Below are 56019 nucleotides of genomic sequence, written 5' to 3'. Positions count from 1 at the left end.
CCGCCGCCGTGGCCGTCAAGGCGGGCTGACCCCGCTTTTCCCCCGCTTTCCGCATATTCGTACCGGCCACCCGCCGCCAGGCGGGTGGCCGGTTGCATTGGCGCCTCCGGTTCGGCGGATGTCGCCGACGCGATTGATTGCGGCCTTGCCCCTCCCGCCGGTGTGGTTTGCGCTTTCTCATAGTTTGTTCGATAATTTCAGAAATTTCTGAAAGCGGTGTAACGATGTTTGTCCGATCACGCCGCTGCCTGGACCTTGCTGGCGCTGATCGATCATGGCACTGACCCCTCAAAACGAACGCTTCATCCTGCATTTCGGAGAGATGGGCAGCCGTTGGGGCGTGAACCGCACCGTCGGCCAGATCTACGCCCTCCTGTTCCTCTCCCCCAAGCCCCTGAACGCCGACGACATCGCCGAGACGCTGGGCTTCTCGCGCTCCAACGTCAGCCTCGGGCTGAAGGAACTGCAGTCCTGGCGCCTGGTGAAGCTGATCCACCAGGTAGGCGACCGCCGCGACTACTTCGAGACGCCCAAGGACGTCTGGGAGATCTTCCGCATCCTGATGGAAGAGAAGCGCAAGCGCGAAATCGATCCCACGCTCACCCTGTTGCGCGACACCCTGCTGGAGCCTCCGTCGGGGCCCGATGAGGCCTACGCGCAACAGCGCATGAACGAAATGCTGGAGCTCATCGAACTGTCCACCGGATGGTTCGATGAGGTTCAACGACTGCCGCCCGAAACCCTGCAGAACCTGATGAAACTCGGCTCGAAAGTGCAGAAGGTGCTGGGCTTCGCCGGCAAATTGCGGGGCAAGGCCTGATCTTGATCCGCCACGTTTTTTCAGGAAACCTCTATGAAGTTGTATCCAACGCCCGTAACATGGCGCGAGAGACGGCCTGGGAACCATGCCGGTTGCCGCGGCATCTCGACTGCTTGGGAGCGCCCCAATGATTGATCTCGACGTCGTCAACCTGTCGCGATTTCAGTTTGCCGCGACCGCGCTTTATCACTTCCTGTTCGTCCCCCTCACGCTCGGCCTGTCGTTCATCCTGGCCATCATGGAGAGCGTGTATGTGATGACCGGTCGTCCCATCTGGAAGCGGATGACCATGTTCTGGGGCACGCTCTTCGGCATCAACTTCGCCCTGGGCGTGGCCACCGGCGTCGTGATGGAATTCCAGTTCGGCATGAACTGGTCCTACTACAGCCATTACGTGGGCGACATCTTCGGCGCGCCTCTTGCGCTCGAAGGGCTGATGGCCTTCTTCCTGGAAGCCACCTTCGTCGGGCTGTTCTTCTTCGGCTGGAACCGCATGTCCAAGGTCAGCCACCTGGTGGTGACCTGGCTGGTGGCGTTCGGCACCAACTTCTCGGCGCTGTGGATCCTGATCGCCAACGGCTGGATGCAGAATCCGGTGGGTTCGATCTTCAATCCCGACACCATGCGCATGGAGATGACCGACTTCGCGGCGGTGATCTTCAATCCGGTGGCGCAGGCCAAGTTCGTGCACACGGTCAGCGCGGGGTACGTGGCCGGCGCCATGTTCGTCATGTCGATCAGCGCGTGGTACCTGCTGAAGGGCCGCCACGTCGACCTGGCCAAGCGCTCGATGGCGGTCGCCGCCAGCTTCGGCCTGGCCTCGGCGTTGTCCGTCGTGGTGCTGGGCGACGAAAGCGGCTACCTCACCACCGAACACCAGAAGATGAAGATCGCGGCCATCGAGTCCATGTGGCACACCGAGCCGGCGCCCGCGTCCTTCAACCTCATCGCCATCCCCAACCAGGCAGAGCGCAAGAACGACTTCGCGATCGAGATCCCCTACGTCATGGGCATCATCGGCACGCGGTCGCTGACGACGCCGCTGCTGGGCATCGATGATCTGATCCTGCGCGCCGAGAACCGCATCCGCGACGGCATGGTGGCGTACGACGCCCTGCAGAAGATCCGCGCCAATCCCAAGGACGTGGATGCGCGCATGGTGTTCGACCGGACCTGGCCGGACCTGGGCTACGCCCTGCTGGTCAAGCGCTACCAGCCCGACATGAGCAAGGTCACCGAAGCCGACATCAAGAAGGCGGCGGTGGACACCGTGCCCAACGTGGCGCCGCTGTTCTGGGCCTTCCGCATCATGGTGGCCGTGGGCATGTACCTGATCCTGTTCTTCGGCGTGGCCTTCTGGCTGGCCTCGCGCGGCCGTCTCGACAGCCGCCGCGGCCTGCTCAAGGTGGCGCTGTGGAGCCTGCCGCTGCCCTGGGTGGCCATCGAGAGCGGCTGGTTCGTGGCCGAGTACGGCCGCCAGCCCTGGGTGATCGAAGGCGTGCTGCCGACCTACTACGCGGCGTCGGGACTGACGATCGCCGACCTGGCCATCAGCCTGACGATTTTCCTGGTGCTGTACACGGTGCTGTTGATCATCGGCGTGAAGGTGATGCTGCATGCCGTGAAGGCGGGCCCGAAATCCGATGGGCCGGCGCCCGGCACCGCCGCGGCCGATCCTGTCCGCGCCGCCGTGCGCGCCTGAGGAGGAGACAGCGATGGAAACTCTCATTCCTTTCGACTACGGCACGCTGCGCGTGGTGTGGTGGGTGCTGCTGGGCGCGCTGCTCATCGGCTTCGCCGTCATGGACGGCTTCGACCTGGGCGTGGCCGCGCTGCTGCCCGTGGTCGCCAAGACCGACGTGGAACGCCGCGTCGTGATCAACGTGGTGGGGCCGGTCTGGGAAGGCAACCAGGTCTGGCTCATCACGGCGGGCGGCGCGATCTTCGCCGCCTGGCCGCTGCTGTATGCCGCCTCGTTCTCGGGGTTCTACCTGGCGATGATGCTGGTCCTGATCGCGCTGATCCTGCGCCCGGTGGGCTTCAAGTACCGCAGCAAGATGGAAGGCACGCGCTGGCGCAGCCGCTGGGACGCCGTGCTCTGTTTCTCGGGCGTGGTGGCCTCGCTGGTGTTCGGCGTGGCCATGGGCAACATCATCCTGGGCGTGCCCTTTACCTTCGATCCGGTGACGCTGCGTCCCATCTATGAAGGGCATTTCTACCAGCTCTTCATGCCATTCGCGCTGCTGGCCGGCGTGCTGAGCGTGGTGATGCTGGCCATGCACGGCGCGGTGCTGCTGGCCTGGCGCACCGAGGATCCGGTGTCGTCGCGCGCCCGCAACTGGGGCCGGCTGTGCGCCTTGCTCACGGCCCTGCTGTTCGTCGCGGGAGGCTTCTGGGTGGCCCGAGGCGTCGGCGGCCATGTCATCACCACTGCGGTGGACATGGCCGGCCCGTCGGATCCGATGCTCAAGGCGGTGTCGGTGCGGGACGGCGCCTGGATGGCCAACTACGCGAAGTGGCCGCTGATGTGGATCGCGCCCGCGCTGGGCGTGGGCGGCGCGGTGCTGGTGGCGCTGCTGCTGTCTCTGCGCGCCAACGTGCTGGCCTTCCTGGCCTCGTCGCTGTCGATCGCCGGCGTGATCCTGACGGTGGGCTTCTCGCTCTTCCCGTTCATCATGCCTTCGTCGACGAAGCCGCAGGCCGGGCTGACCATCTGGGACGGCTCGTCCAGCCACATGACGCTGTGGATCATGGTGATCGCGGTCGCCATCTTCCTGCCCATCGTGACGCTCTACACCGCCTGGGTGTACCGCGTCATGCGCGGCAAGGTCACTGAAGAATCGGTGGGCGGCACGCCCAACTCATACTGACAAGGAGCCTCCACCATGTGGTATTTCTCGTGGATACTCGGCCTGGGCCTGGCGTGCGCGTTCGCCATCCTCAACGCAATGTGGTTCGAGCTGCGCGAAGGGCATACGCATGATCCGCGCGCCAGCCGCGACGACGAGTGAGGGGCGGTTCCTCACAGCCCGCTAGCACCCTAGAGCACGATCCCTCGGCAGCGCTGGGCAAGCCACCGCGCGAACAATCGCGGTGGTTGGTGGCGCTTGCCCGGGCAGCAAGGCTGCCGCTGCTGCTGGCGGGCGCCGCGCCCCTGGTAAGCGGCGTCCTGCTGGTGGTGCAGGCCTGGCTGCTGGCCCGCGTGCTCGACGCGGCCATCGTCGGGCAGCAACCCCGGCAGGCGCTGATCGGCGGCATCCTGGGCATCGCCGGGCTCATGCTGGTGCGCGCCTGTATCAGCTGGGCGGGCGAGCGCGCCGGCGCCGACGCCTCCGAACGCATCAAGCGCCACGTGCGCCAGTCGCTCTTCAGGCGGCTGGTGCTGAAGGGGCCGCACTGGAGCCGGGGCCGCGCCGCGGGCGAACTGGCCAGCGCGGTGGTGGACCAGGTCGAGGCGCTGGACGGCTTCTTCGCCAAGTACCTGCCCGCCATGGCCGCGGCGGCCTTGCTGCCCGTGGCGTTCGCGGTCGTGCTGCTGCCGGTCGACGTGATCGCCGGGCTGGTCCTGCTGATCACCGCGCCGCTGATCCCGCTCTTCATGGCACTGGTGGGGTGGGGCGCCCAGGGCGCCAGCCGCCGTCACCTGCGCGCCTTCGCCCGCCTGTCGGGTTTCTTCGCCGACCGCCTGCGCGGGCTGTCCACCCTCAAGCTGCATGGCCGCGCCGAGGCGGAGGCCGCTTCCGTCGTGGCCGCCAGCGACGCCCTGCGCCAACGCACGATGTCGGTGCTGCGCATCGCCTTCCTGTCGTCGGCGGTGCTGGAGTTCTTCGCCGCGCTGGGCGTGGCGGGCGTGGCGGTCTACATCGGCCTGACCTACCTGGGCTTCCTCGACCTGCGCTGGACGCCCCTGACCTTGCAGGCAGGTTTGTTCTGTCTGCTGATGGCGCCGGAAGTCTATGCGCCGTTGCGGCAGTTCGCGGCGCATTATCACGACCGCGCGGCGGCGCTGGCGGCGGTCACCCAGATCGCCACGCTGTTCGATGGCCTGCCGCGGGACGACGACGTCCGGAGCGAGGAGGGCGGCGCTGCCGCGGCGCCCGCGCAGCGGGGCAAGGGCGCGGCGCTCTCCGCGGAAGGCCTGCGCGTGCTCGCGCCCGGCCGCGGCCAGCCGGTGCTGTCCGGCGCCGCGCTGGCCCTGGCGCCTGGCGAGCACGTGGCGTTGATGGGCCCCAGCGGCATCGGCAAATCGACGCTGGTCGAGGCGATCGCGCGCCTGCGGCCGTTCGACGGCGAGATCCGTATCGACGGCCTGCCCCTGGCCGAATGGAGCGAGCCGGCGTTGCGCGGCCGCGTGGCGCTGATCGGGCAGAAGCCGCAGTTGCTGGCGGGCTCGATCGCCGACAATATCCGGCTGGGGCGCCCCGAGGCCTCGGACGCCGACCTGCGAGACGCTGCAAGGCGCGCCTGCGTGCTGGAGTTCGCCGAGGCCTTGCCGCAAGGCCTGGACACGCCGCTGGGCGCGCGCGGGCATGGCCTGTCGGGCGGGCAGGCGCAGCGCGTCGCGCTGGCGCGGCTGTTCCTGCGCGATCCCGGCCTGATCCTGCTGGACGAGCCCACCGCGCACCTGGATGACGCCACCCAGGCGCGGGTGCTGGACGAGATCCTGGCCTTTGCCTCGGGCCGGACCCTGCTGCTGGCGACGCACGCGCCCGCCGTGGCGGCGCGCCTGGGCCGCAGCCTGCGCGTGGCCGCCGGAAAAGTGGAAGACGCATGAAGAACCTGTTGTTGCTCCTGCCGCTCTATGCCCGCCGGAAAAGCGGGCTTTTGCTCGCATTGTTCTGCGCCCTGGCCACGGTGGCCGCGGGCGTGGGCCTGTTGGGCGTGTCGGGCTGGTTCCTGACCGGCGCAGCCCTGGCCGGCGCGGGCGGCGCGTTCAACCTGTTCGCGCCTTCGGCTCTGGTGCGCGGGCTGTCGTTCCTGCGCATCGTGTCGCGCTACGCCGACCGCGTGGTCGGGCACTCGGCCACGCTGCGGCTGCTGGCGGACCTGCGCGCCACGGTGTTCGCCGCGCTCGTCCGGCTGACGCCGCGCCAATTGGCGCGCTATCGCGACGGCGATCTGGTGGCCCGCATGACGGGGGACGTGGACGCGCTGGACACCGTATTCCTCTTCGTGCTGGCGCCGCTGGCGACGGCGCTGCTGGCCGGGGCCGTGCTGACCGCCGTGCTGGGGCAATGGATGCCCGCGGCCGCGCTGGCGTTCGCGCTGGCGCTGTTGACGGCCTGCGTGCTGGTGCCGCTGTGGCTCGTGCGGGCCGCGCGCAAGCCAGGCGCGGCCGCGCAGGAAAGCGCGGCGGGGTTGCGCGCCGCGACGCTGGACGCGGTGGACGGCCATGCCGACATGGTGGCCATGCATGCGCAGGCCCAGACGGCCGAGCACTTCGAACGCCTGTGCGAGGCCAGCGCGGTGGCGCGGCGCAGCCAGGCGCGGGTGGCGGCCCGAGGCCAGTTTTTCCTGCAGGTCGCGGCCGGCGCGTCGGTGCTGGCCCTGCTGTGGTTCGGCCTGGACACGCTCGAAGCGGGGCGGATCGGCGGGCCGGCGCTGGCGGGCCTGCTGTTGGCGGTCATCGGCATTTTCGAGGTGGCGGGGCCGATCATGCGCGGGGCCTCGCGCATGGGTTCCGCGATGTCGGCCGCGGCGCGCATCCGGGAAGTGACGCAATGCGAGCCCGACATGCAGGATCCCGCCGCGCCGCAAGCGCTGCCGGCCAGCGGCGCGCTGGAACTGGACCGCGTGCGCTTCGCGTATCCGGCCCGGGCGCGGGGCGTGGATGCGCCGGTGCTGGAAGACGTGAACCTGCGGGTTTTGCCGGGAGAGAGGGTGGCGATCCTGGGTCCCAGCGGCGCCGGCAAATCGACCCTGCTGCACCTGCTGCTGCGCCTGGAGGATCCGCGGGCTGGCCAGGTGCGCTTCGGCGGCTCTGATGCGCGCGATTGCGCGCAGGCCGACTGGCATCGGCGCATCGCGCTGCTGTCGCAGGATGCGCCCGTGTTCCTGGGGACCTTGCGCACCAACCTGCTCATCGGCGATCCGGACGCCGACGACGCCGCGCTGTGGCGCGCGCTGGATGCCGCGCGGCTGGGCGAGTTCGTGCGCGGCCTGCCGGACGGCCTGGACACCTGGGCGGGCGAAACCGGTTCGCAGCTCTCGGCCGGGCAGGCGCGCCGTTTGTGCCTGGCGCGCGCGCTGTTGTCGCCGGCGGCGGTCATCGTGCTGGACGAGCCCACGGCCGGGCTGGACGCCGCCGCCGAGACGGCGTTCTTCCAGGACCTGGGCGCGGCGGTGCGCGGACGCGCCGTGGTGCTGGCCACGCACGCGGCCCTGCCGCCGGGCGCCGTCGACCGTTGCTATGAATTGCGGGCCGGACGGCTTCATGAATTGTCATCCGCGGCGGCAATCCTGGCTTAAGCGCGGTTGCGAGGTTATAGTTCGCCTTGCTTCAATTCTTCAGGGCCGTCTTCCATGCAGACCGACTACGCCGAGTACATCCGGCGCACCATCCGCAGCGTTCCAGACTGGCCCCAACCCGGTGTCGTTTTCCGCGACATCACGCCGGTGCTGCAGGATCCTCGCGCGTTCCGGGTGCTGATCGATCTCTTCGTCTACCGCTACATGCGCCAGCGATTGGACCTCGTCGCCGGTGTGGACGCGCGCGGCTTCATCGTGGGCAGCGTGCTGGCCTACGAACTGAACCTGGGTTTCGTGCCCGTGCGCAAGAAGGGCAAGCTTCCGTTCCGCACGGTGGCCGAGGAGTATTCGCTCGAATACGGCAATGCCTCGGTCGAGATGCACACCGACGCGGTGCGCACCGGGCAGCGCGTCCTGCTGGTGGATGATCTGATCGCCACGGGCGGCACCATGCTGGCCGCCATCAATCTGCTGCAGCGCCTGGGCGCCAACGTGGTCGAGGCCGCGGCCATCATCGACCTGCCCGATCTCGGCGGATCGGCCAAGGTCGCCGCCACCGGCACGCCGCTCTTCACCGTCTGTCAGTACGGCGCCGACACGCCCTAGCGCGCGGCGCCCTCCGGCCATCGGGCGCCGCTAGGCGTCCGACAGCCGAGGCTGGATGAAATCCAGGAAGGCCTTGGTCTTGGCGGGCAGCATGCGCGAGGGCAACAGCGCGAATAGCGGCAGGGGCGTCAGGCTCCATTCGGGCAGCACGCGCACCAGGCCCGACTGCTTGATGGCGCGCTCCATGGCGTCGAACACCAGCAGCGGCGTGATGCCCAGGCCCTGTCCGGCCAGCCGGCCCAGCATGCCCACGTTGTTCGCGGACAGCCGGCCCGACACCTGCACGCGTTCCACCTTGTCGCCCGAATGCAGCATCCAGAAGGAGGATTCCTCGCGCATGGTGGGGCGCAGGCATTCGTGGTGGCTGAGATCCGCCGGCACCCGCGGCTCGCCATGGCGGGCCAGATAGTCGGGCGAGGCATAGAGCTGGTGGGCCATCAGCACGATCTTGCGCGAGATCAGGCTGGAGTCGGGCTGCTGGCCGAAACGCAGGATGAGATCGAAGGGATTGCTGATCGGGTCGATCGGCCGCATGCTCAGGTCGAAATCGCACTCGATGTCGGGATGCTGCTCGCGGAAGTCGCGGATGACGGCGGGCAGGAACAGCTGGGCCAGGCTGGTGGGCAGGGAAATGCGCAGCCGCCCCTTGGGCTGGACCGCCATGTCCAGCAATTGGTCGTGGGCGATGCGCGCCTCTTCCACGATGTGCCGGCAACGCTCGAAGTAGATCGCGCCGGCCTCGGTGAGGTCGATCTTGCGGGTGCTGCGGTTGAGCAGCCGCATGCCGATGCTGCGTTCCAGTTCGCTGACCCGGCGCGAGAGCGTGGATGTCGGAATATTCAAGGCTTCGGCGGCGTGGCTGAAGTTCTTGCGCTTGGCGACTTCGACGAACAGCGCGATGTCGTTAAGCTGGATATCCATGGGGCCCTCGTCGTTCAAATTTCCATTTCTGGCAGATTCGTATGATAAATGGAATTATTGTCCCGCCAGCAGAAATGTCTATTTCCCAACGCCGTACTATCCTTCCAGCGGGTGGCGGCTCCGGATTTCGTTACGTAGCTTGCGTTTTACTGAATGGCGGCAAGGCTTGTCGCAGCACGGTTTCCGTGGACGCTGTGCAGGAATTGACCAGGTTTGGGGGGGTCCGATCGAAAATTGTCCCATCTGTGCAAATATGTTCCCCAAAATAAGGGTTTTTACTAGGACCATATCGCCAGATACTTCATCCCAGCAATCAAATTGTCATATCGCACCTGCCAGCCTGGCAGAAGACGATGTGCAAGGTTTAGGATGGAGTCCTCTCAATGAAAGCCCTAGCTACCGCACTCATGGTTACCGCCACCCTGGTGGGTATGTCCGCCGCACACGCCGATGGCAAGACGCGTGAACAAGTCCAGCAGGAACTGCAGGCCGCTCGCGCCGCCGGCCAAGTCACGTTCGGCGAACTGGACTATCCGCCCGCCACGGCTCAGCAGACCAGCCTGTCGCGCGACCAGGTGCAGCAGGAGCTGCAAGCTGCCAAGGCCGCCGGCCAGGTGACTTCTGCCGAACTTGATTACCCGCCCAAGGCCGCCGTGTCGCAATCGGCCGGCAAGACCCGCGAACAGGTCCGCCAGGAACTGGCCGAGGCCAAGGCGCGCGGCGACTACTCCTTCGGCGAACTCGACTACCCGCCCCAAGGCCGTTGAGCATCCGCGCCCGAAGGCCGAAGAGACCCCTCCTGACGCCGAGGGGTTTTTTTTACCCGTCCCGGGCCGGAAGTGTCGCGTTTACGCATCAGAAATTGGTCGCCGCCGGCGACAACGCTTGTTGACCGCGGGGGCTAGGCAGCAGAATGTCTGCGAGGGGCTTTGCGGTATTGCGAGTAATAATTCATATTTGATATCAATACTTTAGCGCAGGTTTCCGTAAGGAGTGGTCATCCATGGACGGGGCATTATCCCAACCATGGAAAGTAGTTCTTCGAAATCCGGGTTACTTCGAATGGGCGCAGGCCGGACACTAGCTTCAGTGCATGCGCCGCTTGCTTGTTCGCTGCGGCACGCAGATCCGGGCCGTTCGCGTGGTGGGTTTGCGGTTTGCCTTTCATCTCGCCATTTTGGGGACTTATATGAAGAAGACGCTATTGGCCGTCGCGCTGCTGGCCGGCTTTGCCGGTGCCGCGCAGGCCGCCGACTCCGTGACGCTGTACGGTTTGATCGACGCCGGTATCGGCTATGAAAAGGTGAAGTTCAACGGCGACTCGCAAAGCCGCTTCGGCGGCGTGCAGGGCGTGAGCAGCGGCTCGCGCTTCGGCTTGCGCGGCACTGAAGACCTGGGCGACGGCCTGCGCGCCGTCTTCACGCTGGAAGGCGGTTTCGGCCCGATGAACGGCAAGTCCTTGCAGAACGGCCGTTTGTGGGGCCGCCAGGCCACCGTGGGCCTGGATAGCGATTCCTGGGGCCGCCTCGAATTCGGCCGCCAGACGAACCTGGCTTCCAAGTACTTCGGTTCGATCGACCCGTTCTCGATCAGCTACAACACCGCCAACATGGGTACCACGTTCGGCAGCGCCAACACGATGCGCCTGGACAACATGGTCCTGTACCAGACCCCCAGCATGGGCGGCTTCAAGGCCGGCGTGGGTTACTCGTTCAGCGCCGATGATTCGGTCAGCGACTCGTCGCAGACCGGTTTCGAGACCGGCAACAACAACCGCGTGCTGACCGCGGGCGTGCAGTACGTCAACGGCCCGCTGAACCTGGCCGCGGCGTATGACCGCTTCAACCCGTCCAATGGCCAAACCGGCGGCAAGTCCGACGCCCGCATCCAGGAATACATCCTGGGCGGTTCGTACGACTTCGAAGTGGTGAAGGTTGCGGCCGCGTTCGGCCAGACCCGCGACGGCTGGTTCGTCGGCCAGAACATGGGCACGACGCCCGCCGGCATGCAGAACCTCGGCACGTTCAAGCTGGCCGACGGCTTCCGCGCCAATTCGTACATGCTGGGCGCCACCGTGCCGCTGGGCCGCCACGCGATCTTCGGCTCCTGGCAGCGCGCCACCGCCAGCAATGACAAACTGACCGGCGACGACGCGACGTTCAACGTCTACAGCCTGGGCTACACCTACGACTTCACCAAGCGCACCAACGTGTACGCGTACGCCTCGTACGGCGACAACTACGCGTTCCAGCGCGATGCGACCGACACCGCTGTCGCCGTGGGCGTGCGTCACCGTTTCTAAGCGATAGGGCGTCCGGCAAGACCTTGCTGAATGCGCGGCCCATCTCCGTGGGCCGCCGAGTGACAGCGAACCCCCCCTATTGGTTGCCGCCGGACATTTCTAGAGCAGGAAAGGGAAGGGCCTCCGCAAGGAGGCCCTCTCGTTTTTTATGCGTGTTTCCGCCGGGCCGCCGCCAGGCAGGAAGCGCCCGCCGGGAGCGCAAGCCCGCGGCGGCGCGGGGCGCGCTACAGGAACAGCTTGTAGGCCGGGTTGTCGGTTTCGTTCCAGTGGGGATACCCGAGTTCCGCCACGAAGTTGCGGAACTGCTTCTTGTCCGCCGGCGGCACCTGGATGCCGATCAGGATGCGGCCGTAGTCGGCGCCCTGGTTGCGGTAGTGGAACAGGCTGATGTTCCAATCCGGGTTCATCGCGTTCAGGAAGCGCATCAGCGCGCCCGGGCGCTCCGGGAATTCGAACCGGTACAGCAGTTCATTGCGCGCCAGCGCCGAGCGCCCGCCCACCATGTGGCGCAAGTGGGTCTTGGCCATTTCATCGTGGGTGAGGTCCAGGGTGTCGAAGCCGTGGCGGCGGAAGTTCGCGGCAATCTTGTCGGGCTCGGAGGCGGACGATACCTGGATGCCCACAAAGACGTGGGCGCGGTCGGAATCGGAGATGCGATAGTTGAATTCGGTGACGCTGCGTTCGCCCACCAACTCGCAGAAGCGGCGGAAGCTGCCGCGCTGTTCGGGCATGGTGACGGCGAAGATGGCTTCGCGCATTTCGCCGACTTCCGCCCGCTCGGACACGAAGCGCAGGCGGTCGAAGTTCATGTTGGCGCCGCAGGCGATGGCCACCAGCGTCTTGCCCTTCAGGTTGTGCTCGGCCGCGTATTGCTTGGCCCCGGCGACCGCCATCGCGCCCGCCGGCTCCAGCACGCTGCGAGTGTCCTGGAACACGTCCTTGATGGCCGCGCAGATCGCGTCGGTATTGACCACCACGAAATCGTCCACGTACTGGCGCGTGAGTTTGAAGGTTTCCGCGCCCACCATCTTGACCGCCGTGCCGTCCGAGAACAGCCCGACGTCGTTGAGCTGCACGCGCCGGCCCGCGCGCACGCTGCGCAGCATGGCGTCGGAGTCTTCGGTCTGCACGCCGATGATCTTGATCTCGGGGCGCAGCTGCTTGATGTAGGCGGCCACCCCCGCGATCAACCCGCCGCCGCCGATGGCGACGAAGATGGCGTCGATCGGGCCCGGGTGCTGGCGCAGGATTTCCATCCCCACCGTGCCCTGGCCGGCGATGACGTCGGGATCGTCGAACGGATGGACGAAGGTCAGCTTTTCTTTCTTCTCCAGCACCTGCGCGTGCGCATAGGCGTCGGAGAAGCTCTCGCCCGCCAGCACCACTTCGCCGCCCAGGCGGCGCACCGCGTCGATCTTCACTTGCGGGCTGGTGGTCGGCATGACGATCACGGCGCGGCAACCCAGCCGGCTGGCCGCCAGCGCCACGCCCTGGGCATGGTTGCCCGCGGAGGCCGCGATCACCCCGCGGTTGCGCGCCGCGGGGCTGAGGTTGGCCATCTTGTTGTATGCCCCGCGCAGCTTGAAGCTGAACACGGCCTGGGTATCTTCGCGCTTGAGCAGGATCGTGTTCGACATCCGCTGGGACAGCAGCGGCGCCGCTTCCAGCGGGGATTCGACCGCGACGTCATAAACCTTGGAAGTCAGGATGCGTTTCAGATAATCAGTGGACATGGACTGCACGTGGCGCCGAGAGTGGGGAAGTGGGGGAGATTATTGCAGGGAAATCCGCGCCGCCCGCCAGGTTTCTTCGGCCTTTTTTCGCCTATTGGACGGGTAGAAAGCCGCGGATGGCGTCGGTCCGCGCCGCGCTCGCGGCGGCGGACGGCCCCCGGAACCCGCCCGCTCGCGGCTACACTCGGCCACTATGGAAGAAAGTCTGTTGTCCGCCGTTCATTGGATGCTGGGGGTGCTGGCGCTGCCCTCGGTCGGCCTGTCCGCGATTTTCACCGTCTCGTTGGTGTCCGCGACCTTGCTGCCGCTGGGGTCCGAGCCGGCGGTGTTCGGTTATCTCAAGCTGGCGCCCGAGATGTTCTGGCCCGCCATCCTGGTCGCCACCCTGGGCAATACGCTCGGCGGCGCCATCAGCTACGCCATGGGCCTGGGAGCCGAACGCGCGGTCCAGCGCTGGAAGGAAAAACACCCGCATCCGCATCCCGACGCGACCGAAGGCGGGCGCATGCGCGGCCGCTGGCACGAACGCGCCCACGACTGGATCCACCGCATGGGGCCGCCGGCCCTGCTGCTGTCGTGGCTGCCCGCCGTGGGCGACCCGCTGTGCGCGGTGGCGGGATGGCTGCGGCTGTCCTTCTGGCCTTGCGTGGTCTACATGGCCATCGGCAAATTCCTGCGCTACCTGGTCATGACGGCCGGCCTCCTGTGGTTCTTCCCGGGGAAAATCTAGCGCGGCACCCAGGCAATTAATTGGGGACGGATTTAGCCGGTCCCCCTCGGTTTCGGGTGCGTCCCTAGGGGTATTCGGGGGCAGGCTCGATCAATGGCATAAAATGTTTTTTTACGGGCCCCTCTTGCAGCCATGAACGCCCCACTCGCTAGCCACATCTTGAACGGGGCGATGCCGCCCGCAGCACCCGCGCGCTTGCGCGAAATCCCCTACAACTACACCTCGTTCTCCGATCGCGAGATCGTCGGCCGGTTGCTGGGCGACGATGCCTGGAGCCTGCTGACCGACCTGCGCGGCGAACGCCGCACCGGGCGTTCCGCCCGCATGCTGTACGAAGTGCTGGGCGACATCTGGGTGGTGCGCCGCAACCCCTACCTGCAGGACGACCTGCTCGACAATCCCAAGCGCCGCAAGCAGCTCATCGAGGCCCTGCACCATCGCCTGGGCGAGATCGACCGCCGCCGCGAACCGGACGTGCCGGCCGAAGCCGGCCACGATCCGCATCGCGACGAGAAGGTGGTCGGCCTCCTGGCGCGGGCGCGTTCGGCCATCGCCGCGTTCGAGGGGGAATTCGACCAGACCGCCATGATGCGCAAGCAGGCGCAGAAGGTGCTGGGCCGCATCACGGCGCGCGACAACATCAAGTTCGACGGCCTGTCGCGCGTTTCGCACGTGACCGACGCCACCGACTGGCGGGTGGAATATCCCTTCGTGGTGCTGACGCCGGACACGGAAGACGAGATCGCCGCGTTGGTCACCGCCTGTATCGAGCTGGGCCTGACCATCATTCCGCGCGGCGGCGGCACCGGCTACACCGGCGGCGCCATTCCGCTGACCTGGAAGTCGGCGGTCATCAATACCGAGAAATTCGACAGGCTGGGCAAGGTCGAGTCCTGTATCCTGCCCGGCCTGAGCGAGCCCGTGGCCGTGATCCACGCCGGCGCCGGCGTGGTGACCAAGCGCGTGTCCGAAGCCGCCGAGGCGGCGGGCTTCGTGTTCGCCGTGGACCCGACCTCGGCCGAAGCCTCGTGCGTGGGCGGCAACATCGCCATGAACGCGGGCGGCAAGAAGGCCGTGCTGTGGGGCACCGCGCTGGACAACCTGGCCTGGTGGCGCATGGTGGACCCGGACGGCAACTGGCTGGAGGTCTCCCGCCTGGACCACAACATGGGCAAGATCCATGACGTGGACGTGGCCCGCTTCGAGCTCAAGTGGTTCGACGGCCGCGGCAAGCCGGGCGAGCGCCTGCTCAAGACCGAGACCCTGGAGATCCAGGGCCGGGTGTTCCGCAAGGAAGGGCTGGGCAAGGACGTCACGGACAAGTTCCTGGCCGGCCTGCCGGGCATCCAGAAAGAAGGCTGCGACGGCCTGATCACGTCGGCGCGCTGGGTGCTGCACCGCATGCCGCGCCACACGCGCACGGTCTGCATGGAGTTCTTCGGGCAGGCGCGCGACGCCATCCCGTCGATCGTCGAGGTCAAGGGCTACCTGGACGGCGAGGGCCGCGAGCGCGGCGCCATCCTGGCCGGCCTGGAGCACCTGGACGAACGCTATCTGCGCGCCGTGGGCTACGCCACCAAGAGCAAGCGCGGCGTGCTGCCCAAGATGGTCCTGATCGGCGACATCGTCGGCGACGACGAGGACGCGGTCGCCGCGGCCTCCAGCGAAGTCGTGCGCCTGGCCAACACGCGCCACGGCGAAGGCTTCGTGGCCGTCAGCCCCGAGGCCCGCAAGAAGTTCTGGCTGGACCGTTCGCGCACCGCCGCCATCGCCCGCCATACCAACGCCTTCAAGATCAACGAAGACGTGGTGATCCCGCTGCCCCGCATGGGCGAATACACGGATCACATCGAACGCATCAACATCGAGCTCTCGACCCGCAACAAGCTCAAGCTGCTGGGGGCGCTGGACGCCTACCTGTGCACGCCGCTGCCAGTGGGCAAGGCGGACGACACCGACATCGAGACGACCCGCGCCGAAGTGCTGGCCGACCGCACGCGCCAGGCGCTGGAATTGCTGGCCGGCGCGAGGAAGCGCTGGCAGTGGTTGCTGGACAACCTGGACATGCCGCTGCTGCAGGCGTTGCCCGAGCTGCACGGCCTGGGCCTGGGCGAACTGCAGGCGACCCTGTCGGACCGCGTGGCGGCGCAACCCGGCGCGCGCGTCTTCGACGTAGTGCAGGACCGCACGATCCGCGTGTCCTGGAAGACCGAAGTGCTGGCCGGCCTGCAGCGCACGTTCTCGGGGGCGGCCTACAAGAAGATCGTCGACGAGCTGGTGGCCATCCACGGCCGCGTGCTCAAGAGCCGCGTGTTCGTCGCGCTGCACATGCACGCCGGCGACGGCAACGTGCATACCAACATCCCGGTCAACTCGGACGACTACGAGATGCTGCAGGAGGCCCACCAGGCCGTCGAGCGCATCATGCAGATCGCCCGCGACCTGGACGGCGTGATCTCCGGCGAGCACGGCATCGGCCTGACGAAGTACGAATTCCTGACCGATGCCGAACTGGCGCCGTTCCAGGACTACAAGCGCCGCGTGGACCCCAAGGGCCACTTCAACGCCGGCAAGCTCATGCCGGGCGCCGACCTGCGCCACGCCTGGACGCCCAGCTTCAACCTGATGGGCCACGAGTCGCTCATCATGCAGCAAAGCGACATCGGCGCCATCTCGGAATCCATCAAGGACTGCCTGCGCTGCGGCAAGTGCAAGCCCGTTTGCGCCACCCACGTGCCGCGCGCGAACCTGCTGTATTCGCCGCGCAACAAGATCCTGGCCACGTCGCTGCTGGTGGAGGCTTTCCTCTACGAAGAGCAGACCCGCCGCGGCGTCAGCCTGAAGCACTGGGAAGAATTCGAGGACGTGGCCGACCATTGCACGGTCTGCCACAAGTGCTACAACCCCTGTCCGGTCGACATCGACTTCGGCGACGTGTCCATGAACATGCGCGCCGTGCTGCGGCGCATGGGCCGCAAGTCGTTCAATCCCGGCACGGCCAGCGCCATGTTCTTCCTGAACGCGAAGGATCCGGCCACCATCAACGCCACCCGCAAGGCCATGGTGGGCGTGGGCTACAAGGTGCAGCGCGCCGCGCATGACCTGTTGTCCGGCCTGGTGAAGAAGCAGACGGCCGCGCCGCCCGCCACGGTGGGCAAGCCGCCGCTGCGCGAGCAGGTCGTGCACTTCGTGAACAAGAAAATGCCCGGCGGGCTGCCCAAGCAGGCGGCGCGCAAGCTGCTGGACATCGAAGACGCCAACTACGTGCCGATCATCCGCGATCCCAAGGCCACCACGGCCGATACGGAAGCGGTGTTCTACTTCCCGGGCTGCGGTTCGGAGCGGTTGTTCTCGCAGGTCGGCCTGGCCACGCAAGCCATGCTGTGGCATGCGGGCGTGCAGACCGTGCTGCCCCCGGGCTACCTGTGCTGCGGCTATCCCCAGCGCGGCAACGGCATGACCGACAAGGCCGAGCAGATCATCACCGACAACCGGGTGCTGTTCCACCGGGTCGCCAACACGCTGAACTACCTGGACATCAAGACGGTGGTGGTCAGCTGCGGCACCTGCTACGACCAGCTCGCGGGCTACGAGTTCGAGAAGATCTTCCCCGGATGCCGCCTGATCGACATCCACGAGTACCTGCTGGAAAAGGGCATCAAGCTCGAAGGCGCCAAGGGCGTGCGCTACATGTACCACGATCCCTGCCACACGCCCATGAAACTGCAGGAGCCCATGAAGACGGTGCGCGCGCTGGTCGGCGACGACGCCGTCAAGAGCGACCGCTGCTGCGGCGAGTCGGGCACGCTGGCGGTCAGCCGGCCGGACATCTCCACGCAGGTGCGCTTCCGCAAGCAGGAAGAACTGCTCAAGGGCGATGCCGCGCTGCGCAGCGACGGCTTCACCGGCGACGTGAAGGTGCTGACGTCCTGCCCGTCCTGCCTGCAGGGCCTGTCGCGCTACGAGGGCGATACCGGCATGGACGCCGACTACATCGTGGTCGAGATGGCGCGCCACATCCTGGGCGAAAGCTGGATGGAGGACTATGTCCGCCGCGCCAACGCGGGCGGCATCGAGCGCGTGCTGGTGTAGCCGGCAGCCGCGTTGGAACGAAAATCGCAGCCGTCTCCGGCTGCGATTTTTTTTTGCGTTACCGCGGCCGCGCCCGGCAGCCCGGTACCCATTTTTCCCGGATTCCGGGCCTCTTGAAGCTGGCGAAACCGCTCCCATACTGGGAATTGAAGAGACCAGACCTGCGATCGCGGCTCTGGCGATTGCGTTGTGTCTCGACTTGTCCCTTTTCCATTCGGGAGTCCAACATGACCAGCTTTCCATTCAGCGACAACGGCTTTGCCACGGCGTTCGACGCCATCCAGGAGCATATGGACCGCGTGCTGCGAGGCGTCGGCGTTCCGGCCGCCTTGCGCGCCACGCCCCAGGCGCATTTTCCGCCGGTCAACGTGGGCGTGTCGGGCGACTCGATCGAGGTCGTCGCGTTCGTGCCGGGCGTGGAACCCGACACGCTGAACGTCTCGATCGAAAAGCGCCTGCTCACGATCAGCGGCGAGCGCCTGGCCCCGCAACTGCCGGACAATGCGCGCTACTACGCGCGGGAACGGTTCGAAGGCCGCTATACGCGTGTGGTCGAACTGCCCGCCGATGCCGATCCCGACAATGTGCAGGCGCGCTACGCCGACGGCTGCCTGGCCATTTCCATCAAGCGCAAGGAAGCGTCCAAGCCGCGTCTCGTGACCGTGCAGTGACGCGACCTTTCCCCCTACGCACCAGGAGTATCGATCATGAATGAACAGAAAGATCTGACCGTGCCCGCGCAGGAATCCGCTTCCGACAAGCGCGACACTCGCGGGGTCACCACCCCGGCCGTGGACATCTTCGAGGACCCGCAAGGCATCAGCCTGATCGCCGACTTGCCCGGCGTGTCCAAGGAGCGGCTGCGCATCAATGTGGAATCCGACGTCCTGCTGATCGAGGGCGAGGCCGCCGTGTCCGCGCCGGCCGGCCTGCGGCTGGTGCACGGCGAATTGCGCGCGCCGCTGTTCCGGCGCTCATTCAGGCTGGGCCAGGAGTTCGACCGAGGCGAAATCAGCGCCAGCCTCAAGCAGGGCGTGCTGACCTTGCGCATTCCGCGCGTGCGCGAGGCGCAGCCGCGCCAGATTCCCGTCCAGGCGGGCTGAGGCGGCCGCGCCAAAGAAAACGCCGCGGCCATTGCTGGCCGCGGCGTTTTCGCGTTCAGGTGGGCCGCCTCATTCCAGCTTGATGCCGGCCTTCTTGATGACTTCCGCCCAGGCGCTGCGCTCCTGGTCGGCGTAGGCCTTGAACTCCTCGGCCGACATCGGCATGGGGACCACGCCCATGTCCAGGATCTTCTGCGACACCGCGGGGTTCTTGAGGGTGGCGTCCAGGTCGGCGGACAGCTTCTTCACCACGCTCTCCGGCACGCCGGCCGGGCCCACCAGGCCTTGCCAGGCATAGGCGGTGAAATTGGCGACGCCTTGCTGGGCCATGGTCGGCGTGTCCGGCAGCACCGGCAGACGCTCCGGCGTCGCGGACGCCAGGACGCGCAGCTTGCCGGCCTTGACGTTGGGCAGGCCCGAGGCGAGGTCGATGAACATCAGGTCGACCTGGCCGCCCAGCAGGTCCTGGATGGCCGGCGCGGCGCCCTTGTAGGGCACGTGCAGCACGTCGGCGCCGGTGCGTTGCTTGAACAGCTCCAGCGCCAGGTGGTGGGGCGAGCCGGCGCCGGCGGAAGCGGCGGTCAGCTTGCCCGGCTCTTTCTTGGCGGCCGCGAGCACGTCGTCGACGGTCTTGAACGGCGAATTGATGTTCACGGCCAGCAACAGCGGGAACTTGGCGATGCCGCCGATGTAGGTGAACTTGGCCGGGTCGTACGACAGCTTGGCGTAGAGCGAGGAATTGAACGCCAGGGTGCCGGAGTCGGCGGTGCCGACCACGTAGCCGGAGGGTTCGGCCTGCGCGATGGCGGTGGCGCCGATGATGGTGCCGGCGCCGGGGCGGTTCTCGACCACGATGGTCTGGCCCAGCGCCTTTTCGAGGCCGCTCGCCACGGTGCGCGCCACCACGTCGGTGCCGCCGCCGGCCGGGTAGGGAACGATCCAGCGGACCGGCTGGGTGGGCCAGGATTGGGCCGAGGCCGCGCTGGCGGCCAGGGACAGGGCGGCGAGCGCCAGCAGGCGCTTCATGGGCTTGTGCATAGGGGTGTCTCCTCGTGCGGGAATGTCGAAAGCGCGACGGCGGCGTCCTTGATCGTCGTCAGGTTCGCGTCGCTTTTTTCTTGCGCCGCCATTATGCCTTGCGCTTATGCAAAAGGGCCCGAAAAAAAGGGCCCTTTTCCGGTCCACCCTCTGGACGGCCTACTGCGGATCGGGGTAGGCGCGCGCGCCGAAAACGGCCGTGCCGATGCGCACTTCGGTGGAGCCTTCCTCGATCGCCAGCTCGAAATCGCCGCTCATGCCCATGGACAGGCGGTCCAGCGAGACGCCGGGCAGGTTGTCCTGGCGCAGCCGGTCGCGCAGCTCGCGCAGGGCGCGGAAGCAGGCCCGCACTTCGTCCGGGTCCGGCGAATTCACCGCCAGGGTCATCAGTCCCCGAACGTGCAGGGTGGGGAAATCGGCCGCGATCCGGCGCAGGAAAGCGGGGACGTCGCCGGGGGCCATGCCGTACTTGCTGGGTTCGGACGAGGTCTTGACCTGCACCAGCACGTCCAGGCTGCGGCCTTCGTTGACCAGGCGACGGTGCAGGGCTTCCGCCAGCTCGACGCGATCCAGCGACTGGACCTCGGTGGCGTCGCGGGCGGCGTCGCGGGCCTTGTTCGTCTGCAGGTGGCCGATCAGCACCCATTGCAGGCCCTCGCCGGCCAAGGCGGCCGCCTTCTGGCGGATTTCCTGGGTTTTGTTTTCGCCGAACCGGGTCAGCCCCAGCGCCATGGCCTCGCGGATGGCATCGATGCCGAACGTTTTGCTCACGGGCAGCAGCGTCACGCTTTCCGGCGGGCGCCCGGCGCGCGCGCAGGCGTCGGCGATGCGTTGCTGGATCTGGGCAAGGCGCCCGGCCATGGTGTCTACGACGGTCATGCAGCTCTCTTGCAGGAACAGGATGTCCCATAGTGTAGGACTGCCCGGGATCGTTTCGCCACACCGCCGGGTTTCGCCGTTGACCCTGCGTAATCGGCAGGCTTAGAATTTGAAGAGATTTGTTTATATTTCAATGTTCTAAGCCGTCCGGCGCCGCCCCAGCGGGCGACACGGTTCTCCACTTTTCCTGTCCCCCCGCCATGTCCACCGCAGCGCCCGAATACGCTTTCGCCACGCCTTTCCGCACGCCTCCCGCCTCCCCCATCCGATCGCTGATGCCGTATGCCTTGCGGCCGGGCACGATTTCGCTGGCGGGCGGCTATCCCGCCCAGGAGCTGTTCGACGTCGAGGGCCTGACCATCGCGTCCACGCAGGTCATGGCGCGGCTGGGCGCGTGCCTGCAATATTCGAACATCGACGGCCAGGCCAGCCTGCGCCACGAACTGGCGCGCCTGTCCGCCGAGCGCGGGCTGGCCTGCGACGCCGACACCGAACTTGCCGTGACCGGCGGCTCGCAGCAGGCGCTGGCGCTCCTGAGCCGCGTCATGCTGCAACCGGGCGACCACGCCATCATCGAATCGCCCGCATTCCCCAATTCCGTGCAGGCCCTGCGTTACACCGGCGCAACGGTGCACACGGTGCAGTCGGGCCCCGAGGGTATCGACATCGAAGCGCTGGACGCGCTGGCCGCCCGGGTCAAGCCGAAGATCGTCTGCGTCGTCGCCTCGTTCTCCAACCCCTGCGGCGCCACCCTCACGCGCCAGCGCCGCCTGAAGCTGCTGGAGCTGGCGGTCAAGCATCGCTTCCTGATCGTCGAGGACGACCCGTACAGCGAGCTGCGTTTCGCCGGCGAGGCCGTGCCGCCCATCGCGGCCCTGGCCGAAGGCGAAGCCCGCCACTGGGCCGTGTACCTGGCCAGCATGTCCAAGACGATGGCGCCGGCGTTGCGCATCGGCTGGCTGGTCGCGCCGCCCGAGATCCGCCGCCGCTGCGTCGGCGCCAAGGCGGCCGACGACATGGCCTCGTCCGCGTGGATCCAGGAAGTCGTGGCCCAGTACCTGGCCAACGGCCGGTATGCCGAGCATGTGCCGCGCATCCGCGCCGCCTACGGCCTGCGCTGCGACGCCATGGCCGAGTCGCTCGCCCGCGAACTCGACGGCCGGGTCACCTTCAGCAAGCCCGAGGGCGGCATGTTCTTCTGGGCGCGCCTGACGGGCGAGGTGGATGCCACCCGCCTGCTGCCCTACGCCATCGAGCACGAAGTGGTCTATGTGCCGGGCAAGGCGTTCTACGCGGATCCGGCGCAGGCCGACCTGCATGCCATGCGCATGTCGTTCGCCACCATGAACGAAAGCCAGATCGCGCTGGGCATGCAGCGGCTGGCCCGCGCCCTGGACGCCTGCGAGGCCAACGAACCCGTGTCGATCTCGCTGGCGGCTTGACGGCGCGCATCCACCGCCCGCCGGCGGATTGCTATCCTTGCGCATGCGTCCCGGCCCGGCCGGGCGCGCATACCTAAATAAGCGCTTGTTATTTGGCGAGGGCGCTTCATGTCTATAAGCTTCTTGCCTCGGCGCGTCCCCGCGCCCGGCAGAAGAACAGGAAACAGGTCATGAACATTGCAAAAGGGTTGGTGGGCGCGGCGCTCTTGATGGCGGCGGCGCAAGGCGCGCAAGCGGCGACGCTGGACGTGGTGCGCCAGCGCGGCGCGGTGGCTTGCGGCACGACGACCGGGTTCGCCGGCTTTTCCGCGCCCGACGCGCAGGGCAAATGGCAGGGGCTGGACGTGGACCTGTGCCGCGCCATCGCGGCGGCCGTCTTCGGCGACGCCGACAAGATCAAGGTCGTGCCGCTCAACTCGCAGCAACGCTTCACCGCCCTGCAATCCGGCGAAGTCGACGTGCTGACCCGCAACACCACCGTGACGCAGCAGCGCGACACCGCGCTGGGCATCATCCATGCCGGCGTCAATTTCTACGATGGCCAGGGTTTCCTGGTGCCGAAGTCGCTGGGCGTGAAGAGCGCCAAAGAGATCAACGGCGCCACGATCTGCCTGCAGACCGGCACGTCCAACGAGAACACGCTGGCCGACTGGGCGCGCGCCAACAACGTCAGCTACAAGCCCGTCGTGATCGAGACGTTCAACGAAGTGGTCAACGCGTTCGCGGCCGGCCGTTGCGACGTTTTCAGCACGGACGCCTCGGGCCTCGCGTCGATCCGCATCTCCAAGCTGCAGAATCCCGACGACTACGTCGTGCTGCCGGAAATCATCTCGAAAGAGCCGCTGGGCCCCTTCGTGCGCCAGGGCGACGATGCCTGGCTGAACGTGGTGCGCTGGTCGCTGTCGGCCATGATCGAGGCCGAGGAATACGGCGTGTCGTCCAAGAACGTGGATGAACAGGCCAAGAGCGCCAACCCCAACATCAAGCGCATCCTGGGCGTCATCCCCGGCAGCGGCGCCAACCTGGGGCTGGACGAAAAGTGGGCCTACAACATCATCAAGCAGGTCGGCAATTACGGCGAAAGCTTCGAGCGTAACGTCGGCCAGGGCAGCCCCCTGAAGATCCAGCGCGGCCTGAACGCGCAATGGACCCAGGGCGGGCTGATGTACGCGCTGCCGATCCGCTGATCGGCAAGGCCGCCGCGGTCCGCGGCGGCCGGCTTCAGGCGCCCGGGCGCGCGTACAGCTCCGCGATCTTCACGAACGCGGCGCGCAGTTCGCGCGTGCCGCCCTGGAAGATCATGGGCCGCCCGCGGTGCGTGAACACCACCAGCCGCTTGGAAAACAGCATGGGCACGAAGCGCGCGTAGCGCACGTCTTCCCATGCGACTTCGCGGCGCGTGAACCAGGTCTGGCGCAGGCCGCGCTCGTCGATCGTGGTGATCGAGGTCTGCATGTGCCAGGACACGAACAGCAGCCCCAGGAAGCACAGCACGACGGCCGCGATGAGCAGGGTATCGTAGGGTTGCGACGGCGCGCGGATGGCGGTCGTCACCACCTGCACGCCGAGCACGGCCAGGATGATCCAGGTCAGGATCCGCACCCAGTCCGGCCACGCCTGGCCCGACAAGGGCAGGGGGCCGATGGCACGCAGCAGCGCTGCGTGATCCTCGGGGGCGGGTGTTCCGGCGGGAGCGCTCACGGGACTGTCTTCATGCTGCGCATTGCGGTATTCGCGCTGGGGGCGGCCCGGCGAACTCATGCGGCCCGTTTGGCGGCAATGGCGTTGCCGGCCCGGCTGGAACCCTTGCGGTTCAGATGGGACGACATCCATTGCCCGATGTCGACCACGGCGTCGAAATCCACGCCGGTGTCGATGTCCAGGCCGCGCAGCATGTACAGCACGTCTTCGGTGGCGACGTTGCCGGTGGCGCCCTTGGCGTACGGGCAGCCGCCCAGGCCGGCCACGGATGTGTGGAAGATGGAAATGCCGGTCTCCAGCGCCGCCAGGATGTTGGCCAGGGCCTGGCCGTAAGTGTCGTGGAAGTGGCCGGACACGCGCGCGGGGTCCACCACGCGCGTTACCGCCGTCATCACTTCGCGCACGCGCTTGGGCGTGCCCACGCCGATGGTGTCGGCCACGTCGATCTCGTCGACCTGCATGGCCAGGTAACGCTGCGCCACGTCCACCACCGATTCGATCGGGACTTCGCCCTGGTACGGGCAGCCCAGCGCGCAGCTGATGCTGCCGCGCACGCGGATGCCTGCCTCGCGGGCCGCCTGCACCACGGGCTCGAAGCGGGCGATGGATTCGGCGATGGAACAGTTGATGTTCTTCTGCGAGAACGCCTCGCTGGCGGCGCCGAAGATCACGATTTCGTCGGCGCCGGCGGCCAGCGCGCCCTCGAAGCCCTTCATGTTGGGCGTCAGCACGGAATAAATCGTGCCGGGGCGGCGCTGGATGCGAGCCATCACGTCGGCGCCGTCGGCCATTTGGGGCACCCATTTGGGGGACACGAACGACGCTGCCTCCACGTTCGGGAAGCCGGCGGCGCTCAGCCTGTCGACCAGTTCCACCTTGATGTCGGTGGGGACGAATTCCTTTTCGTTCTGCAGGCCATCGCGAGGCGATACCTCGACGATCTTTACACGGGAGGGCAAAGCCATGTCTCTTCCTGTTTGGGGATGGGATGAGCGGCGCTGCAAGGCTGCGGCGCTATCGCTCAATATTAGCGCCTACTTCAGACGCTGGTATCGGCCATCGTCCAGGCGGGCGATCCGCTCTTGCAGTTCCAGTTCCACCAGCGCCGCCTGCAGGTCGCCGGTGGCCAGCCCGCAGCGCGCCTGGATGGCGTCCAGGTGCAGGGGATCGAAGCCCAGCGCGTCGAGCACGGGGTGGTCCGGCAGCGCTGGAGGGGCGGCCCGGGCCGAGCGGGCCGCCTGGGGGACGGGCATCGGGCCGCCGCCGAGCTCGTCGGTGATGTCGCTGGCGGTTTCCACGAGCTTCGCGCCCTGGCGGATCAGCGCATGACAGCCCCGCGACAGCGGCGAATGGATCGAGCCGGGGATGGCGAAGACCTCGCGCCCGCTCTCGCCGGCCAGCCGGGCGGTGATGAGCGATCCGCTCTGCCGGGCGGCCTCCACCACCAGCACGCCGCGGGCCAGGCCCGCCACGATGCGGTTGCGCTTGGGAAAGTGCTGCGGTTGCGCGCCGGTTCCCATCGGCAGTTCGGACACCAGCGCGCCATGCGCCGCGATGCGGTGCGCGAGTTCGCGGTGCCGCGCGGGGTAGATGCGGTCGATGCCCGTGCCCATCACGGCCACCGTGCCGGCGCCTTCTGGGCCGGCGTCCAGCGCGCCTTCGTGGGCCGCGCCGTCGATGCCCAGGGCCAGCCCGCTGACCACGCGCCAGCCGTGGGCGGCCAGGTGGCGGGCGAAGGCGCGGGCGTTCTCGCGGCCGCCCGGCGTGGCATTGCGAGCGCCCACCACCGCCAGCGAGGGGCCTTGCAGGAAAGCCGGATCACCGGCGACGTAGAGCAGGATGGGCGGATCGGCGATCGTGAGCAGGCTTTGGGGGTAGGTCGGGTCGGCGAGCGTGAGGATGTGCCGGTCCGGCTCGGCCGCCCATTCCAGCGCGGCCTCTACCTGGGCCGCCATCTCGGCGGGCATGGGCGCCGCCAATTGGCGGGCGAGCGCCTCGGGCACGTGCCGCGACAGCGCGGTGGCGCGCTGGGCGTAGATCTGCTCGGGCAAGCCCAGGGCGCTCAGCAGCGTGCAGGCGGTGGCGGAGCCGATGTTCGGTTCCAGGGACAGCCGCAGCCAGGCGGACAGTTCGGAGGCGGATTGCGTGAGCGGCATGGAGCGAAGGCGCGGGATTGCGTCGGTGGCGGTCCGTGAGTGTCGCATGTCGGGGCGCCGGCGCCGGCTCGGGGTGGACCGAATTGCGGCGTCGCGCAGCCGCCGGCAACCGGGGACACAGCAATCCCGCCAATCCGGGAATTAGCCGAAAACTATTAGAAATCAAGACTCTAATGAATTAAACTCTTGGTAAGCATCACTACCTGGCAATTCCCCTTCAATGGCTTTACTTCCTATTCTTCGCTATCCGGACCCGCGCCTGCACAAGAAGGCCAAGCCGGTCGCCGAGGTCGACGACCGCATTCGCCAACTCGTGCGCGACATGGCCGAAACCATGTACGACGCGCCGGGCGTGGGCCTTGCCGCGACCCAGGTCGACGTGCATGAGCGCGTCGTCGTGATCGACGTGTCCGAAGAAAGCAACCAGCTGCTGGTCTTGATCAATCCCGAGATCACCTGGCGCAGCGACGACTACAAGGTCTACGAAGAAGGCTGCCTGTCCGTGCCCGGCATCTACGACGAGGTCGAGCGCGCGTCCCGCATCCGCTGCAAGGCGCTGGATATCGACGGCAAGCCCTTCGAGTTCGAGGCCGACGGCCTGCTGGCGGTCTGCGTGCAGCACGAACTGGACCACCTGGAAGGCAAGGTATTCGTGGAATACCTGTCCAGCCTGAAGCAGAACCGCATCAAGACCAAGCTGAAGAAGGCCGAGCGCGAAAGGGCGTGACCCACCCCCTGCCCGCTTCGCGGGCCCCCGGTGGACCGGCGAAGCCGGCTCCGCGGCGCCCCGAATCGGGCAGGGCATCAGCATGCGCGGAAACGCGATTCCCCCCTGTTTCATTCTTTTCCAATTCCCATGCGCCTAGTCTTTGCCGGCACGCCCGAATTCGCCCGTATCGCGTTCGACGCCCTGCGGGCCGCCGGGCACGAAATCCCCCTGGTCATGACCCAGCCCGACCGCCCCGCGGGCCGGGGGCTGAAGCTCACGCCCAGCCCCGTCAAGCAGGCGGCGCTGGATGCCGGCATCGAAGTCGCCCAGCCCCGCAGCCTGCGCCTGGACGGGCGCTATCCCGACGAGGCCGAACAGGCCCGGGCGCTGCTGCAAAGCGTGGCGCCCGACGTGATGGTGGTGGCGGCCTACGGCCTGATCCTGCCGCAATGGGTGCTGGACCTGCCGCGCCTGGGCTGCCTGAACATCCATGCCAGCCTGCTGCCGCGCTGGCGCGGCGCCGCGCCCATCCAGCGCGCCATCGAAGCCGGTGACGCCCAGACCGGCGTGACCATCATGCAGATGGACCAGGGCCTGGACACCGGCGACATGCTGCTGGAGCGCATCGTGCCGATCGGCGCCGATACCAATGCGGCGATGTTGCACGATGCGCTGGCCCAGGTGGGCGGCGAAGCGATCGTCGAGGCGCTGGATGCCTTGGCCAAGGGCGGACTGACGCCGCGCAAGCAGCCCGAGGCGGGCGTGACCTACGCGGCCAAGCTCGACAAGGCCGAAAGCGCGCTGGACTGCGCGCAGCCGGCCGAATTGCTGGCGCGCCGCGTGCGGGCCTTCAACCCCGTGCCCGGCGCCAGCATCCGCCTGCCGGGCTTGCCCGATCCGGTGAAGGTCTGGCGCGCGCAAGCGCTGGATGGCGCGTCCGCGGCCGAACCCGGCAGCGTGTTGCGCGCTGACGGAACCGGCATCGATATCGCCACCGGGCAGGGCGTGCTGCGCCTGCTCGAATTGCAGAAGGCCGGCGGCAAGCGCCAGCCCGTGGACGTCTTCGTGCGCGGCTGGCAGCCGGCCTGAAGGCCGGGCGCCGGCGTGGGGCCGCGTCAGGGCGCGCGGCCCAGCAGGTCCACGTAGGCGCCGGACAACAGCTGTTCCGGCGCCACGCCCAGCGCGGCCATCAGGCTGCGGGCTTCTTCCATGCCGGCCTCCAGCGTTTCGCCGTCGCGCAGCACCACTTCCAGTTCCAGGAATTCCCCCAGGCCTTCGACGCGGTCCAGGTGGATGCGGGTGCGTCCCGCCATGAACAGCAGGCGCTGCTTCCTGACGCGGCCGGCGGTTCCGTAGGCCAGCGTGAGCGCCTCGCGCAGGGTGTCGGGCGTGTCCGTCCGGGAAATGACGTAGAAGCTTTCCTTTGGTCCGGTTTCGTCGCTGCGGCGATAGAAAATCAGTTCGCCCGTGCCGTCGGCGAAGGCGCGCAGCTTCAGGCGCCCGTTGGCGCAGGCGAAGAACGTGTCGTCCTGCGCGATGGAGACGGGCTCCTGGCCGGACAGCGCCGCCGCCAGCGGTTCAATGGCGTCCAGGCTGGCGACCCGGGCCTTGATTTCGACATTGCGGGCCATGCGGGGGCTCCTGGCCGCGTCAGTAGAGGGTGCTGGCCACGCGGGCGGGCAATTCGCGGTCGTAGGCGACGCCGTCGAAAGTGCCGGCCGTCAGGTCCGACAGGATGCGCCCCGCGCTGGGCAGCGCGCTGCGCGGCACCTGCGTCTGCGGATCCCACAGCTTGGAGCGCAGCAGCGCGCGCGAGCACTGGAAGTACACGGTATGCACGTCGACGACGAGCACCGAGCGCGGCAGCTTGCCGTCCATTTCGAAGCGGGCGAGCAGGGCCGGGTCCACGCTGATGCGGGCCGCGCCGTTGACCCGCAGGGTTTCGCCCACGCCGGGCACGAGGAACAGCAGGGCGACCCGCGGATCGGCCAGGATGTTGCGCAGGCTGTCGATGCGGTTGTTGCCGCGGCGGTCCGGCAGCAGCAGCGTCTTTTCGTCTTCCACCACGACGAAGCCGGCGGGGTCGCCGCGGGGCGAGGCGTCCAGCCCGTCGGGCCCGGCCGTCGCCAGCATCGCGAAGGGCGCGGCTTCGATGAAGGCGCGATAGTGCGGATGCACGTGATCCACTTCTTTCTTGATCGAGGCCTCGCCGGCCGCGCCGTACAGGGCTTGCAGCGTGTCGGCGTCGGAAATCAGGTGGGCGGGATCAAGGCGCATGGCGAAGAAGCTCCGGGTTCAGGTCAGGGTAGAGGGGAGGTCGGCGACCGTCAGGAACAGTTCGTCGGGGCTGCGTTCGCGCAGCGCCTCGACGTGGTTGTAGCCCCAGGCGACGGAGCCGATGCGCACGCCGGCCTTGCGCGCGGCGTCGATGTCGCGCATTTCGTCGCCCACCAGCAGGAAGCGCTCGGGGGCGGTGCCGTGCTGCTTGAGCAGCCGGTCGATCTTGGCGGACTTGCCGAACAGATCGGTGCCGCATTCGAAATCGTCGAACAGCGCGGCGGTTTCCTCGCCCAGCACGCGACGCACGTTCTCGATGGAATTCGAGCTCACCACGGCCAGGCGCAGCCCGCCGGCCTTCAGCCGCGCCAGCGCGTCGGGGATGCCGTCGAACAGGCGCACGCTGGGGTCGATCTCCTGCATCAACGTGCGCACGTGCGTCATGATGGCCGGGAGCTTCCAGAGCGGAATGCCCAGGAATTTCAGGATCTCGGACGCTTCGCGGTGGCGGAGCTGGTCGCGCTCGGCCGCGTCGATCTTGCGGAAGCCGTACTTGTCGGCCACCGTGTTCAGGATGGAGTTGAACCAGGGCATCGTGTCGGCCAGGGTTCCGTCGAAGTCAAAAGCGGCAATGTCGTATTTCAAGTGAAGAATCCAAAGCGCGGCGGGCGCGAGGCGTCAGACGCCGTTGGGATGAAGCAGATAGTGCACGACCGGCGCCAGGGCTTCAAGCGGTGGCGCGCTGGCCACGACGCGGGCGGCGTCGGTCCAGGGATAGTCCAGCGCCAGCAGCCAGCCGAAGACCGCCTCGGTATCCGCGGCCGGCAGGGTCACCATGCTTTCGATGGTGATGACCAGGCCGCTGGCGCGGTAGGGCTCGGGCTGGAATTCCCAGTCGTACCGGCCGCAGCCCACCCGCACGTTGCCGGTGGCCTTTTCCGTCATGCCGACGATCCAGTCGCATTGGTAACCCGGCAGGCGGGCGCCGGGCTCGGGCCGCGACAGATAGAAGGTGTAGACGTTCTCGTACGTCTGCCCGAACTTGCGCACCAGCGTGTCCGCAATGGCCGCCAGGCCGTGCGATTCGGGCGGGAAGGCGATGGCCTGGGTGCGTAAGGCCATCTTCAGCACCGCGTCCGGCGCGAAGGCGCGCGCCATGTAATGCGGGCGGTTCTCGTCCTTGGCGTGGAAGTAGTCGCGCAGGACGGATTCGGTGCTGGAGGGGGGCAATGCGTCGATGGACATCGCAAAGGCTTCCGTTAAGAGGCGGGATCGGGGGCCGGACGCGTCAAGCCTTGACCGGCTCGAACCACTTCGAGACGTTGGGCGGCTCGTAGATGGCGTAGCGGTCCAGCAGCAGCGCCGGGTCTTCCTCCACCACCAGCATGTCGCGATGCTGGGGGCGGATGAATTCTTCTTCGACCGCGTGATCCACGAACTGGACCAGCGCATCGTAGTAGCCCGCGATATTCAGCAGGCCGCAGGGTTTCCGGTGCATGTTCAGTTGCGCCCAGGTCCAGACTTCGAAGAACTCTTCGAGCGTGCCGGCGCCGCCGGGCAGGGCGATGAAGCCGTCGGCCTTCTCTATCATCATGGCCTTGCGCTCGTGCATGTTCTGCACCAGGTGCAGCTCGGTCAGGCCGCGGTGCGCGTGCTCTTTCTTCAGGAGCAGTTCCGGGATCACGCCGATCACGCGGCCGCCGCCGGCCAGCACTTCGTTGGCCACGACGCCCATGATGCCGACCACGGAGCCGCCGTAGACCAGGCCCAGATCGCGGCGGACCAGTTCCCTGGCCAGCACGCGCGCCTGTTCGATGTACTCGGGCCGGGAGCCGGGGTTCGAGCCGCAATACACGCAGATATTCTTCAGAGTCATAAAGGTTCGGTAATGCCTGTCCCCGTTACAGATTGCGTCACGGGTTTCCGGGAAGCCCATAGTTTACGCAAGGTTCGCAAAGGGTTCCGGCGGCCGCGGCTATTGGGGTCGGGGGCAATGTTTGGACACAGCATGTTCCGCCACGATCGGTAGACTGGGTCGTTCGGAATGACTGAAAGTCCAGGGCATGTGGACAGCCATGCCCGGTGTCGCAGTGCTTTCACTTGACCAAGAGGAGCCACGATATGGAACAAGCAACCCGTACCCAAAAGCAGGCGAGCCGCCCGTTCGAGATGGACGTGAAGGCGATCCGCGCGAAGGCGCGCAAGGACATCGAGTCCGGCGCCGTGACCGACACCTACCGCGCCGACCGGCAGACCGTGCTGAAGCTGCTCAACGAGGCGCTGGCCACCGAGATCGTCTGTGTGCTGCGCTACAAGCGCCACTACTTCATGGCGCGCGGGCTCAACGCCGAGCCCGTGGCGGCAGAGTTCGCCGAACACGCCACGCAGGAACAGGAGCACGCCGACCGACTGTCGGAACGCATCGTGCAGCTGGGCGGCGAACCCGACCTGTCGCCCAAGGGCCTGCTTGAGCGCAGCCACTCCGAGTACGTCGAAGGCGGATCGCTGGAAGACATGATCAAGGAGAACCTGATCGCGGAGCGCATCGCCATCGACAGCTATCGCCAGATGATCGACTACATCGGCGAGCAGGACTCCACCACGCGCCGCCTGCTCGAAGAGATCCTGGCCGTCGAGGAGGAACACGCCGACGACATGTCGGACTTCCTGGCCCGCCGCTAGCGGGGCCGGCGGGGCGCGGCGGCGAGCGCGTCATGCCGGCGCGCCGCCGCGTCCAGCGCGGCATGGTGGTGTTCCGCCCAGCGGTCCAGCGCGACCAGCGCCACGTTCAGGGAGCGTCCCAGGTCGGTCAGGGTGTAGCGCACCTGCGGCGGCACCTGGCCCAGGTCTTCGCGCAACACCAGCCCGTGGCGTTCCAGTTCCCTGAGCGTCTGGGTCATGACTTTCTGCGAGATGCCGTCCAGCCTGCGCAACAGTTCGCCGTTGCGCAGCGGCCCGTATTCGAGCGCAGGCAGGATCAGGGGCACCCACTTGCTGGAGATCAGTTCCAGCACGCGGCGCGACGGGCACGCGGCATCGAAGACGTCGCCCGTGGACAGCGGCTCGGCGGAGATCGCGGTTTTCATGGTTACCGAAAAGTGCGTACTTGTCTTGCGGCAACTATAGCTTCTACGCTGGCGGTCTTCCCCATTCCTGGCAGGAGGCCGAGATGGCCTGGTTGATTCTGGTCGCCGCGAGCGCGGTGGAAATCGTGATGGCGCTGGCGTTGAAATACGCCGACGGCTGGACGCGGTTCTGGCCCAGCGTGATCGGCATCGCCGCCGCCCTGGGCAGCGTGTTCCTGTTGACGCTGGCGATGAAGCAGCTGCCCGCGGGTACGGCCTATGCCATCTGGACCGGCATCGGGTCCGTGGGCATCACGGTGCTGGGCATCCTGCTGTTCGGCGATTCGCCGTCCGCCGCGCGGCTGCTCTGCATCGCCATGATCGTGGGCGGCGTGGCGGGATTGAAAGTGCTGGAAGCCTGAGCCCGGCGGGCGGCGCGTGCCGCCCGCGCGGGCCGGATTCAGATCGTGTCGGCCCAGAGGTCGTATTCGTCGGAGTCGGTGACGCGCACGCGCACCATATCGCCCGCCTTCAGGGGCTTGTCCGAACTGACGTAGACGCAACCGTCGATTTCAGGCGCATCGCCGCTGCTGCGGCCCACGGCGCCGTCTTCGTCCACTTCGTCGATCAGCACGTCGATCTCGCGGCCGACCTTGCGTTGCAGGCGAGCCGCGGAGATGGATTGCTGCAGCTCCATGAAGCGTTCCCAGCGTTCCTGCTTGACCTCGTCCGGAACGGGGTTGTCCAGCAGGTTCGCGGGCGCGCCTTCCACCGGCGAATACTGGAAACAGCCGACGCGGTCCAGTTGGGCCTCTTGCATCCAGTCCAGCAGGTACTGGAAGTCTTCCTCGGTTTCGCCGGGGAAACCCACGATGAAGGTCGAGCGGATCGTCAGGTCCGGGCAGATCTCGCGCCAGCGCTTGATGCGCGCCAGCGTCTTGTCCTCGAAGGCCGGGCGCTTCATGGCTTTCAGGATGCGCGGGCTGGCATGCTGGAAGGGGATGTCCAGGTAGGGCAGGATCTTGCCTTCGGCCATGAGCGGGATCACTTCGTCCACGTGCGGGTACGGGTAGACATAGTGCAGGCGCGTCCAGACGCCCATCTCGGACAAGGCCACACAGAGTTCGGTCATGCGGGTCTTGACCGGACGGCCGTTCCAGAAGCCGCTGCGGTATTTCACGTCCACACCGTAGGCGCTGGTGTCTTGCGAGATGACCAGCAGCTCCTTCACGCCCGCCTTGACCAGGCGCTCGGCTTCGCTCAGCACGTCGCCCACCGGACGGCTGACCAGGTCCCCGCGCATCGACGGGATGATGCAGAAGCTGCAGCGGTGGTTGCAGCCTTCGGAAATCTTCAGGTAGGCGTAGTGGCGCGGCGTGAGCTTCACGCCCTGAGGCGGCACCAGGTCCAGGTAGGGGTTGTGGTCCTTCTTGGGCGGCGCGGCGTCATGCACGGCGCGCACCACTTCCTCGTACTGCTGCGGGCCGGTCACGGCCAGCACGCTGGGGTGCACATTGCGGATCACCGATTCCTCGACGCCCATGCAGCCGGTGACGATGACCTTGCCGTTCTCGGCCAGGGCCTCGCCGATCGCTTCCAGCGACTCCGCCTTGGCGCTGTCGATGAAGCCGCAGGTATTGACGACGACGACGTCCGCGTCATCGTAATCGGGCGTGACTTCGTATCCTTCGGTGCGCAGTTGAGTCAGGATCCGTTCGGAATCGACCAGGGCTTTCGGACAGCCCAGGGAAACGAATCCCACGCGCGGGGTGCGGCCGTCGGCGTTGGCGGCGGCGATGGTGTCGGCCAGGGTGGATGCGGCGGACGCGTTCGCGTCAGCGCTGTTGGCCTTGCCGGGGCCCTTGCCAGGCCGGGAGGTTTCGAGGATTTCCAATATCGTTCACCAAAAAATCGCGGCGAGTAGGTCGCGCGGCGGATGTGTTGTTTGTTCGGGGCGAAGCCGGGGCGGCAGGCTTCAAGATTCAGCGTGTTCGTCGGCGCGCCAGGGGGGCAGCTCTCGCAGGGTTTCAGGGTGGAGCATTGCTACCTGCAGCAGGGTCTTCGCCGCGCCCGAGGGGGTGCGTCGTCCTTGCTCCCAATCTTGCAGAGTGCGTACGCTCACGCCCAGCAGCTCAGCGAAATCGGTTTGCGGCAGGCCCACGCGGTTGCGTGCTTCGCTGATATGCGACGCCTGCCACCGTGCGCTGTGCGCCGTCGGGGCAGCATTCTTCATGGCTCTTCAAAAGTCGGGCGTAGGCGGTATGCGGCGTCCCAGGGGTTCAGGCCGTCGCGCCGTGAGGGCGGCGACGGCGAATGTCGAATTATACGGCATTGCCGTAGGTCGATCGGGGACTGGGACGGGCTCGCAATCCCCCGGGGGCTTATGAAAACGATGCGACCTCGTTCAACCTGTTCCCGGCATCTCCCGCAGCGACCCTGGGCCTGCCGCGACGGCGTTCGCCGGCCTGTCCCGCCGAGGCCCGATAGGTTTAATCGTCATGCCACGCGGGCCGGTAATCTGGCATATAGTCACACCGCAAAATCAAAATACCAAAGTGAGCGCATGGATCCGTCGTTGCTTCCGTCCCTGGCATGGTTCGCTCACGTCGCGCACCATCGCAGTTTTACGAAGGCAGCCGCGGAAATGGGTGTTTCCCGGGCCAACCTGTCGCAGAACGTGAAGGCCCTGGAACGGCGCCTCAACGTCAAACTGCTATACCGCACCACGCGCGACATGTCCCTGACGGAAGAGGGGCGGCGGCTGTACGAGGCCTGGTACCCGGCGCTGATCGCCCTGGGGCGGGCCGTGGACGACATCCATCGTGCTCCGCACGAACCCGAGGGCCTGCTGCGGGTAAATACGTCGCGAGCCGCGGGCAAGCTTCTGATCGAGCCGCATTTCGATGAATTCTGTTCCCGTTATCCCAAACTGAATCTGGAGCTCGTCATGGACGACGGGCTGGCGAATATCATCGCCGACGGTTGCGATGCCGGTATCCGGGTGGGGGAAAGCCTGGCGGAGCACATGGTTGCCGTGCCGATCACGCCGGCCATGGAAATGGCGGTGGTCGCCACGCCGGCTTATCTCGAACGGTTCGGGGAACCCGCCACGCCCGCGGATCTGGCCGGCCACAATTGCCTGCGCTACAGGCTGGCCACCGGCGCGGTATTTCGATGGGAATTCACTTCGCCCGCGCCGGATAACCACGCATTCACCGTCGAGCCCCGGGGAAGCCTCACCACCAATGACGACGCCGGGATGATTCGCGCCGCCTTGCAGGGCGTGGGATTGATGCAGCATTTCGATATCGTGGTCCAGCGCCATATCGCGTCGGGGGCGCTCGTGCGCGTGCTGCGGCCATGGGCCAGGCCGTTTCCCGGTTTTTATATTTATGCGCCCGAGCGCGCGCAAATGCCGGCCAAACTGCGGGCGTTCATCGATTTTCTCGTTGAGAAAAGAAATGCCATGCCCGGATGGAACGATGGTTTCAATCGAAATGCTGTTTGAAAACCACATTAATACGAGCGTTTAAACCGGAACCGCCCGAGCCAGGCGAAATGCCAGACTTATATAAGTCATTGAAATGCAATAATTTGTATTGCTGCGTCAATTTTTCGATACTTCTGATGTATTTGTAAATTGACACATAAGGGTTAACCCTCGATTACTATCTTGTCTTCATGGTTATTGCGCTTCACCAGGCGGGGCGGCTCGGGCCGCCAGCCGCCAGGCGAACGCAATGATTGCAAGACACTGCGTCGCTCCAACCCAAGGGAAAGAGGATTGGGGCCTTGAGCGGCGACAGCGCGGTCAACTGAATTTCAAAATCTCCAGATGGGCAACGGCCTTGCGCGAGCATGGCCTGGCCCAGGCCGTCTGTCGCGCATGAAAAACATAAACGCGGGATCGCTCGAAGCGGACGAAAACCCGGTACAGGAATAATCAGAATGAATAATTTGAAAATATCGACCAGGCTGGCATTGATTATTGGATGGCTGTCCGTCTTGATGATGGGCATAGGCGGAGCCGGCATATACGGCATACGCCAGACCAATGCCGGTTTGCAGACGGTCTACGAAGACCGGACCGTGGCGCTGGGCGAATTGCTGGACGTGCAGCGGCAACTGCTGCGCAATCGCGGCTCGGTATCCCGGGCCGTCGCGATCGACGATGCGCGGGAAACGGAAAGGCTGCTGCATGAGATCGCCGACGGCGTGAAGCGGGTGGACGCGGCCTGGGGCGCGTTCAAGGCCACCAGCCTGTTGCCCGAGGAGCAGGCCATCGCGAACGACTTCGAAGGCCGCCGCAGGTTGTTCCTGGACGGCTATCTCCTGCCCGCCCAGCAGGCGCTGCGCGAAGGGCGCGCCGCGCAGGCCAGGCGGCTGCTGATCGAGAAGGACGAGCAGCTTTATGCGCCGCTGCGCGAAGACATCGTCCGGCTGACGGATTTCCAGCTCGACACCAGCAAGCGCGAGTACGAGGCGGCCCAGACGCGCTACGCCGTCGTGCAGGCGGTCTCGATCGGCCTGACCGCCGTCGGCATCGGCCTGGCGATCCTGCTCGGCATCGCGCTGATACGCGGTATCCAGTCGTCGCTGAAGCGGGCGGTGGCGTCCGCCAATGCCATCGCCGGCGGCGATCTGGCGCGTCCGGTCGAGGTGCGGGGCAAGGATGAGATCGCGGTCCTGTTGCTGGCCTTGCGCCAGATGCAGGACGGCCTGCGCGAGGTGGTGCGTTCGGTACGGGGAAGCTCGGACAGCGTGGCCGCCGCCAGTTCGCAGATCGCGCAGGGCAACCTGGACCTGTCGGCACGCACCGAAAGCCAGGCCAGCGCCCTGGAGGAAACCGCGGCGTCGATGGAGCAGTTGAACGCGACCGTGCGCCAGAACGCCGACAATGCGCAGCAGGCCAACCAGCTGGCGCAGGACGCGTCGACCACCGCCGAGCGCGGCGGCAAGGCGGTGTCGGAGGTCGTGGGCACGATCAAGGAGATCAGCGAGTCCAGCAACCAGATCCTCGACATCATCCAGGTCATCGATTCGATCGCGTTCCAGACCAATATCCTGGCGCTCAATGCCGCCGTGGAGGCCGCGCGCGCCGGCGAACAGGGGCGCGGCTTCGCGGTGGTCGCTTCCGAAGTGCGGGCGCTCGCGCAGCGCTCGGCGACGGCGGCCAAGGAAATCAAGACGCTCATCCTGGACAGCGTCGGGCGGGTCGAGCAGGGCAGCGCGCTGGCCGAGCAGGCCGGCGCCACCATGGCCGAGGTCGTCGCCGCCATCCGCCACGTGACGGACATCGTGGGCGAAATCAGCGCCGCCAGCGTTGAACAGAGCGCGGGCGTGGGCCAGGTCGGAGAGGCGGTGACGCAAATGGACCAGGCCACGCAGCAGAATGCCGCGCTCGTGGAAGAAATGTCGGCCGCCGCCGCCAGCCTGCGCAGCCAGGCCGAGGAACTGGTCCGCACCGTGGGGGTGTTCAAGCTCGGCACCGTCCGCCCCGAGACGGCGGACCGCGCCGTCGCCATGCCGGGCCTGCGTCCCGCCGTGGCCCTGCAGGGGCCCCGCGGGTCGGACTGGCAAGCGTTTTAAGGAATCGCCGCATGACCGACGACAGCACCGGCAGCAATGCCAGGCGCGCGACTAGTCACGCCCGGAGCGCCGCGACGTGATCCACTCGAAGCAGGAAGTGCGTTTGTGGGCGATTCTGGAGCATCTGCCCATCCAGGTGGCGTGGCTCGATCCGCGCCTGCAATGCAAGTATGCGAACCTGCCCTTCGGCAACGAGGTCGGCCTGCCGCCCGAGGCGCTGACGGGGGTTCAGGTCATGGATGCGCTGCCGCTCGAATGGCAGGAGGCGCTGGCGCCGGCGGTTGCCGACGCGCTGCGCGGCAACCGGGCCCAGCGCGATTTCGCCACGACGAACGCGGACGGATCCGTGTCGCACAAGCGGGCCACGGTCCTGCCGCAGGCCCGCGGCGCCGGCAGCGCGGAATGGGATGCGCTGATCCTCGTGTCCGACCACACGGAATCCGCGCGCATGCGGCAGAAGCTGCATTCGTCGGTCAACGCGCTGGCGGACCTGAAGGTCGCCCTGGACGCGCACGCCATCGTGGCCGTGACCGACGCGCGCGGCGTGATCACTTCGGTAAACGACAAGTTCTGTTCGATCTCCCAGTACGACCGCGGCGAGCTCATCGGGAAGACGCACCGCGTCGTCAATTCGCGCACCCATGGGCCGGAATTCTTCCGGCACTTGTGGCGGGTCATTTCCTCGGGAGACATCTGGACGGGCGAAATTTGCAACCGGGCCAAGGACGGCTCGCTGTACTGGGTGCAGACGACCATCGTGCCCTTTCTCGATGCCGCCGGTAAGCCGGTGCAGTACATCTCCTTGCGGGTCGACGTCACGCAGCGCAAGCTGCTGGAGGAAGACAGCGTGCGGCGCGCGTTCTTCGACGACCTGACGGGCCTGCCGAACCGCAGCCTGATGAAGCGGCGCCTGCGCGAGATGAAGCGCGTCTGCGCCGAGTCCGGCGCATACGGGGCCTTGATGTTCCTGGACCTGGACAACTTCAAGGAGGTCAACGACACGCTCGGGCACGAGAGCGGCGACGAGCTGCTCAAGCAGGTGAGCGGACGCCTGAGCGCGCTGATGCGGGAAGACGATACCGTCGCCCGCGCGGGTGGGGATGAATACGTGATCATCGTGGGCGACCTGGGGCGCGACGAGGTCGCCGCCGCCGAGAAAGCCCATGCGATGACGGAGCGGATCCGGCGCGAGCTCAACCGGCCCTACGACGTCCAGCAGGTCGAGGTGCATTCGTCGCCCAGCATCGGGGTGGTGCTGTTCCACGGCGAGTCCGAGTCCGACGGCGAGATCCTCAAGCATGCCGATATGGCCCTGTACCGCTCGAAGGTGCAAGGCAAGAACCAGGCCAGCCTGTTCGACCTGGACCTCCGCGACAGCATCCTGCGGCGGGCCTCGACCCTGGCGGACCTGCGCGCGGCCATCGCGCGCGAACAGTTCCGCCTGTACTACCAGCCGGTGGTCGACGCCCGACGCCGGGTCATCGGCTACGAAGCGCTGATCCGCTGGCTGCATCCGCAGCGGGGCGTGGTGATGCCCAATCAGTTCATCGGCCTGGCCGAGCAGACCGGCCTGATCGTGGAAATCGGCGAATGGGTGATCCGGCAGGCGTGCCGGCAGCTGCGCGCCTGGAGCGGGGAGGCGGAGACGGCGCAATGGAGCCTCTCGGTCAACGTGAGCGCCCGGCAGATCCGCGACCCCGGTTTTCCGGCGAAGGTCAGGCGCCACGTCGAAGCCTCCGGCATCGATCCGAAGCTGCTGCGCCTGGAACTGACCGAGAGCATGTTCCACACCCGGCCCGAGCAACTCGTGGAAGTCATGATCCAGCTCAAGCGGATCGGCATCCGCTTTTCGATGGATGACTTCGGCACTGGCTATTCATCGCTGGCCTGCCTGAAGGACATGCCGTTCGACCAGCTCAAGATAGACCGCGCTTTCGTCACGGACCTGATGACCCACCCCCGGGGCAAGGCCATCGCGCGCACCATTCTCGATCTGGCGTGCGCCCTGGAGCTGCATGTCGTGGCCGAGGGGGTGGACTCGATGGAGCAGTTCCATTTCCTGCAGGAGCACGGGTGCCAGGCCTTCCAGGGCTATTTGTTCGGCAAGCCGGAGCCGCTGAGCGACGAGGCGGGGAACGCGGCCTGACCCTCGCGACGGCGGCAGAAGTCCAGGAACCGCAGGAGCGACGGCCGCCACTCGTGCGCGCGCCGCCAGACGACGAGGGTGGGCGGGTTGTGCAGGCGCAGGTCGATGGGCAGGATCACCGCGGCCTGGCCCGCGGTCAAGCGTCGGGCCGCGGCCACCGGCAGCATGACGAGGTAGTCGGTGGCGCGGATGAATTCGTCGGTCAGCAGCAGATCGCTCACCTGGATGCCGCGTGGCGGCAGGTCCAGCCCCGCCTGCAGGAACAGCTCGGCCAATTTCGCATGCATCATGGTGTCTGGCCGGGGTTTGCACCAGGGCTGGCCGTGCAGGTCCCGCAGTGTCGGGGCCGGCCGCGAGGCCAGCGGCGACAGCCGCGCGTTGGCGACGACCGCCAGCGGCTGCGGCGGCGCCAGGCGCAGCCGCCCCAGTTCCGGCGAGACCAGCGTGGGGTCGTCATAGCAGACCAGCGCGTCCAGCCCGTCCTGCTGGAGCAGCTCGGTCATCGCCCGGAAGCCGCCCGTCTGCACGTCGAGCGCAATGCCGGGGTGCGCCTCATTGAAGGTATGGATGAGCGGAGCGAGGCTCAGCTTGCCCATGTCCGTCGCCACGCCGATGCGCAGGCCGCCCTGGTTGCCCGAGCGCACGTCGACGATGATCTCGGCCATCGAACGCGCCCGAGCCACCAGCGCTTCCATGACCGGCAGCACCTGGGCGCCCATCGCCGTCGGCCGCCTGGCGTTGCCGGCGCGCTCGAAGAGCTTGAAGCCCAGCTGCTCTTCCAGTTCCGCCAGGGTCTTGGAGACCGCGGATTCGCTGACGTTGGCCTGCCGGGCGACCTCCTTGGCCGTGGGCGCGTCGCGCAGGGCCAGGGCGATCTGCAGATGCCGCAGCTTGATCCGGGCGGCCAGCATTTCGATGGATTTGCGGTTAACCATTTGCTCAAGTGACAGGTAGAAAAATTCACTATACGGCAAGTGCGGCTCGGCCGATGATGCCGGAATGACAGCCCCGCGGCCTGGCCGGCAGCCGCGCGGCGCGTCGTCCTCCAACTTTCCCTGCCGACTGGAGAATCGCCTTGATCGCCCGACTTCGACTCCATGCCTTATTGCTTGCGGCCGCTACGGCCTTCTCGATGCCGCTGGAGGCCTCCGCCCAGGCCGCGGGCGGCGACGCCAAAGTGGTGAGGCTCGTGGTCGGCTATGCGGCCGGCGGGGCGGCAGATGCCGTGGCCCGGGCGTATGCCGAGCAGCTGCAGGCGGCGGGCTACGCCAACGTGATCGTCGAGAACCGGCCGGGCGCCTCGGGGAGGCTGGGCTTCGATGCGGTCAAGCGGGCCAAGGCGGACGGCCTGACGCTGTACCTGGGTTCTTCGCCCATGTTCGTGATCTTTCCGCTCACCTACCGCAAACTGGGATACGACCCGGACCATGATCTGCGTCCGGTGGCCGTGGTGGCCGACGTGCCCACGGCGGCGGTGGCGGGCGCGAGCCAGCCCTACGGCGACATGCCGGGCTATGTCCAGTGGGCCAAACAGGCGCGCGGCAAGGCGAATCTCGGATTGGCGACGCTGGGCAGCCCCGGCCAGCTCGGCACCATCGAAATGGCGAAGCAGAACGGCCTGCAGGTCGAGCCGGTGGTGTATCGAGGCGCCGCGCCCATGCTGGTCGACGTGGTCAGCGGCGAGGTTTCCATGGGCTGGGATGCCGTGGCCAGCATGATGCCGCTGTATTCCGGCGGAAAGCTGAAATTCCTGGGCGTGGCCGGCAGTCGGCGCCTGCCCATGCTGCCCGATGTGCCGACGCTGCTGGAACAAGGCTATCCCCAATACCAATATGCCTCCAGCTGGTACGGCATCTACGCGCCGGCCGGCACGCCGGACGCGGCCGTCAGCGGCCTGGAGCAGGCGTTGCTGGCCGCGGGCAAGAATCCGGCGCTGGTCGAGAAGCTGCAGGCCAGCGGCTTCCTGGTCGAGCCGCGCTCCGGCGCGCAGGCCCGGCAGCGCATGGAAACGGAGCGCGCGCATTGGGCGCCCATCGTGAAGGCGGCGGGCATCGTCTTCGACGAATGATGCCGGGGATGGAACAAGCATGAGCGATTCCCTCAGCCAATTGAGCGCCGTCGAGGCGGCGCGCCTCATCCGCGACAAGGCGCTGTCGCCCGTCGAGCTGGTCCGCGCGGCCCTCGACCGGGCGGAGCGCCTGCAGCCGGTGTTGAACTGCTTCATCACGCTCTGCCCGGAGCGGGCCCTCGACGAAGCGCGGGCGGCCGAAGCCGCGCTGATGCGGGGCGACTCCCCGGGCCTCTTGCCGGGCCTGCCGTTCACGGTGAAGGACCTGGTCAACACCGAGGGCGTGCGAACCACCTTCGGCGCGGTGCCGTTTCGCGACAACGTGCCGGCCGAGGATGCCCTGGCCGTGGCGCGGCTGCGCGCGCAGGGCGCGATCCTGATCGGGAAAACCACCACGCCCGAATTCGGGGCCAAGTCGATGACGGATTCGCCGCTGTTCGGCCATACCCGCAATCCGTGGAACCTGGAACGCACGTGCGGCGGGTCGAGCGGCGGTGCGGCGGCGGCGACGGCGGCCGGGATCACCGCCCTGGCCGTGGCGACGGACGGGGGCGGCTCGACCCGGATTCCGGCGGCCTGCAACGGCGTGGTCGGATTCAAGCAAAGCATCGGGGCCATTCCCCACAGCCAGGCGCTCGACGCCATCGGCAACCAGACCTACGTCACGCCCACGACGCGCACCGTTGCCGACACGCGCCTGATGATGGCCGCCATGAGCGGCCCGCATCCCTGCGATCCCTGGTCCCTGGGCATACCGGATGGCGGCTACGCGCAGCCGGTGGCGGCTCCGGGCGACCTGCGCGGCAAGCGCGTGCGCTATTGCGTCGCGCCGCCCGGGCGGCCGGTGGATCCCGACGTGCGGCAGGCCTTCGAGGCCGCGCTCGAACGCCTTGCCGGCCTGGGCGCGGAGCTGGAAGCCTTCGACGGAACGGGCTTCGACGTGGAGCCGATCTGGCGCGTGATCAATCACACCGTCTGGCGCGCGCGCTATCTGCCTTTGATCGAGCAGGCGCCCGAGGCCTACAGCGCGTCCTTGCGCCGGCAGATCGAGTCGGCCGCGCAGTTCAGCGCGGTGCAGTACCAGGAAGCCATGTTTGCGCGCACGGCCATCTTCCGCAAGGTCCAGGCGCTGTTCGGCCAGGCCGATATGCTGGCGATGCCCACGATGTCGCGCACCGCCGTGCCGCTGGGCACCGACATCTTCGACGCCATCGTCATCGACGGCCGCGCGCGCGAGGACATCCGGGCCCACTGGTATCCCTGGACGATGCTGTTCAACCTGACGGGCAACCCGGCGATCAGCGTGCCTTGCGGACAGGGGCGGGACGGCCTGCCCATCGGGTTGCAGCTGGTCGGCCGCTGCCATGCCGACGCGGACCTGCTGTGGGCCGCCGAAGCGTTCGAGCGCGCCGGCCCCGCGCCGCGGCTGCCGGCCGTGCCGGACCGCCTGCCGGCATGAGCGCGGCGGCGCCGGCTGCGCGAGGCCCTCAGGGCCCGCCGCGCCGGTACAGGGCCAGGGTGCCCGCCAGCCCGATCAGCAGCCCGCCGCAAGCGCGGTTGAGCCAGCGCAGGCCGGCGCCCCGAAAGGCGCGCACCATCTGCGCGCCCAGCGCCGCGTAGGCCAGCATCACCATCACGTTCATGAGCGCCATGACGCCGGCCAGGACGGCATATTGCGCGAACAGCGGCGCGGCCGGATTGATGAACTGCGGCAGGAAGGCCGACATGAACAGCAGCGCCTTGGGGTTGGTGAGCGCCACCGCGAAGCTGCGCAGGCCCAGCGCGAGGCCGCCGGGGCGCGCGCCGTCCGGCTGGGCCGACGGCATGACGAGCGCCGCGTCCGAGCGCAGCATTTTCCAGCCGAGATAGGCCAGGTAGGCCGCGCCGACCCATTTGATGAGCTGGAAGGCGACTTCGGACGCCGCCAGCACCACGCCCAGCCCCGACGCCACCGCGCCGATCAGGATCAGGTCGGCCAGCACCGCGCCGCCCATGCCCCAGCAGGCCGCCCGCACGCCGTGGCGCGAGCCGTTGCTCATGGCGAGCAGCACCGTGGGGCCGGGGGTGATGATGGTGACGGCCGAGGCCAGGACGAAAAGCAGCAGGGTGGCGAGGGTCATGGAAGCGCTCCGGAACGGGAGCCAGTTTGCCGCCGCGGCCGCGATTCGTCCAGGTCCGGCTACCATATCGGTCTTATCCACAGAATCCGCATCATGTCCACGCGTTCCGACTCTTCCCCTCTGGCTCCTCCGCTTTCCGCCGTCCTGCTTTCCAGCGCGGAGGTGGTGGAGGGCGTGCTGGACGGCCGTTCCCTGACGGACGCGCTCGCCGACGTGGAATCCTCCCTGCGGCCCGCCGTCCAGGCCGTGTCGTTCCACGCCATGCGCTACCTGGGCTGGGCCGACGCCGTGGGGCGCGAACTGGTGCAGCGCTATCCCAGCGTGCTCTTCGAATCGCTGCTGCTGGTGTCCCTGACCTTGCTGAAGGAAGAGGGCGAAGCCGCCGCGGCCTTGCCCGGCATGCCTGTCTATGCGCCGCACACGGTCGTGGACCAGGCCGTGACGGCGGCCTCCCGCCAGCGCGCCCTGGCCTCTTACAAGGGCATGCTCAACGCCTGCCTGCGCCGCTTCCTGCGGGAACGCGCGACGCTCCAGGCGGCGGTGGCCGACAGCCCGGAAGCCCAATGGAACCATCCGGGCTGGTGGGTCAAGCAACTGGCCGTGGCCTATCCGCAGCAATGGCGCGAGATCCTCGCCAGCGCCAACGTGCCGGCGCCGCTGACCCTGCGCGTGAACCGCCGGCGCGCCAGCCGCGAGCAGGTGCTGGCCGCCTTCCAGGCGGCGGGGCTGGAGGCCGAGGCCGTGGGCCAGTCCGGCGTAGTGCTGTCCACGCCCAAGCCCGTGGCGCAGTTGCCGGGATTCGCCGAGGGCTGGTGGTCGGTGCAGGACGCCGGCGCCCAACTGGCGGCCGAACTGCTGGCGCCGGCCGGCGGCATGCGGGTGCTGGACGCGTGCTCGGCGCCCGGCGGCAAGACGGCGCACCTGCTGGAACTGGCCGACATCGAGCTGCTGGCGCTGGACGCCGACGCCGGCCGCCTGGCCCGCGTGCAACAGAACCTGGACCGCCTGGGTCTCGCCGGCAGCCATGTGCGGCTGAAGGCGGCCGATGCCGCCGACCTGGACAGCTGGTGGGACGGCAAGCCCTTCGACGCCGTGCTGGCCGACGTGCCGTGCACGGCCTCGGGCATCGTCCGCCGCCATCCCGACATCCGCTGGTTGCGTCGCGAGAACGACGTGCGCCGGACGGCCACGCTGCAGGCCCGCATCCTGGACGCGCTGTGGCGCACCGTGGCGCCCGGCGGCCGGTTGCTCTATGTAACGTGTTCGGTGTTTCCGCTGGAGGGAACGCGCCAGGCGCTGGAATTCATGCAGCGCCATGCGGACGCGGTCCGGCTGGACGCACCCGGACAATTGCTGCCTGTTGCGGTCGATGCAACACCCGCGGCGCAGCACGACGGGTTTTTCTACGCCTTGTTTGCCAAGCAGACCTGAATCGCCAAGAATAGGGGCATGACGTAGTCTCGGTGTCGTATGTCCATTATCTCGCGCTTATTTCTTGGGTTGTTGCTGGTATCTGCCTTGCTTTCGTTCGCGCCGGGCGGAGAAGCCCATGGAGCCGAGCCCAAGATCACCCAGGTGCGCCCGATGGTCCGCGACGGCAAGCTTGAGATCGACGCGGATATCGAATTCGGACTGAACGACCAATTGCGGGACGCCGCCCAGCGCGGCGTCCCGTTATATTTCACGGCCGACCTCACCATCACGCGCGAACGCTGGTGGTGGTTCGACAAGTCCCTGGTGGACACCTCCCGCACCTGGCGCATCGTCTACAACGCGCTGACCCGGCAGTGGCGCGCCGGCGTGGGCGAGCTGTCCTTCCCGGTCGCATCGCTCGACGAAGCCATGGGCGTGGTCCGCCACGTCCGCAACTGGCCGGTGGCGGACGCCGCCGAGTTCGACGCGGACGTGCTCTATGGCGGCCAGCTGCGGCTGCGCCTGGACACCTCGATGCTGCCGCGACCCTTCCAGGTCAATGCCCTGAACAGCAGTTCGTGGGTGCAGGCCACGCCCTGGACCGACTTCTCGTTCGTGCTGAGCGACAAGGAGAAAGACCCCTCATGAGGCTTTTGCTTCGGCTGGCCCTGATGATCGGCGCCGTGAGCGGCCTGGCGTTGCTGGGCCTCCTGGCCTGGTCCACCGGCAATGCCTCGCGTTTCGCGCGCTATTACGACACCTTGCTGGTGCTGAACGGCATTTTCGCGCTGGCGCTCTTCGTCTGGGTGGTGGCGCTGACCGTGCGGCTGGCCAGGCAGATCCGCCGGCGCCAGTTCGGCGCGCGGCTGACGGCCCGCTTTTCGCTGGCCTTCGCGCTGATCGGCGTGGTGCCGGGCGCCCTGATCTACACCGTGTCGGTGCAGTTCATGTCGCGCTCGATCGAATCCTGGTTCAACGTGCGGGTGGACACGGCGCTGGAGGCGGGCCTGAACCTGGGCCGCGCCGCGCTGGACTCCCTGCTGGCCGACCTGGACGCGCGCGCGCGCTCCATGGCCGTCGAGCTGAACCGCAACAGCGACAGCGGCGTGGCGCTGACCCTCACGCGGTTGCGCGAGGCCAACGGCGTCCAGGAAGCCATGGTGTTCACCGGCAGCGGCCGCATGGTGGCCTTCTCCACCAGCCAGTACGGCCAGTTGCTGCCTGCCATGCCGCCGTCCACGGTGATGAACCAGCTGAGGCTGGCGCGCGGCTACTCGGCCGCCGAGGCCGACGATCCCATCACCCCCGGCGCCGAGGGCGGGCTGCACCTGCGGGTGGTGATCCCGCTGGCCGGGCCGGACCGCTACGACAACCTGCTGGGCGCGGCTTCCGAGCCCCGCTGGCTGCAGTTGCTGCAGCCCGTGCCCGAGCAGATCGCGCACAACGCCAATCAGGTGCAGCAGGGGTTCCGCGACTACCAGGAACTGGCGCTGTCGCGGCTGGGCCTGCGCAAGCTGTACGGCATCACCCTGACCCTGGCGCTGTTGCTGGCCGCGTTCGGCGCCATCGCGGTGGCGCTGTCGCTGTCCAAGCGCCTGGTGCGCCCCTTGCTGAGCCTGGCGGGCGGCACGCAGGCGGTGGGCGTGGGCGACTACCGGCCGCTGCCCGAGCCGCCCGAGCGCGACGAAGTGGGCCAGCTCACGCGGTCGTTCAACGCCATGACGCGCCAGCTCGACGAGGCGCGGCGCATGGTCGAAAGCAACCGCCAGCAGCTGGAGCGCTCCAATGTCTATCTGGAAAGCGTGCTCTCCAACCTGTCTTCCGGGGTGCTGGTGTTCGACGAGTCGTTCCGCGTCACCACCGTCAACCAGGGCGCCCAGACCATCCTGGGCGCGGACCTGCGCTCGGTCATCGGCCGCCCGCTGGAGACGGCCGACGGCATGCTGGAATTCGCCAACATCGTCAGGCAGGCGTTTTCCGCCCACGCGGCGGTGGGATCCGAGCGCCAGCACTGGCAGCAGCAGTTCGAGATCAGCCCCTCGCAGGGCAGCGCGCCCGTCGCGCCGCAGCCGCTGACCCTGCTGGCGCGCGGCACCCACCTGAAGGTGGACGGCCGCGGCAACGGCTACCTGGTGGTGTTCGACGACATTACCGAAGTGATCTCGGCCAACCGGACGGTGGCCTGGGGCGAGGTGGCCCGGCGCCTGGCGCACGAGATCAAGAACCCGCTGACGCCGATCCAGCTGTCGGCCGAGCGCCTGGCCATGAAGCTGGAGGGCAAGCTGCCGCCGGCCGAGGCCCAGATCGTCGAGCGGTCCACCAACACCATCGTCAACCAGGTGGCCTCGCTCAAGCAGATGGTGGACGACTTCCGCGAATACGCGCGCACGCCGCCGGCCGTGATGCAGCGGATCGATTTCAACGCGCTGGTGGCCGACGTGCTGTCGCTGTACGGCTGGGAGCCCGAAGGCGGCTCGCCGCGGCATGGCGGCAAGGCCCTGAACCTGGACGTGTCGCTGGGGCCGGACCTGCCGGCCATCGAAGGCGATCCCACCCAGCTGCGCCAGGTGATCCACAACCTGCTGTCCAATGCCCGCGATGCGATCGCCGAGCAGGGCGGGCAGGGGCGGGTGAGCGTCACGACCCAGCTGATGCGCAGCGAACAGCCCGACGGCGCGGACCACAAGGCGCTCCGGTTCACGGTGGCCGATACCGGGCCGGGCTTCCCGCCCCAGGTCATGCAGCGCGCGTTCGAGCCGTACGTCACCACCAAGTCCCACGGGACTGGGTTAGGATTGGCAATCGTGCGCAAGATCGTGGAAGAACACGGCGGACGTATCGACCTTGCGAACCGCAAGGAGGGAGGAGCGCGGATTTCCATCTTGTTGACCCGGCTGGCTTCCGAGGCCGATACTATGGACGCGACCGCGCAAGAAAAGGATAATGCGGCTACGCAATAGGTGGATGCTTTATGGCCAGAATTCTGGTGGTTGACGACGAAGTCGGTATACGCGAGCTTTTGTCGGAGATCCTTTACGACGAAGGACACACGGTCGAGCTGGCTGAAAACGCGGCGCAGGCGCGCGCCGCGCGATTGCGCATGCGTCCTGACCTGGTGTTGCTGGACATCTGGATGCCCGACACCGACGGCGTGAGCCTGCTCAAGGAATGGGGCTCGCAAGGCCTGCTGGACATGCCCGTGATCATGATGAGCGGCCATGCCACCATCGACACGGCGGTCGAGGCCACGCGCATCGGCGCCATGGATTTCCTCGAAAAGCCCATCACCCTGCAGCGTCTGCTGAAGACCGTCGCGGCCGGCCTGGCCCGCGGCCGCGCGCCGCACCCGGCTCCCGCCGCCGCGCATCCGGCGGCCGCCAGCCCGGCGGTGGCCCTGGAAGACGAGCTCGATCCCCCCACGCTGGCCGCCGCGCCCGCCAACGAAATCCCGGTCGCCTCCAACGGCCAGCTGGGCAGCATTTCGCTGGACCAGCCGCTGCGCGAAGCGCGCGACGAGTTCGAGCGCATCTATTTCGAATACCACCTGGTCCGCGAAAGCCACAGCATGACCCGCGTCTCGGAGCGCACCGGCCTGGAGCGCACCCACCTCTACCGCAAGCTCAAGCAATTGGGCATCGAGTCCGCCCGCAAGCGGAGCACATGAAGATCCTGATCATGGGCGCTGGTCGCGTAGGCACCAGCGTGGCGGAGAACCTGGTGTCGGAAGAGAACGACATCACGGTCATCGATTCGGATCCCGTCCAGCTTCAATACCTGCAAGAGCATTTCGACCTGCGCGTCGTCCATGGCGACGGCGCGCAGGTGTCGGTGCTGGAGGCTGCCGGCGCCGCCGACACCGACCTCCTGATCGCCTGCGCGGCCTCCGACACCGCCAATATGGTGGCCTGCAAGATCGCCCGCCAGCTGTTCAATATCCCCCGCCGCATCGCCCGCATCCGTTCGGTCGAGTTCGCCGAACACGCGGAGCTCATGAGCGAAGAGGGCTTCTGCATCGACGCGCTGATCAGTCCGGAGCGCAGCGTCACCACTTACCTGCACAGCCTGATCGAATTCCCCGAGGCCTTGCAGGTGGTGGAGTTCGCGGAAGGGCGCGTCAGCGTCGTGACCGTGCGGGTGGGCCATGGAAGCCCGATGGCGCATTCCCCCGTGGACAAGCTGCGCGACGTCTGGCCGGACGTGAAGGCCCGCGTGATCGACGTGCTGCGCGGCGGACGGCCGCTGCGCGCCGGCAGCGGCACCGTCATCGCCCCGGGCGACGAGGTGGTCCTGGTGGTGGACTCGCGCGACGCGCGCCGGGCGGTCCGGCAGCTGCGCGAGGCCGAGCGCGACGTGCGCCGGGTGATGATCGCCGGCGGCGGCAATATCGGCCTGCGCCTCGCGCGCCAGCTGGCCGAGGAAAAATACAGCGTCCGCATCATCGAGCGCGACCTGAAGCGTTGCGAATACCTGGCCACGCAACTGCCCGACAGCGTGCTGGTCCTGCACGGCAGCGGCACCGACGAGGCCCTGCTGGAGCGCGAGAACATCGAGGACATGGACACCTGGCTGGCGCTCACCAGCGACGATGAGGACAACATCATGTCCTCGCTGCTGGCCAAGCGCCTGGGCGCCCGCAAGGTGATCGCCCTGATCAACCGCCAGGCCTACGGCGAGCTGATGCAGGGCAGCCACATCGACATCGCGGTTTCGCCGTCCCAGGCCACCATGAGCGAGCTGCTGCGCCACGTGCGCCGCGGCGACGTGGCCGCCGTGCACCGTCTGCGCCAGGGCGTGGCGGAGGCGCTGGAGGCCATCGCCCACGGCGACCGCTCCAATTCCAAGGTGGTCGGCCGCGCCGTGGGGCAGATCAGCCTGCCCAAGGGCGCCAGCATCGGCGCGCTGGTGCGCGAAGACGAAATCATCCTGCCGGACGCCGATACCGTGATCGAATCCGACGACCACGTCATCGTCTTCGTGCCCTCGCGCCGGCAGATGCCGCGCGTGGAAAAGCTGTTCCAAGTCTCGGCGTCCTTCTTCTGATGCGCGCCGCCTCCCTCATCCTCCGCGGGCCGCGCGCGGCCGGATAGCTCCATGAAGCGCGTCCTGGGCACCCTCTACATCCTGGGCCTGACGATGGTGATGTTCGCCCTCACCATGCTGATCCCGCTGGGCGTGGCCTACGTGGGCGGCGACGCCGCGCGCGGAGCCTTCCTGAACGGATTCCTGATCTCGGTGGGCATCGGCGGCGGCCTGGCCGCGCTGACGCGGCGCGCCCGTTGCGAACTGCGCGCGCGCGACGGCTTCGTGCTGGTCTCGGCCGTGTGGGCGGGCCTGCCGCTGCTGGCGGCCATTCCGCTCTTGCTCTATTTCCATGGCGCCGGGCAGCCGCTGTCTTTCACCGGCGCCTACTTCGAGGCCATGTCGGGCCTGACCACCACCGGCGCCACGGTCCTGACCAACCTGGACACCCTGCCGGCCTCCATCAACCTCTGGCGGGCCACGCTGATCTGGATCGGCGGCATGGGGATCCTGGTCCTGGCCGTGGCCATCCTGCCGCTGCTCGGGGTCGGCGGCCACCAGGTCGTGCGCGCGGAAACGCCCGGCCCCATGAAGGACGAGCGCCTGACCCCGCGCATCGCCAGCACCGCCAAGGCGCTCTACGCGGTCTATTTCGTCTTCTCGATCCTGTGCTTCCTGGCGTACCGGGCGGTCGGCCTGTCGTGGTTCGAGGCCTGGTGCCACATGGCCACGACGATGGGGCTGGGGGGCTTCTCCACCTGGGACGACGGCTTCGCCCACTTCGATTCGGTGGCGGTGGAAATGGTGGCCATGGTGTTCATGCTGATCGCCGGGATCAACTTCGCCACCCATTTCAACGCCTTCCGCCAGCGCAGCGCGCGGGCCTACCTGCGCTGCCCCGAAGCCATCCCTTACCTGGTTGTCGTGCTGGGCGTGGGGCTGGTGATCTCCGTGTTCCTCTACCTGAAAGGCGTCTACGCCGAACCGCTGGAGGCGCTGCGCTACGGGATGTTCAACACGATCTCGATGGCGACCACGACCGGCTACGCCAACACCGATTTCGCGCAATGGCCCCTGTTCGCGCCGCTGACCATGCTGCTGCTCTCGGGCTTCGCGACCTCGGCGGGGTCGACCGGCGGCGGCATCAAGATGATACGGGCGATCCTGCTGGTCAAACAGGCGCGCAACGAGCTTGTAACAATGTTGCATCCGCATGCGGTCAGCCCCGTGCGGATCAACGGCAGGGCGGTCGAGGCCCGGACCATGTCCTCGGTGCTGGCGTTCATGCTGTTCTACGGCCTCTCCATCGCCGTTTTCACCAGCCTGCTGCTCCTCTCCGGCCTGGACCCGATCACCGCCTTCTCGGCCGTTTTCGCCAGCGTGAACAACACCGGCCCCGGCCTGGGGCCGGTCGGCCCGATGGGGAATTTCGCGGTGCTGTCGGACTTCCAGATCTGGGTCTGTACTTTCGCCATGCTGATCGGGCGCCTGGAGCTCTTGACCGTGCTGGTGCTGTTCACCCCGATTTTCTGGCGCAAGTAGGCGCTGCCGGGGCGGCGGCCGTCCAGCCCCCTTTTTGGCCCGGATTTAGTCCGTAATAACCCTGATTAGGGTTATCCCTTCCCCCTCCGAAAGCCCCTTCCAGACTCGCCATCCGGACCTCGCGGGCCGGAGAGCCGCGCCATTTCTATGTCGTAAGCACTCGCTCACTTTGTCTCGCAGGGGAAAACCGAATGCTTCGCGATGTTGCACATAAATGTCACGATTCTCAATCGTTTTGCCACAAAGTTGCGGCTATCATGCATGCACAAGTTGCCGTCTAGTGCCCCCCGGGAAGTTGCCGGGCTTCAAGGTCGAACGGCGCACCCCCTCATCAAACATTCAAAGGAGTCCGAGATGGAACAGATCCCGTTCATTTCGTCGGCCCCCAACACCCTGGGCATCGAGCTCGAGCTGCAACTGATCGACCCCCGCAGTTTTGACCTGACCGCAGCCTCTGACGAGCTGCTGGCCCAAATGGCCAACCACCCCATCGCCGACCGCGTCAAACCGGAAATCACGCGGTCGATGATCGAACTGAACTCCTCGGTGCACGAGCACCCAATGGGCCTTCTGGCCGAAATGCGCGAGATGCGCGATGCGCTCGTCGAAGCAGCGGACGCCGTCGGCGTCTCGGTCGCGGGCGGCGGCGCGCACCCCTTCATGCGCTGGCAAGAGCGCTCCATCTCCGACACCCCGCGTTTCCAGTACCTGGCCGAAATGTACGGTTACCTGGCGCGTCAATTTACTGTCTTCGGTCAGCACATCCACCTGGGCGTGCGCAACGGCGACGATTCCATCAAGCTGCTGCGCCGGCTGTCGCCCTATGTGCCGCACTTTATCGCGCTGTCGGCCTCCTCGCCGTATTGCGAGGGCGTGGATACGCTGTTCTCGTGCTCGCGCCTGAACGCGGTCAACAGCTTCCCCCTGGCCGGCCACATGCCGCCCGAAGTGAAGGATTGGTATCAGTTCGAGGCCCATCTGGCCCAGCTGCGCGCCTATGGCCTGGCCGAGAGCATCAAGGACCTGTACTGGGACATCCGCCCCAAGCCGGAATTCGGCACGGTCGAAATCCGCGTCTGCGACACGCCGTTGACGGTCGAGCGGGCCTGCCAGATTGCGGCCTTCGCCCAGGCCCTGGCGGTGCTGCTGATGCGCGAGGACGATCCCTGCGACAACGCCTGGCTGTCCTACCGCAGCAACCATTTCCAGGCCTGCCGCTTCGGCCTGCAGGGCAGCTACGTGACGCCGGACGGCCAGCGCCTGCGCCTGATGGACCACCTGCGCGTGCTGTTCCAGCGCTTGATGCCGGTGGCCGAGGAACTGGGCACGGGCGACATGATCGCCACCCTGCGCGACGAATCCATGCGCAGCGGCAACGATTCGCGCTGGCTGCGCAGCCAGTTCCATCGCCTGCGCGATCTGCCGCTGCTGGTGGAAGCCATGTCGAACGCCTGGCGCGGCGTGGCCGCCGGCGCAACCGCGCCCGCCGAACCCACGGCGGTCCTGCGCCGCCGCATCCGGGCCACTTCCGAACCCATGCAGCCGCTGCGCGCGTCGGAACCCGGGGTCAGCGTGCCCCTGCCCGAACGCCTGCACTAGGGTCTGTTAACCCGCCTCAGGGGGTGCCGCGCTGGCGGCCCCCGATCGCGCTGACCGACAGCCGGGTTTCGCCCGCCGTCGTGCGGTGCGCGGCGGCGCGCCAGGCATGGCCGTACGCCACTTCGATGCTCAGGGCAATCAGCCCGTCTGGCCGGCGCTGCGCTTCCAGCGCGGCGCAGAGGCGGTCGCGCCAATCGCGGCCCACCAGCCCGCCCCGGCGGCCCTCGGCGGGGTTTCCGCCCAGCGCCCGCACGTCTTCCAGCAGCTTTTCGGGGCTGCGGTACGTGAGGGTCAGGATTTCCTGGTCCATGACGGGGTCGGCAAAGCCGTTTTCCACCAGCAGGTCGCCGAAGTCGTGCATGTCCACGAAGGACGGCGTGGCCGTGCGCAGGCCCGCGTCGGCCAGCGCCTGGCGCAGCTCGCGCAGCGTGGCCGGCCCCAGGCAGGAGAACATGGCCAGCCCGCCCACCTTCAGGATGCGCCGCCATTCGGCCAGCACGGCATGCGGGGCGCGGTGCCAGTGCATGGCCAGGTTCGACCACACCAGCTCCAGCGATTCCGGCGCCAGCCCGGTGTCTGCCAGGTCGGCCTGCACGAAGGCGGCGGCGGACGGGCCCCGGCGCGCCAGCTTGCCGATCCAGGCGGACAGGCCGCCGGGCGCGTGGCGCTTGCGCGCCAGGTCGAGCAGCGGGCCGCAATTGTCCAGCCCGGTATAGGCGGCTTCGGGATAGCGTTCGCGCAGCAGCGCGAGGTTGTCGCCGGCGCCGCAGCCGGCATCCAGCATGGCCTGGGGGTGTATGCGGATGTATTGCAGCCGGCCCAGCATGCGGCGAGCGATTTCCCCATACAGGAACTGGGCGTCGGACAGGTCGCCGCGGCGGGCGAACTGCCGGGGCACGTCGGCGCTGACGATGGGCAGGGAAGGAAGCGTTGCGGGTTCTGGCAAGGACATTTCGGTCGCGCCCGCGCCTTGATGGCGGAGCGGATCATGGTTTCATGAGGGATGGCATCCATTATTGCGCATCCCGGCCGCGGGCTCCGATTGTCCCTACGGAACATGGGGCGGCTGCTGCTGGCCCGCGTCGGCTGCGACTGCCCCCTGTGCGGCGCGCGGGTGGGGGGAGCGCGGCTTTGCGCGGGCTGCGAGGCCGACCTGCTCTCGGCGCCGCCGCGCTGCGGCCGCTGCGGGCTCAGGCTGCGGCCTGGCGCGCCCTGCTGCGCCGCCTGCCTCGGCACGCCCCGCCTGTTCGGGCGCACGGTGGCGGCATTCGACTACGAACCGCCGGCCGATGCCCTGATCCTGATGCTGAAGGCCCAGCGGCGGCTCGGCGTGGCGCCGGTGCTTGCGCGGCTGATTGCCGCCGCCCTCGCTCGCGATGGCCCGCTGCCCGCCGGCACGCTGCTGCTGCCCGTGCCGGCGGGGCGCGCCTCGCTGCGCAGGCGCGGCATGAACCCGGCCGCCGAGATCGCTCGCGGCCTGGCGGCGGAATTGGCGCTTCCCCTGGCGCGCGGCGTATTGCTGAGGCGCCGCGAGGCGCCGCCCCAGACCGGCCAGGGCCGGCAGGCCCGCCGTGCCGGCGCGGTGGGCGTGTATTCCTGCGCGGGTGGAGTTGAAGGCCGGCACGTGGCCGTGGTGGACGATGTCATGACGACGGGCAGCACCGCCGATGCCGCCGCGGGCGCGCTCTTGGCCGCGGGGGCGGAGGGCGTCACGGTGCTGGTGGCGGCGCGCACGCAGTGAGCCGGCTCGCACGCAGTGAGCCGGCCCCCACGCCGTGAGCCGGCCCGCCGGCAAATCGGCGACAATTCCGGCATACGGCCTTTCGCGCCGCAAGCTGTCTGCCGAGTCCCATCCGCCATGTTCCACGTCATCCTCGTCTGCCCCGAGATCCCTCCCAACACCGGCAACGCCATCCGCCTGTGCGCCAATACGGGGGCCCAGCTGCATCTGGTGCGGCCGCTGGGTTTCGAGCTGGATGATGCCCGCATGCGCCGAGCGGGGCTGGATTATCACGAATGGCAGCCGGTCCGGGTGCACGATACGCTGCAGGAGGCCCTGGCCGATACCGGGGCCGCGCCGTCCAGCATCTACGCGCTGACCACGCATGCGCAGCGCAGCGTGGCGGACATCGGTTTCAAGCCGGGCGACGTGTTCGTCTTCGGCCGCGAAACGGCCGGGCTCTCGGAGGAGCACCAGGCGATGTTCCCGCCCCAGCAGCGCGTGCGGCTGCCGATGCGCGCCGGCCAGCGCAGCCTGAACCTGTCCAACGCCGTGGCGGTCACGGTGTTCGAGGCCTGGCGCCAGCAGGGCTACGAGGGCGGCGTGTAGGATGGGTGGAGCGCGAGAGTTCTTAAGGAAGAACTCAAGTATCCAGCGCGCGAAACCCATGCGGCCGTGGGCAGATAGTGCCCGGCATCGGCCGGAAAACACGCGATTGCGGCCGCATGGGTTGCGCGCGTTCGGCGGCTGATTTCTAGCCT

The 56019-nt window shown here is 67.6% G+C and carries 53 protein-coding genes (1 of these 53 only partly in view); 34 read left to right on the top strand and 19 right to left on the bottom strand.

Features of this window, described 5'->3' with window-relative positions; all coding sequences use genetic code 11:
• The 8 genes from purT to ADE01S_RS24110 all read left to right on the top strand — a co-directional run.
• Positions 1 to 29: the 3' end of a formate-dependent phosphoribosylglycinamide formyltransferase gene (gene purT / locus ADE01S_RS24145; protein ID WP_062684279.1), read on the top strand. The gene continues 1189 nt to the left of window position 1, outside the view; the window shows 29 of its 1218 coding nt (coding positions 1190-1218); the start codon falls outside the window, past its left edge; it ends in the stop codon at positions 27 to 29.
• 245 nt (positions 30 to 274) lie between these two features.
• Complete coding sequence (locus ADE01S_RS24140) at positions 275 to 820, top strand: GbsR/MarR family transcriptional regulator (protein WP_062684278.1); 546 nt, start codon at positions 275 to 277, stop codon at positions 818 to 820.
• A gap of 127 nt (positions 821 to 947) precedes the next feature.
• Complete coding sequence (locus tag ADE01S_RS24135) at positions 948 to 2522, top strand: cytochrome ubiquinol oxidase subunit I (protein ID WP_062684277.1); 1575 nt, start codon at positions 948 to 950, stop codon at positions 2520 to 2522.
• Between the two features lie 13 nt (positions 2523 to 2535).
• Positions 2536 to 3690, top strand: a complete 1155-nt coding sequence (gene cydB / locus ADE01S_RS24130; RefSeq protein ID WP_062684276.1) for a cytochrome d ubiquinol oxidase subunit II — start codon at positions 2536 to 2538, stop codon at positions 3688 to 3690.
• A 15-nt stretch (positions 3691 to 3705) separates the two neighbouring features.
• Positions 3706 to 3831 carry a cytochrome bd-I oxidase subunit CydX gene (gene cydX, locus ADE01S_RS24125; protein WP_043546919.1) on the top strand — a complete coding sequence of 42 codons (126 nt, stop codon included), beginning with the start codon at positions 3706 to 3708 and terminating at the stop codon, positions 3829 to 3831.
• A gap of 53 nt (positions 3832 to 3884) precedes the next feature.
• A complete protein-coding gene (cydD, locus tag ADE01S_RS24120; protein ID WP_242663424.1) occupies positions 3885 to 5594 on the top strand; it encodes a thiol reductant ABC exporter subunit CydD in 1710 nt (569 codons plus the stop codon).
• Entirely contained in the window at positions 5591 to 7288 is a 1698-nt protein-coding gene (gene cydC / locus ADE01S_RS24115) for a thiol reductant ABC exporter subunit CydC (protein WP_062684274.1), read from the top strand. Before cydD ends, cydC begins: the two co-directional genes overlap by 4 nt.
• 54 nt (positions 7289 to 7342) lie before the next feature.
• Positions 7343 to 7894, top strand: coding sequence for an adenine phosphoribosyltransferase (locus tag ADE01S_RS24110; protein WP_062684273.1), 552 nt, complete (start codon positions 7343 to 7345; stop codon positions 7892 to 7894).
• Between the two features lie 30 nt (positions 7895 to 7924).
• On the opposite strand, the gene ADE01S_RS24105 is transcribed toward ADE01S_RS24110, so the two are convergent.
• Positions 7925 to 8815 carry a LysR family transcriptional regulator gene (locus tag ADE01S_RS24105; protein WP_062684272.1) on the bottom strand — a complete coding sequence of 297 codons (891 nt, stop codon included), beginning with the start codon at positions 8813 to 8815 and terminating at the stop codon, positions 7925 to 7927.
• Positions 8816 to 9198: 383 nt separating this feature from the next.
• On the opposite strand from ADE01S_RS24105, the gene ADE01S_RS24100 reads away from it, so the two are divergent.
• Together ADE01S_RS24100 and ADE01S_RS24095 are read left to right on the top strand one after the other, a co-directional pair.
• The gene (locus ADE01S_RS24100) at positions 9199 to 9582 is read left to right on the top strand and encodes a DUF4148 domain-containing protein (protein WP_062684271.1); all 384 of its coding nucleotides are present in this window, start codon (positions 9199 to 9201) and stop codon (positions 9580 to 9582) included.
• A gap of 422 nt (positions 9583 to 10004) precedes the next feature.
• Positions 10005 to 11117 (top strand): porin, encoded by a 1113-nt coding sequence (locus ADE01S_RS24095; RefSeq protein ID WP_062684270.1) that lies wholly within the window; start codon positions 10005 to 10007, stop codon positions 11115 to 11117.
• A gap of 224 nt (positions 11118 to 11341) precedes the next feature.
• On the opposite strand, the gene ilvA is transcribed toward ADE01S_RS24095, so the two are convergent.
• Positions 11342 to 12850 carry a threonine ammonia-lyase, biosynthetic gene (ilvA, locus tag ADE01S_RS24090; RefSeq protein WP_062684295.1) on the bottom strand — a complete coding sequence of 503 codons (1509 nt, stop codon included), beginning with the start codon at positions 12848 to 12850 and terminating at the stop codon, positions 11342 to 11344.
• Between the two features lie 193 nt (positions 12851 to 13043).
• Here ilvA and ADE01S_RS24085 point away from each other — a divergent pair, with 193 nt between their 5' ends.
• The 4 genes from ADE01S_RS24085 (at position 13044) to ADE01S_RS24070 (ending at position 18775) form a co-directional block, all read left to right on the top strand.
• On the top strand, positions 13044 to 13580 hold the full coding sequence (locus tag ADE01S_RS24085) for a YqaA family protein (RefSeq protein ID WP_062684269.1): 537 nt from the start codon (positions 13044 to 13046) through the stop codon (positions 13578 to 13580).
• 132 nt (positions 13581 to 13712) lie between these two features.
• Entirely contained in the window at positions 13713 to 17672 is a 3960-nt protein-coding gene (locus ADE01S_RS24080; protein WP_062684268.1) for a DUF3683 domain-containing protein, read from the top strand.
• A 227-nt stretch (positions 17673 to 17899) separates the two neighbouring features.
• Positions 17900 to 18343 carry an Hsp20/alpha crystallin family protein gene (locus ADE01S_RS24075; protein WP_062684267.1) on the top strand — a complete coding sequence of 148 codons (444 nt, stop codon included), beginning with the start codon at positions 17900 to 17902 and terminating at the stop codon, positions 18341 to 18343.
• Between the two features lie 36 nt (positions 18344 to 18379).
• Complete coding sequence (locus ADE01S_RS24070; RefSeq protein ID WP_062684266.1) at positions 18380 to 18775, top strand: Hsp20/alpha crystallin family protein; 396 nt, start codon at positions 18380 to 18382, stop codon at positions 18773 to 18775.
• Between the two features lie 69 nt (positions 18776 to 18844).
• Here ADE01S_RS24070 and ADE01S_RS24065 read toward each other — a convergent pair whose 3' ends face one another.
• Both ADE01S_RS24065 and ADE01S_RS24060 read right to left on the bottom strand, forming a co-directional pair.
• Entirely contained in the window at positions 18845 to 19813 is a 969-nt protein-coding gene (locus ADE01S_RS24065; RefSeq protein ID WP_062684265.1) for a Bug family tripartite tricarboxylate transporter substrate binding protein, read from the bottom strand.
• A 159-nt stretch (positions 19814 to 19972) separates the two neighbouring features.
• Positions 19973 to 20692 carry a YggS family pyridoxal phosphate-dependent enzyme gene (locus ADE01S_RS24060; protein ID WP_062684264.1) on the bottom strand — a complete coding sequence of 240 codons (720 nt, stop codon included), beginning with the start codon at positions 20690 to 20692 and terminating at the stop codon, positions 19973 to 19975.
• Between the two features lie 200 nt (positions 20693 to 20892).
• On the opposite strand from ADE01S_RS24060, the gene ADE01S_RS24055 reads away from it, so the two are divergent.
• Together ADE01S_RS24055 and ADE01S_RS24050 are read left to right on the top strand one after the other, a co-directional pair.
• Positions 20893 to 22134: an aminotransferase-like domain-containing protein gene (locus ADE01S_RS24055; protein WP_062684263.1), complete on the top strand. Its 1242-nt coding sequence runs from the start codon at positions 20893 to 20895 to the stop codon at positions 22132 to 22134.
• Between the two features lie 170 nt (positions 22135 to 22304).
• On the top strand, positions 22305 to 23321 hold the full coding sequence (locus ADE01S_RS24050; protein WP_062684262.1) for an amino acid ABC transporter substrate-binding protein: 1017 nt from the start codon (positions 22305 to 22307) through the stop codon (positions 23319 to 23321).
• A gap of 34 nt (positions 23322 to 23355) precedes the next feature.
• On the opposite strand, the gene ADE01S_RS24045 is transcribed toward ADE01S_RS24050, so the two are convergent.
• The 3 genes from ADE01S_RS24045 to dprA form a co-directional block, all read right to left on the bottom strand.
• Entirely contained in the window at positions 23356 to 23835 is a 480-nt protein-coding gene (locus tag ADE01S_RS24045; protein ID WP_062684294.1) for a hypothetical protein, read from the bottom strand.
• Positions 23836 to 23891: 56 nt separating this feature from the next.
• Positions 23892 to 24800, bottom strand: a complete 909-nt coding sequence (locus ADE01S_RS24040; RefSeq protein WP_062684261.1) for a hydroxymethylglutaryl-CoA lyase — start codon at positions 24798 to 24800, stop codon at positions 23892 to 23894.
• Positions 24801 to 24869: 69 nt separating this feature from the next.
• A complete protein-coding gene (gene dprA, locus ADE01S_RS24035; RefSeq protein WP_062684260.1) occupies positions 24870 to 25991 on the bottom strand; it encodes a DNA-processing protein DprA in 1122 nt (373 codons plus the stop codon).
• A 220-nt stretch (positions 25992 to 26211) separates the two neighbouring features.
• On the opposite strand from dprA, the gene def reads away from it, so the two are divergent.
• Complete coding sequence (def, locus tag ADE01S_RS24030; RefSeq protein WP_062684259.1) at positions 26212 to 26718, top strand: peptide deformylase; 507 nt, start codon at positions 26212 to 26214, stop codon at positions 26716 to 26718.
• Between the two features lie 129 nt (positions 26719 to 26847).
• Positions 26848 to 27789: a methionyl-tRNA formyltransferase gene (gene fmt / locus ADE01S_RS24025; protein ID WP_062684258.1), complete on the top strand. Its 942-nt coding sequence runs from the start codon at positions 26848 to 26850 to the stop codon at positions 27787 to 27789.
• A 26-nt stretch (positions 27790 to 27815) separates the two neighbouring features.
• Here the strand turns inward: fmt and ADE01S_RS24020 are convergent, their stop codons facing one another.
• From ADE01S_RS24020 to ADE01S_RS24000, 5 genes are read right to left on the bottom strand one after another with little or no spacing between them, the layout of a single operon-like run.
• A complete protein-coding gene (locus ADE01S_RS24020) occupies positions 27816 to 28331 on the bottom strand; it encodes a class IV adenylate cyclase (RefSeq protein WP_062684257.1) in 516 nt (171 codons plus the stop codon).
• Positions 28332 to 28350: 19 nt separating this feature from the next.
• Positions 28351 to 28977 carry a pyridoxamine 5'-phosphate oxidase family protein gene (locus ADE01S_RS24015; RefSeq protein WP_062684256.1) on the bottom strand — a complete coding sequence of 209 codons (627 nt, stop codon included), beginning with the start codon at positions 28975 to 28977 and terminating at the stop codon, positions 28351 to 28353.
• Between the two features lie 18 nt (positions 28978 to 28995).
• Positions 28996 to 29622, bottom strand: coding sequence for an HAD hydrolase-like protein (locus tag ADE01S_RS24010; protein ID WP_062684255.1), 627 nt, complete (start codon positions 29620 to 29622; stop codon positions 28996 to 28998).
• Between the two features lie 33 nt (positions 29623 to 29655).
• Complete coding sequence (locus ADE01S_RS24005; protein WP_062684254.1) at positions 29656 to 30222, bottom strand: hypothetical protein; 567 nt, start codon at positions 30220 to 30222, stop codon at positions 29656 to 29658.
• A 43-nt stretch (positions 30223 to 30265) separates the two neighbouring features.
• Positions 30266 to 30853 carry an LOG family protein gene (locus tag ADE01S_RS24000; RefSeq protein ID WP_062684253.1) on the bottom strand — a complete coding sequence of 196 codons (588 nt, stop codon included), beginning with the start codon at positions 30851 to 30853 and terminating at the stop codon, positions 30266 to 30268.
• Between the two features lie 245 nt (positions 30854 to 31098).
• Here ADE01S_RS24000 and ADE01S_RS23995 point away from each other — a divergent pair, with 245 nt between their 5' ends.
• Complete coding sequence (locus ADE01S_RS23995; protein WP_062684252.1) at positions 31099 to 31659, top strand: ferritin-like domain-containing protein; 561 nt, start codon at positions 31099 to 31101, stop codon at positions 31657 to 31659.
• On the opposite strand, the gene ADE01S_RS23990 is transcribed toward ADE01S_RS23995, so the two are convergent.
• Positions 31656 to 32063 (bottom strand): winged helix-turn-helix transcriptional regulator, encoded by a 408-nt coding sequence (locus tag ADE01S_RS23990; RefSeq protein WP_062684251.1) that lies wholly within the window; start codon positions 32061 to 32063, stop codon positions 31656 to 31658. The genes ADE01S_RS23995 and ADE01S_RS23990 overlap by 4 nt on opposite strands.
• Before the next feature lie 83 nt (positions 32064 to 32146).
• Between ADE01S_RS23990 and ADE01S_RS23985 the strand changes: the two genes are divergently transcribed.
• Entirely contained in the window at positions 32147 to 32464 is a 318-nt protein-coding gene (locus tag ADE01S_RS23985) for a DMT family transporter (RefSeq protein WP_062684250.1), read from the top strand.
• Positions 32465 to 32502: 38 nt separating this feature from the next.
• Here ADE01S_RS23985 and rimO read toward each other — a convergent pair whose 3' ends face one another.
• Complete coding sequence (gene rimO, locus ADE01S_RS23980) at positions 32503 to 33840, bottom strand: 30S ribosomal protein S12 methylthiotransferase RimO (protein ID WP_062684293.1); 1338 nt, start codon at positions 33838 to 33840, stop codon at positions 32503 to 32505.
• A 177-nt stretch (positions 33841 to 34017) separates the two neighbouring features.
• A complete protein-coding gene (locus tag ADE01S_RS31360; RefSeq protein ID WP_075873342.1) occupies positions 34018 to 34275 on the bottom strand; it encodes a helix-turn-helix domain-containing protein in 258 nt (85 codons plus the stop codon).
• A gap of 330 nt (positions 34276 to 34605) precedes the next feature.
• Here ADE01S_RS31360 and ADE01S_RS23975 point away from each other — a divergent pair, with 330 nt between their 5' ends.
• On the top strand, positions 34606 to 35550 hold the full coding sequence (locus ADE01S_RS23975) for a LysR family transcriptional regulator (RefSeq protein ID WP_062684249.1): 945 nt from the start codon (positions 34606 to 34608) through the stop codon (positions 35548 to 35550).
• 187 nt (positions 35551 to 35737) lie between these two features.
• Here ADE01S_RS23975 and ADE01S_RS31845 read toward each other — a convergent pair whose 3' ends face one another.
• A complete protein-coding gene (locus ADE01S_RS31845; protein WP_165695631.1) occupies positions 35738 to 36061 on the bottom strand; it encodes a hypothetical protein in 324 nt (107 codons plus the stop codon).
• Between ADE01S_RS31845 and ADE01S_RS23970 the strand changes: the two genes are divergently transcribed.
• Positions 35991 to 37631 carry a methyl-accepting chemotaxis protein gene (locus tag ADE01S_RS23970; RefSeq protein WP_082775887.1) on the top strand — a complete coding sequence of 547 codons (1641 nt, stop codon included), beginning with the start codon at positions 35991 to 35993 and terminating at the stop codon, positions 37629 to 37631. The two genes, ADE01S_RS31845 and ADE01S_RS23970, sit on opposite strands and share 71 nt — an antisense overlap.
• A 76-nt stretch (positions 37632 to 37707) precedes the next feature.
• Positions 37708 to 39777, top strand: a complete 2070-nt coding sequence (locus ADE01S_RS23965; protein WP_082775886.1) for a putative bifunctional diguanylate cyclase/phosphodiesterase — start codon at positions 37708 to 37710, stop codon at positions 39775 to 39777.
• Here the strand turns inward: ADE01S_RS23965 and ADE01S_RS23960 are convergent.
• Positions 39723 to 40712, bottom strand: coding sequence for a LysR family transcriptional regulator (locus tag ADE01S_RS23960; RefSeq protein WP_062684247.1), 990 nt, complete (start codon positions 40710 to 40712; stop codon positions 39723 to 39725). The two genes, ADE01S_RS23965 and ADE01S_RS23960, sit on opposite strands and share 55 nt — an antisense overlap.
• A gap of 140 nt (positions 40713 to 40852) precedes the next feature.
• Between ADE01S_RS23960 and ADE01S_RS23955 the strand changes: the two genes are divergently transcribed.
• Together ADE01S_RS23955 and ADE01S_RS23950 are read left to right on the top strand one after the other, a co-directional pair.
• Positions 40853 to 41845 (top strand): Bug family tripartite tricarboxylate transporter substrate binding protein, encoded by a 993-nt coding sequence (locus tag ADE01S_RS23955; protein ID WP_232482074.1) that lies wholly within the window; start codon positions 40853 to 40855, stop codon positions 41843 to 41845.
• Between the two features lie 19 nt (positions 41846 to 41864).
• Positions 41865 to 43304, top strand: a complete 1440-nt coding sequence (locus tag ADE01S_RS23950; protein WP_062684245.1) for an amidase — start codon at positions 41865 to 41867, stop codon at positions 43302 to 43304.
• A 28-nt stretch (positions 43305 to 43332) separates the two neighbouring features.
• Here ADE01S_RS23950 and ADE01S_RS23945 read toward each other — a convergent pair whose 3' ends face one another.
• On the bottom strand, positions 43333 to 43965 hold the full coding sequence (locus ADE01S_RS23945) for a LysE family translocator (RefSeq protein ID WP_062684244.1): 633 nt from the start codon (positions 43963 to 43965) through the stop codon (positions 43333 to 43335).
• A gap of 93 nt (positions 43966 to 44058) precedes the next feature.
• Here ADE01S_RS23945 and rsmB point away from each other — a divergent pair, with 93 nt between their 5' ends.
• The 7 genes from rsmB (at position 44059) to ADE01S_RS23910 (ending at position 53538) form a co-directional block, all read left to right on the top strand.
• Positions 44059 to 45396 carry a 16S rRNA (cytosine(967)-C(5))-methyltransferase RsmB gene (rsmB, locus tag ADE01S_RS23940; RefSeq protein WP_062684243.1) on the top strand — a complete coding sequence of 446 codons (1338 nt, stop codon included), beginning with the start codon at positions 44059 to 44061 and terminating at the stop codon, positions 45394 to 45396.
• A gap of 39 nt (positions 45397 to 45435) precedes the next feature.
• The gene (locus tag ADE01S_RS23935) at positions 45436 to 46026 is read left to right on the top strand and encodes a DUF4390 domain-containing protein (RefSeq protein WP_082775885.1); all 591 of its coding nucleotides are present in this window, start codon (positions 45436 to 45438) and stop codon (positions 46024 to 46026) included.
• Complete coding sequence (locus ADE01S_RS23930) at positions 46023 to 48338, top strand: sensor histidine kinase (RefSeq protein ID WP_062684242.1); 2316 nt, start codon at positions 46023 to 46025, stop codon at positions 48336 to 48338. The genes ADE01S_RS23935 and ADE01S_RS23930 overlap by 4 nt, the downstream gene beginning before the upstream one ends.
• An 11-nt stretch (positions 48339 to 48349) precedes the next feature.
• A complete protein-coding gene (locus tag ADE01S_RS23925; RefSeq protein ID WP_062684241.1) occupies positions 48350 to 49042 on the top strand; it encodes a response regulator in 693 nt (230 codons plus the stop codon).
• Positions 49039 to 50418 carry a Trk system potassium transporter TrkA gene (gene trkA / locus ADE01S_RS23920; protein WP_062684240.1) on the top strand — a complete coding sequence of 460 codons (1380 nt, stop codon included), beginning with the start codon at positions 49039 to 49041 and terminating at the stop codon, positions 50416 to 50418. The genes ADE01S_RS23925 and trkA overlap by 4 nt, the downstream gene beginning before the upstream one ends.
• A gap of 51 nt (positions 50419 to 50469) precedes the next feature.
• The gene (locus ADE01S_RS23915) at positions 50470 to 51939 is read left to right on the top strand and encodes a TrkH family potassium uptake protein (RefSeq protein ID WP_062684239.1); all 1470 of its coding nucleotides are present in this window, start codon (positions 50470 to 50472) and stop codon (positions 51937 to 51939) included.
• Positions 51940 to 52293: 354 nt separating this feature from the next.
• Positions 52294 to 53538, top strand: a complete 1245-nt coding sequence (locus tag ADE01S_RS23910) for a YbdK family carboxylate-amine ligase (RefSeq protein ID WP_062684238.1) — start codon at positions 52294 to 52296, stop codon at positions 53536 to 53538.
• Positions 53539 to 53554: 16 nt separating this feature from the next.
• On the opposite strand, the gene ADE01S_RS23905 is transcribed toward ADE01S_RS23910, so the two are convergent.
• Entirely contained in the window at positions 53555 to 54490 is a 936-nt protein-coding gene (locus ADE01S_RS23905) for a methyltransferase domain-containing protein (RefSeq protein WP_062684237.1), read from the bottom strand.
• A gap of 90 nt (positions 54491 to 54580) precedes the next feature.
• On the opposite strand from ADE01S_RS23905, the gene ADE01S_RS23900 reads away from it, so the two are divergent.
• Both ADE01S_RS23900 and ADE01S_RS23895 read left to right on the top strand, forming a co-directional pair.
• On the top strand, positions 54581 to 55279 hold the full coding sequence (locus ADE01S_RS23900; protein ID WP_367305448.1) for a ComF family protein: 699 nt from the start codon (positions 54581 to 54583) through the stop codon (positions 55277 to 55279).
• A 117-nt stretch (positions 55280 to 55396) separates the two neighbouring features.
• Positions 55397 to 55867, top strand: coding sequence for a tRNA (cytidine(34)-2'-O)-methyltransferase (locus ADE01S_RS23895; protein ID WP_062684235.1), 471 nt, complete (start codon positions 55397 to 55399; stop codon positions 55865 to 55867).
• Positions 55868 to 56019 lie beyond the last annotated feature (152 nt).

Source organism: Achromobacter denitrificans NBRC 15125 (assembly GCF_001571365.1).
GTDB lineage: Bacteria > Pseudomonadota > Gammaproteobacteria > Burkholderiales > Burkholderiaceae_B > Achromobacter > Achromobacter denitrificans.
The sequence above is the reverse complement of the archived record's forward strand: the minus strand, read 5'-3'. Positions and strand labels throughout refer to the sequence as shown.

Coding starts and splice junctions, on each gene's coding strand:
- ADE01S_RS24140 (WP_062684278.1), top strand. CDS start 275: ATGGCACTGACCCCTCAAAACGAACGCTTCATCCTGCATTTCGGAGAG.
- ADE01S_RS24135 (WP_062684277.1), top strand. CDS start 948: ATGATTGATCTCGACGTCGTCAACCTGTCGCGATTTCAGTTTGCCGCG.
- cydB (WP_062684276.1), top strand. CDS start 2,536: ATGGAAACTCTCATTCCTTTCGACTACGGCACGCTGCGCGTGGTGTGG.
- cydX (WP_043546919.1), top strand. CDS start 3,706: ATGTGGTATTTCTCGTGGATACTCGGCCTGGGCCTGGCGTGCGCGTTC.
- cydC (WP_062684274.1), top strand. CDS start 5,591: ATGAAGAACCTGTTGTTGCTCCTGCCGCTCTATGCCCGCCGGAAAAGC.
- ADE01S_RS24110 (WP_062684273.1), top strand. CDS start 7,343: ATGCAGACCGACTACGCCGAGTACATCCGGCGCACCATCCGCAGCGTT.
- ADE01S_RS24105 (WP_062684272.1), bottom strand. CDS start 8,815: ATGGATATCCAGCTTAACGACATCGCGCTGTTCGTCGAAGTCGCCAAG.
- ADE01S_RS24100 (WP_062684271.1), top strand. CDS start 9,199: ATGAAAGCCCTAGCTACCGCACTCATGGTTACCGCCACCCTGGTGGGT.
- ADE01S_RS24095 (WP_062684270.1), top strand. CDS start 10,005: ATGAAGAAGACGCTATTGGCCGTCGCGCTGCTGGCCGGCTTTGCCGGT.
- ilvA (WP_062684295.1), bottom strand. CDS start 12,850: ATGTCCACTGATTATCTGAAACGCATCCTGACTTCCAAGGTTTATGAC.
- ADE01S_RS24085 (WP_062684269.1), top strand. CDS start 13,044: ATGGAAGAAAGTCTGTTGTCCGCCGTTCATTGGATGCTGGGGGTGCTG.
- ADE01S_RS24080 (WP_062684268.1), top strand. CDS start 13,713: ATGAACGCCCCACTCGCTAGCCACATCTTGAACGGGGCGATGCCGCCC.
- ADE01S_RS24075 (WP_062684267.1), top strand. CDS start 17,900: ATGACCAGCTTTCCATTCAGCGACAACGGCTTTGCCACGGCGTTCGAC.
- ADE01S_RS24070 (WP_062684266.1), top strand. CDS start 18,380: ATGAATGAACAGAAAGATCTGACCGTGCCCGCGCAGGAATCCGCTTCC.
- ADE01S_RS24065 (WP_062684265.1), bottom strand. CDS start 19,813: ATGCACAAGCCCATGAAGCGCCTGCTGGCGCTCGCCGCCCTGTCCCTG.
- ADE01S_RS24060 (WP_062684264.1), bottom strand. CDS start 20,692: ATGACCGTCGTAGACACCATGGCCGGGCGCCTTGCCCAGATCCAGCAA.
- ADE01S_RS24055 (WP_062684263.1), top strand. CDS start 20,893: ATGTCCACCGCAGCGCCCGAATACGCTTTCGCCACGCCTTTCCGCACG.
- ADE01S_RS24050 (WP_062684262.1), top strand. CDS start 22,305: ATGAACATTGCAAAAGGGTTGGTGGGCGCGGCGCTCTTGATGGCGGCG.
- ADE01S_RS24040 (WP_062684261.1), bottom strand. CDS start 24,800: ATGGCTTTGCCCTCCCGTGTAAAGATCGTCGAGGTATCGCCTCGCGAT.
- dprA (WP_062684260.1), bottom strand. CDS start 25,991: ATGCCGCTCACGCAATCCGCCTCCGAACTGTCCGCCTGGCTGCGGCTG.
- def (WP_062684259.1), top strand. CDS start 26,212: ATGGCTTTACTTCCTATTCTTCGCTATCCGGACCCGCGCCTGCACAAG.
- fmt (WP_062684258.1), top strand. CDS start 26,848: ATGCGCCTAGTCTTTGCCGGCACGCCCGAATTCGCCCGTATCGCGTTC.
- ADE01S_RS24020 (WP_062684257.1), bottom strand. CDS start 28,331: ATGGCCCGCAATGTCGAAATCAAGGCCCGGGTCGCCAGCCTGGACGCC.
- ADE01S_RS24015 (WP_062684256.1), bottom strand. CDS start 28,977: ATGCGCCTTGATCCCGCCCACCTGATTTCCGACGCCGACACGCTGCAA.
- ADE01S_RS24005 (WP_062684254.1), bottom strand. CDS start 30,222: ATGTCCATCGACGCATTGCCCCCCTCCAGCACCGAATCCGTCCTGCGC.
- ADE01S_RS24000 (WP_062684253.1), bottom strand. CDS start 30,853: ATGACTCTGAAGAATATCTGCGTGTATTGCGGCTCGAACCCCGGCTCC.
- ADE01S_RS23995 (WP_062684252.1), top strand. CDS start 31,099: ATGGAACAAGCAACCCGTACCCAAAAGCAGGCGAGCCGCCCGTTCGAG.
- ADE01S_RS23990 (WP_062684251.1), bottom strand. CDS start 32,063: ATGAAAACCGCGATCTCCGCCGAGCCGCTGTCCACGGGCGACGTCTTC.
- ADE01S_RS23985 (WP_062684250.1), top strand. CDS start 32,147: ATGGCCTGGTTGATTCTGGTCGCCGCGAGCGCGGTGGAAATCGTGATG.
- ADE01S_RS31360 (WP_075873342.1), bottom strand. CDS start 34,275: ATGAAGAATGCTGCCCCGACGGCGCACAGCGCACGGTGGCAGGCGTCG.
- ADE01S_RS23975 (WP_062684249.1), top strand. CDS start 34,606: ATGGATCCGTCGTTGCTTCCGTCCCTGGCATGGTTCGCTCACGTCGCG.
- ADE01S_RS23970 (WP_082775887.1), top strand. CDS start 35,991: ATGAATAATTTGAAAATATCGACCAGGCTGGCATTGATTATTGGATGG.
- ADE01S_RS31845 (WP_165695631.1), bottom strand. CDS start 36,061: ATGCCCATCATCAAGACGGACAGCCATCCAATAATCAATGCCAGCCTG.
- ADE01S_RS23960 (WP_062684247.1), bottom strand. CDS start 40,712: ATGGTTAACCGCAAATCCATCGAAATGCTGGCCGCCCGGATCAAGCTG.
- ADE01S_RS23950 (WP_062684245.1), top strand. CDS start 41,865: ATGAGCGATTCCCTCAGCCAATTGAGCGCCGTCGAGGCGGCGCGCCTC.
- ADE01S_RS23945 (WP_062684244.1), bottom strand. CDS start 43,965: ATGACCCTCGCCACCCTGCTGCTTTTCGTCCTGGCCTCGGCCGTCACC.
- rsmB (WP_062684243.1), top strand. CDS start 44,059: ATGTCCACGCGTTCCGACTCTTCCCCTCTGGCTCCTCCGCTTTCCGCC.
- ADE01S_RS23935 (WP_082775885.1), top strand. CDS start 45,436: ATGTCCATTATCTCGCGCTTATTTCTTGGGTTGTTGCTGGTATCTGCC.
- ADE01S_RS23930 (WP_062684242.1), top strand. CDS start 46,023: ATGAGGCTTTTGCTTCGGCTGGCCCTGATGATCGGCGCCGTGAGCGGC.
- ADE01S_RS23925 (WP_062684241.1), top strand. CDS start 48,350: ATGGCCAGAATTCTGGTGGTTGACGACGAAGTCGGTATACGCGAGCTT.
- trkA (WP_062684240.1), top strand. CDS start 49,039: ATGAAGATCCTGATCATGGGCGCTGGTCGCGTAGGCACCAGCGTGGCG.
- ADE01S_RS23915 (WP_062684239.1), top strand. CDS start 50,470: ATGAAGCGCGTCCTGGGCACCCTCTACATCCTGGGCCTGACGATGGTG.
- ADE01S_RS23910 (WP_062684238.1), top strand. CDS start 52,294: ATGGAACAGATCCCGTTCATTTCGTCGGCCCCCAACACCCTGGGCATC.
- ADE01S_RS23905 (WP_062684237.1), bottom strand. CDS start 54,490: ATGTCCTTGCCAGAACCCGCAACGCTTCCTTCCCTGCCCATCGTCAGC.
- ADE01S_RS23895 (WP_062684235.1), top strand. CDS start 55,397: ATGTTCCACGTCATCCTCGTCTGCCCCGAGATCCCTCCCAACACCGGC.